Below are 57392 nucleotides of genomic sequence, written 5' to 3'. Positions count from 1 at the left end.
AGCCGTGTTGTAGCATGAAGAAAATCCCATTCATCAGGCTTTTGCGGATTGTGATCGGGATACAAAAAGCGAAAGTCTTTTTTGTGACAGTTAGATACAATCCATCGTCTCACTCCCGCCATTCGATTCAGGGAAGGGTTGTATGCTCGAAATGTTAATGCAGTGGTACCGGCGTCGGTTCAGCGACCCGGAAGCCATTGCTTTGTTGGTTATTCTGGTTGCCGGGTTCGGTATTCTGTTCTTCTTCAGCGGCCTGCTCGCGCCCCTGCTGGTGGCGATTGTGCTGGCGTACCTGCTGGAGTGGCCAACGGCGCGCCTGGAGCACATCGGCTGTTCCCGTCGCTGGGCAACCAGCATCGTGCTGGTGCTGTTTGTCGGCATCCTGCTGTTAATGGCCTTTGTGGTGATGCCAGTTGCCTGGCAGCAAGGGATCTATCTTATTCGCGATATGCCCGGCATGCTCAACAAGCTTTCTGATTTTGCCGCCACGCTGCCGCGCCGTTACCCGGCCCTGATGGATGCCGGGATTATCGACGCGATGGCGGAAAATATGCGCGCCCGCATCATGACGATGGGCGATTCGGTGGTGAAATACTCTCTGGCTTCGCTGGTCGGACTGCTGACGCTGGCGGTTTACCTTGTGCTCGTGCCGCTGATGGTCTTCTTCCTGGTGAAAGATAAAGACCAGATGCTCAACGCCGTACGCCGTATTTTACCGCGCAACCGCGGGCTGGCGGGGCAGGTCTGGGAAGAGATGAACCAGCAGATCACCAACTACATTCGCGGCAAGGTGCTGGAGATGATTGTCGTAGGGGTCGCCACCTGGATTGGCTTTCTGATTTTCGGCCTGAACTACTCGCTGCTGCTGGCGGTGCTGGTGGGGCTGTCTGTCCTGATTCCGTATATCGGCGCGTTTGTGGTGACCATTCCGGTGGTTGGGGTCGCGCTGTTCCAGTTTGGGCTGGGGACTGAGTTCTGGAGCTGCTTCGCGGTGTACCTGATTATTCAGGGCCTGGACGGTAACCTGCTGGTACCGGTGTTGTTCTCCGAAGCGGTGAACCTGCATCCGCTGGTGATTATCTTATCGGTGGTGATTTTCGGCGGGCTGTGGGGATTCTGGGGCGTGTTCTTTGCGATTCCCTTGGCAACGCTGATTAAAGCCGTGGTCCACGCGTGGCCGGATGTGCCGGCGGTGGAGGAGAAATAGTTTTGAGCGGCCTGATGCCCTCACCCAGACTCTCTCCCACGGGGAGAGGGGGAAAACACGAAAAACGGCAACCTGGGTTGCCGTTTTGCTGTTTATCAGGCACTTTCTTTCAGCCAGTTCAACACCACGTCGTGGTGGTTGCTGGTTTTGAAGTCGTCAAAGACGTGTTCAACTTTTCCGTCAGCGTCAATCAGGAAGCTGATGCGGTGAATACCGTCGTAGGTTTTACCCATAAACGTCTTCTCGCCCCAGACGCCGAACTGCTCGCACACCTGATGGTCTTCATCAGAAAGCAGCGTGAAGTTCAGCAGCTCTTTTTCAGCAAATCGTGACAGCTTTTCTGGTTTATCCGTGCTGATACCCAGCACTTCCACGCCGACTTTTTTCAACTCGTCCATGTTGTCGCGTAAGCCGCAGGCCTGTACGGTGCAGCCGGGGGTCATGGCTTTCGGGTAGAAATAGACCAGAACACGCTGTCCCTGGAAGTCGGTCAAATTTACTTGCTCGCCGTCTTGATCCGGTAAGCTAAATTTCGGTGCGATGTCACCGGCTTTCAGTGGGTTCATTACTCAACTCCATCCTGTTCGTGCTGCGAATAATTGACGACGCTTATACTGCCCTGCGCGTTTAATTCTGTACAGAGGGCTTTGAACGCTTGCTCGATATTTGACGCATCCTGTGATGCAGGACTGTGCGCGGTAATTTGAATAAAGAGCGTGGGAACTGTGCTTGCGTCGCCCGGCTGTGTGCGGGAAACGAGCTCGGCAATGTTCATCTGATGGCTGTCAAAAAGCGCGGTGAAGCGCTCTATCAGATGGGGAGAATCAGGCACTTCAACCTGCACCCAGACGGTAGAAGGCATAGCCGGACGCGGTCGCGCCGTGGTGCGCTTCATGACAATCAGCAAATCCAGCTCGGCACCCTTCAGCGGCAGGGTCGATTCAATCAACGTAATGGCGTTCCATGTCCCGGAAAGCAACATAATAAATGTGAACTCTTCGCCAAGCATGGCCAGACGGCTGTCTTCGATATTACAGCCGCAGCTGCTTACGTGGCGGGTGATGGTGTTCACGATACCCGGCCTGTCGGCACCCAGCGCAGTGATAACCAGGTAATGTTGTGATGAGGTTGTCAAACCTGTTCTTCCTTTGCATGGTTAAGTCTTCCTAAGGAAAGCATAAAAAAAACATGCATACAACCGCCTGAGAGCCTCAGGTCGCTTGCTTTTATTACAGTTCCAAACGTAACATTGAGGCTCTTGTTCGCACAGAGGATGGCTCATGTTCACGGGAAGTATTGTCGCGCTTGTTACACCGATGGATGAAAAAGGTAATGTCTGCCGGTCAAGCATGAAGAAGCTCATTGATTACCATGTCGCCAATGGAACCTCGGCGATCGTTTCGGTAGGGACTACCGGTGAATCCGCAACGCTGAGCCACGACGAGCACGGCGATGTAGTGATGCTGACCCTGGAACTGGCTGACGGACGTATTCCGGTCATCGCGGGGACAGGGGCTAATGCAACCGCAGAAGCTATCAGCCTGACCAAACGTTTTAACGACAGCGGCATCGTTGGCTGTCTGACGGTGACCCCTTATTACAACCGTCCTACTCAGGAAGGTTTGTTCCAGCACTTCAAAGCCATCGCTGAACATACTGACTTGCCACAAATTCTGTATAATGTGCCGTCCCGTACCGGTTGCGATATGCTGCCGGAAACCGTTGGTCGTCTCTCGGAAGTAAAAAATATTATCGGTATTAAAGAGGCGACAGGGAACTTAAGCCGCGTTCATCAGATCAAAGAGCTGGTTTCAGACGACTTTATCCTGTTGAGTGGTGATGATGCGACCGCGCTGGACTTTATGCAGCTCGGTGGCCATGGCGTGATTTCCGTAACGGCAAACGTTGCGGCGCGCGATATGGCTGAAATGTGCAAACTGGCCGCAGCCGGTCACTTTGATGAAGCCCGTGTCATTAATCAGCGTCTGATGCCGCTGCACAATAAATTATTTGTCGAACCCAATCCGATCCCAGTGAAATGGGCATGTAAGGAGTTGGGGCTTGTAGCAACCGATACGCTGCGTCTGCCAATGACACCGATTACCGACCACGGTCGTGACATCGTCAGGGCGGCGCTGAAGCATGCCGGTTTGCTGTAGAGTTTAGGGAGATTTGATGGCTTATTCAGTACAGAAGTCGCGCCTGGCGAAGGTTGCGAGTGTTTCGCTTGTTATGCTGCTCGCTGCCTGTAGTTCAGACTCGCGCTACAAGCGCCAGGTGAGCGGTGATGAATCCTATCTGGATGCGACCCCGCTTGCTGAACTTCACGCACCGGCTGGTATGATCCTGCCGATTCAGAACGGCGATTATAATATTCCCGTGACCAACGGCAGCGGCCAGGTCGGTAAAGCGCTTGATATTCGTCCGCCAGCACAGCCTCTGGCGCTGGTTAACGGGGCGCGTACCCAGTTCACCGGTGATACGGCGTCTCTGATGGTTGAGAGCGCGCGCGGTAGCACGCTGTGGCCGCAGGTTGTCAGCGTTATTCAGTCGAAGAACTACACCATCGATAAACGCGATGACGCCAGCCAGACGTTAACCACCGACTGGATCGAGTGGAACCGTCTGGATGAAGACCAGCAGTACCGCGGTCGTTATCAAGTCTCCGTAAAACCACAGGGTTACCAGCAGGCGGTTAACGTTAAGCTGTTGAACCTGGAGCAGGCGGGTAAACCGGTTGCGGATGCCGCGTCCCTGCAGCGTTACAGCACCGAAATGCTGAACGTGATTGCCGCGGGTCTGGATAAAACCGCGACCGATGCCGCCAATGCCGCGCAGAGCCGCAACGGTGTGACCTTCGATGTGCAAAGCGGTGCGGATGATACCGGCCTGCCAATGCTGGTGGTTCGTGCACCGTTTAACCAGACCTGGCAGCGTTTGCCAGCGACGCTGGAAAAAGTGGGCATGAAAGTGACCGACAGCACGCGCTCAACCGGTAGCATGACGGCAACCTATAAGCCGCTCTCCGACAGCGCATGGCAGGAACTGGGCGCGAAAGATCCTCAGCTTGCCTCCGGTGACTACAAAATTCAGGTCGGTGACCTTGATAACCGCAGTAGCCTGCAGTTTATCGATCCGAAAGGTCACACGCTGACCCAGTCGCAGAACGATGCGCTGGTCGCTGTCTTCCAGGCAGCATTCAGCAAATAAATACGAGGGCTGGTGAATCCAGCCCTTTTTATTTTCGTGCCACGCAAACGTGTGCGTGGCATAATATGCCCAGTTTTGAACACAAATCATCACACCAGGAGTAATGAAGATGCAGAAGCAAGCTGAGTTGTATCGTGGCAAAGCGAAGACCGTATACAGCACGGAAAACCCGGATCTGTTGGTGCTCGAGTTCCGCAATGATACGTCAGCAGGGGATGGCGCACGCATTGAGCAGTTCGATCGTAAAGGCATGGTGAACAACAAGTTCAACCACTTCATTATGACCAAACTGGCCGAAGCGGGTATCCCGACCCAGATGGAAGCGTTGCTGTCCGATACGGAATGTCTGGTGAAAAAACTGGATATGGTTCCGGTTGAGTGCGTTATTCGTAACCGTGCGGCGGGCTCCCTGGTGAAGCGTCTCGGCATTGAAGAAGGTATCGAACTGAACCCACCGCTGTTCGACCTGTTCCTGAAAAACGACGCCATGCACGACCCGATGGTCAACGAATCCTACTGCGAAACCTTCGGCTGGGTGAGCAAAGAGAACCTGGCGCGTATGCAGGAACTGACCTATAAAGCCAACGACGTGCTGAAAAAACTGTTTGATGATGCGGGCCTGATCCTCGTCGACTTCAAGCTGGAGTTTGGTCTGTTCAAAGGCGAAGTGGTGCTGGGCGATGAGTTCTCACCAGACGGTAGCCGCCTGTGGGACAAAGAAACCCTGGATAAAATGGACAAAGACCGTTTCCGTCAGAGCCTGGGTGGCCTGATTGAAGCGTACGAAGCGGTTGCTCACCGTTTAGGCGTTAAGCTCGACTAACTCCCTCACCTGCCAAAGGATGTTCGCATCCTTTGGCGTCTTACCTTTGTTTCCTATGGTAATCTTGCCGTTAACCGCCTACGATCATAGCTATTATAAATGGAATAGTTCGAGGTGGTTATGCGCTGGCAAGGGCGTCGTGAAAGTGACAATGTAGAAGACAGACGCAGTGATGGTGGCGGCGGTCCTTCCATGGGGGGGCCCGGCTTCCGGTTACCCAGCGGCAAGGGCGGCATCATCCTGCTGATTGTGGTGTTAGTCGCGGGTTACTACGGCGTTGACCTCACCGGGTTGATGACCGGTCAGCCGCTGCAACAGCAGCAGCATTCTCAGCGCTCCATCAGCCCGAATGAAGATGAAGCGGCCAAATTTACCTCCGTTATTCTCGCCACAACAGAAGACACCTGGAGTCAGCTGTTTGAGAAAATGGGGCGTACCTACCAGCAGCCGAAGCTGGTGATGTACCGGGGGGCAACCCGCACCGGATGCGGCACCGGACAGTCCGTGATGGGGCCGTTCTACTGCCCGGCAGACGGTACCGTCTATATCGATCTCTCTTTTTACGATGACATGAAACGCAAGCTTGGTGCCGACGGTGATTTTGCCCAGGGCTACGTGATCGCGCATGAGGTTGGCCATCACGTGCAAAAGCTGCTGGGGATTGAGCCAAAAGTACGCCAGCTGCAGCAAAATGCGTCTCAGGCAGAAGTGAACCGCCTGTCCGTCAAAATGGAGCTGCAGGCGGACTGCTTCGCGGGCGTCTGGGGTCACAGCATGCAGCAGCAGGGCGTGCTGGAATCCGGCGATCTTGAGGAGGCGCTGAATGCCGCTCAGGCGATCGGTGACGACCGTCTTCAGCAGCAGAGCCAGGGGCGCGTCGTACCGGACAGCTTCACTCACGGTACCTCTCAGCAGCGCTACAGCTGGTTTAAACGCGGTTTCGACAGCGGCGACCCGGCGCAGTGTAATACCTTCGGCAAAGCGATGTAATGCTGGCGTTTGATCAGCTGATACGCGAGCTTGAGCGCACCGGCCATCGTCGGCTGGTGGTGCTCAGCGGTGAGGCGCAGTGGACGTTAAGCCAGGCGGTTGCCCTGCGTGACGCCTTGCCCGGAGACTGGGTTAGGCTTGACGAACATCCTTCAAAAGCCATCAGCGGCCTGCTGGGACGCGAGTTCCGGCATGCCGTTTTTGACGCCAGCACCGGGTTTGATGTCGCCGCGTTTGCCGCCCTTAGTGGAACGCTGAGCGCCGGAAGCCTTCTGGTGCTGCGGGTTCCGCCGCTTGCTGACTGGGCCGACAGGCCTGACAGCGATTCGTTGCGCTGGAGCGACAGCGCGGAGCCGATCGCCACTCCACACTTTGTGCACCACTTCTGCCGGACGCTTGCCGCCGATTCGGATGCGATTGTCTGGCATCAGCATCGTCCCTTGTCCGTTCCCGTTGCGCCGGATTTACCCGCCTGGCAGCCTGCCAGCGGCGCACCGCAGCGCGAGCAGGCGGAGATCCTCGACGTGCTTCTGACCATGCCTGCGGGCATTGCAGCCGTAACGGCACCGCGCGGACGCGGAAAGTCAGCGCTGGCGGGGATGCTGCTCAGTCGCATTCAGGGGAGTGCGGTGGTCACTGCACCGGCTAAAGGGGCAACGGATATCATTGCGCGCTTTGCGGGCGAGCATTTCCACTTTATGGCTCCGGACGCGCTGCTGGCCTCTTCACATCAGGCTGACTGGCTGATTGTCGATGAAGCGGCTGCGATCCCTGGTCCGCTGCTGGAGAAGCTGGTGACGCGTTTTCCGCGCGTAGTGTTAACCACCACGGTCCAGGGCTATGAGGGGACGGGCAGGGGATTCCTGCTGAAGTTCTGCGCTCGTTTCAGTGGATTGCGGCATTATGCCTTATCGACCCCCATTCGCTGGGCTGCCGGATGCCCGCTTGAGCGATTCGTGGCGAATGCACTGTTATTTGATGATGCGCTTATCGATCGCAAACCGGAAGGCGACGTGCGTATAACGCCGCTGGCGCCGCGGATGTGGGAGAGTGACCCGACACGCGTGGCAAGCGTTTATGAACTGCTGTGTGCTGCACACTACCGTACTTCACCGCTCGATTTACGCCGGATGATGGACGCGCCCGGCCAGCACTTTGCTGTTGCCGGAACGGAGGCAGAGATTGCCGGCGCGCTCTGGCTGGTGGAAGAGGGCGGGTTGTCCCCTGAGCTTAGCCGCGCCGTGTGGGCGGGATACCGGCGTCCACGCGGGAATCTCGTGGCGCAGTCGCTGGCGGCGCACGGCGGATCGCCACTCGCGGCGACGCTGAAAGGGCGACGGGTTAGCCGCATTGCGGTTCACCCCCTGCGCCAGCGGGAAGGCATCGGGCGAAGTCTTATCCGTAGCGCCAGCGGGGAAGACTATCTGTCGGTGAGTTTTGGTTATACCGACGAGCTGTGGCATTTCTGGCATCAATGTGGGTTTGTGCTGGTGCGGATGGGGAGCCATCGGGAAGCCAGCAGCGGCTGCTACACGGCGATGGCGCTGCTGCCGCTGAGCGACGCCGGGCGTCAGCTGTGCGCGCAGGAACATCAGCGTTTGTGCCGGGATATGCGCGTCCTGTCGGCCCGGAACGGTGAAAAGATCCCGGTGGAAGACGGCTGGGAAGCTACCCTTAATAGTGACGACTGGCTGGAGCTGGCGGGGTTTGCGTTTGCCCATCGAGCGTTTTCAACCTCGGTTGCCGCGCTGACGCGGTTGTTGCTCACCATTGATATGCCGCTTCCGGCCCTGCGGGGGAAAATGGCAGGGAAAGCGGATGAGGTCGGGCGAAAAGCGTTGCTGGCAAAGCTGCGCAGTGAAACCGCGCAAGCGCTTGAAAGCCTTGATTATCCGCGCTGCCAGCGGTTGAAGGAAGCCATTTTGCAATGGCAATTTTTTCAATGACTTCTTCAGTAAAGTGGCATGGTCATTCCCGCCGGGAGGCGTAGAATCCAGGTCATCTATTAAGGAGACCACCATGAAACACGACCATTTTGTTGTTCAAAGCCCTGACAAACCGGCTAAACAGTTACTGCTTCTGTTTCATGGTGTTGGCGATAATGCCGTCAATATGGGTCAGATTGGCAGCTGGTTTGCGCCCGTTTTCCCCGACGCGCTGATTGTCAGCATCGGTGGCGTTGAGCCATGCGGTCCGAACGGACGCCAGTGGTTCTCGGTTCAGGGCGTGACGGAAGAGAACCGTCAGGCGCGCATCGATGCCATCATGCCCACCTTTATCGATATCGTCCGCTACTGGCAACAGCAGAGCGGCGTGGGTGCCGACGCGACCGCGTTGATTGGCTTCTCACAGGGGTCAATCATGTCGCTGGAAAGCGTTAAAGCGCAGCCGGGTCTGGTTTCACGGGTAATCGCGTTTAACGGCCGTTTTGCGACGTTACCGACAAGCGCAACCACGCAGACCACGATCCACTTAATCCACGGCGGTGAAGACCGGGTGATCGAGCTCTCGCATGCGGTTGCTGCCCAGGAAGCGTTGATTCGCGAAGGTGGGGATGTGACGCTGGATATCGTTGACGATCTGGGCCACGCCATAGACGACCGCAGCATGCAGTTCGCGCTCGATCGTTTGCGCTATACCGTACCGAAGCACTACTTTGATGAAGCGCTCAGCGGCGGTAAGCCGGATAATGATGATATTGTTGAGTTTATGTGAGGTTATCCCCTCTCCACAGGAGAGGGGATACAGACCGATTACTTCTTCTGGTCTTTCTTCGGCCAGTCGTCGTCATCGTCCCACTTGTCGTTGAAATCACGGTGCGGGGGAAGATCCGGTTTGTTGGCGAGAAATTTTTTATGGTCAACGCGCTTAAGGTCTTTAATCACGTTAAGCAATACGCCAACCAAAAAAACCAACACCAGAATCCACCAGTACTTTGAAAGCCAATCCATTCGCTATTCCTCTCAGAGCGTTCGTCAGGCGACGATTTGCTCCATAATACGTTGATACATACGGGCCAGCAGTTGCAAATCTGCCGCATTGACACACTCATTTATTTTATGAATGGTTGCGTTTACTGGCCCCAGTTCGACAACCTGGGCGCCCATACGGGCGATAAAGCGTCCGTCTGAAGTGCCACCCGTTGTCAGCAGCTGTGGCTTAATTTCATTATAGTGCTCGATGGCGTTCACCACCGCATCCACCAGCTTACCGCGCTGCGTCAGGAACGGCTGGCCGGAAAGCCACCACTCCACGGTGTAGCGCAGCTGATATTTTTCCAGCAGGGCGATAACGCGCGCCTTGATCATCTCATCGGTTAGTTCGGTGCTGAAGCGGAAGTTAAACTGGACGAAGTAATCACCCGGGATCACGTTGTTGCTGCCGGTCCCGGCCTTGACGTTCGCAATCTGCATGCTGGTTGGTGGGAAGAATTCGTTGCCTTTATCCCACTCGATGCCCACCAGCTCGTTCAGCATCGGCGCAGCGCGATGTACCGGGTTATCGGCCAGATGCGGATACGCGACGTGCCCCTGAACGCCGTGAATGGTCAGGTTACAGGTCAGCGAGCCACGGCGCCCGTTTTTGACGACATCACCCACCACTTCGGTGCTGGACGGCTCACCGACCAGGCAGTAGTCGAGACGCTCGTTGCGCGCCATCAGCGCTTCAACGACCTTCACGGTACCGTTGTGCGCGCTGGCTTCTTCGTCGGAGGTGACCAAAAACGCGAGACGGTTTTTGTGGTTCGGATGCTGCGCCACAAAGCGTTCTGCCGCCACGACCATCGCCGCCAGAGAGCCTTTCATGTCTGCCGCGCCGCGACCAAACAGCATGCCATCGCGAATGGTCGGCTCAAACGGCGGGTTAATCCAGCGATCCGCATCACCTGCAGGAACGACGTCAGTATGCCCGGCAAAGGCCAGCGTTTCGCCCTGGCCGCGCCACGCCCAGAAGTTCTGGGTATCGCCAAAATCCATGTGTTCAACGGTAAAACCGATGGCACGCAGGCGTTCAATCATAAGAGCCTGACAACCTGCGTCGTCCGGGCTAAGGGAAGGACGGCGAATAAGCTGCTGAGTCAGCTCAATGACCGGGCATGACATAAACTACACCTCAACGAAAAAAGTCGGAATAAAGGGTTTCACTGAAACCCAGCAGCATAGGCTGCCCTGGCGCGCAGAGCAATGGGCGTTTGATAATTGCCGGCATCTCGAGCATCAGTTTTGCCGCGCTGTCGGCATCGTTGATGCTGGCGCGCAGAGAGTCGTCCAGTTTACGCCAGGTGGTACCGCGGGTGTTCAGCAGGGCTTCCCAGCCCAGTTCGCGAATAGCGCTATGCAGAAATTCTGCATCGAGCCCATCGGCACGGTAATCGTGGAAGCGGTACTCCACGCTGTTTGCTTCCAGCCAGCGGCGGGCTTTTTTGATGGTGTCGCAATTTTTAATGCCGTACATCACAACCATGGTGAATCCTTTTGATGTTCTGATAATTAAATGTTCAGTAAATTCGAAGATATATCCTTAAGTGGAATATAACACATTCAGGAATCGTCTGGATTAATGTGTCTTCTTAATTCGACTCACAACTGTACGCTGAATATTCTTTCATCATTTAAGCATAGATGTCCATAAACTTTAAAAACCCAATAAAGTCAGCCAATAAAATAAAACTCACCCGTCCGTAGGGTTATTTCAAAATATTGCTGGCCGTCACAAAAAATTGAGGTCTCTCCGTTCATATTTATCATAAATCCCCGCGGGACGTGGGGTACAATCACAGCAATTGGTTAAATAGTCTTCACAATGATGGTACGTTTTTGTAGAATGCGCATAATAATAAGAGAGGTTGTTATGATTGAACGTGAACTGGGGAACTGGAAAGATTTTATCGAAGGCATGCTTCGTAAATGACATTCAGTAAGAATTGCAAGAGCACTAAAATAAGTAAAATAACCATAGTGTGAATTAATCACACAATAAAAAGGCGGCCGATAAAGCCGCCTTTTTTTATTTCAACCACTTACTCAGGACGTTCCTTCAGCGGGAAGCGGCGACGCACCAGCACAAAGAACAGCGGAACGAAGTAAATGGCCAGAATGGTGGCCGAAATCATGCCGCCCATCACCCCGGTCCCGACCGCATGCTGGCTGCTGGAGCCCGCGCCCGTGCTGGTTGCCATTGGCAGAACACCAAAGACAAACGCCAGCGACGTCATCAGGATCGGACGCAGGCGCTGACGGCAGGCGTGCAGCGTAGCGGCCATCAGCTCGTGGCCTTTGGCATTCATCTCGTTGGCAAACTCAACGATCAGAATGGCGTTTTTCGCCGACAGCCCAATAACGGTGAGCAGGCCCACCTGGAAGTAGACATCGTTCTCCAGGCCGCGCATCCAGGTCGCCAGCAGCGCACCGATAACCCCAAGGGGCACCACCAGCATGACCGAGAACGGGACCGACCAGCTCTCATACAGTGCGGCAAGGCAGAGGAAGACCACCAGCAGAGAGAGCGCATAAAGCGCAGGGGCCTGCGCCCCGGAGAGACGCTCCTGGTAAGACATGGCCGTCCACTCGAGACCAAAACCGGCGGGCAGCTGCTGCACCAGTTTTTCCATGGTGTCCATGGCAGTACCGGTACTGACGCCCGGCGCGGCTTCCCCGACGATTTCAACCGCAGAATAGCCGTTATAGCGCTCCAGGCGCGGCGAGCCGCTCTCCCAGTGCGAATTAGCAAAGGCGGAGAACGGCACCATGCCGCCAGCATTATTTCTGACAAACCAGCGGTTTATATCGTCCGGCAGCATGCGGAACGGCGCGGCGGACTGGACATACACTTTTTTCACGCGGCCGCGGTCCATAAAGTCATTCACATAGCTCGAGCCCCACGCCGTCTGCAGGGTGTCATTGATATCGTTGATCGAGACGCCCAGCGCCTGTGCCTTACGCTGATCGATATCCACCTGGAGCTGCGGACTATCATCAAGACCGTTATGGCGAACGCGGGTCAGGCCCGGATCGTTGCCCGCCAGCGCTAGCAGCTTATCGCGTGCCGCCATCAGCGCCGTGTGGCCCGCCCCGGCGTGATCCTGCAGCTCCATATCGAAACCGGCAGAACTGCCCAGCCCGCTTATCGCCGGCGGACTGCTGGCAAAGACGCGCGCCTCTTTGATGTGCGCAAAGGCTTTAGTCGCACGTTCAATGATGGCAAATGACGTTCCCGTTCTGGTATCGCGCTCGTCCCAGTCCTTCAGGCGGACGAACATGCGGGCGACGTTCTGCCCGTTCCCGCCCGGACCGGAGCCGACGGTAGAGAAGACCGACACCACGTTATCTTTCTCTTTGGTGAAGAAGTATTGTTCCACTTTCTGGACCACTTTCAGCGTCTGCTGCTGCGTTGCGCCGCTCGGAAGCTGCACCGAGGTGGTGAACATCCCCCGGTCTTCCATCGGCAGGAACGAGGTGGGCAGGTGCAGGAACAGCCAGACCATGCCGCCCAGCAGCACAACGTAAATCATCATCCAGCGCAGGCTGCGGTGCAGTACGCGACCGACGGCAGATTCATACCGCGCGGCGTTGCGGTTGAACATCCGGTTAAACCAGCCGAAGAAGCCTTTCTGACCGTGATGCTCCCCTTTGTGCAGCGGTTTCAGAATGGTGGCGCACAGCGCGGGGGTGAGGATCAGCGCCACCAGCACGGAGAGCACCATCGCCGAGACGATGGTTATCGAGAACTGACGGTAAATCGCCCCGGTAGTGCCGCCAAAGAAGGCCATCGGGATAAAGACGGCCGACAGCACCATCGCAATACCGACTAACGCCCCCTGAATTTGCCCCATGGATTTGCGCGTCGCCTGGCGCGGAGTGAGTCCTTCTTCGCTCATGATGCGCTCGACGTTTTCAACCACCACGATGGCATCATCCACCAGAAGGCCAATCGCCAGCACCATGGCAAACATCGTCAGGGTATTAATGCTGTACCCGAACGCGTATAGCACCGCAAAGGTCCCCAGCAGCACCACCGGGACGGCAATGGTGGGGATCAGCGTCGCGCGGAAGTTTTGCAGGAACAGGTACATGACCAGGAACACCAGCGCGATGGCTTCCAGCAGGGTCTTCACCACGTCCTCAATCGACGCTTTAACGAAGGAGGTGGTTTCATAGGCGACTTTATACTCCAGCCCGTGCGGGAAATACTGCGACAGCTCGTCCAGACGATCTAACACCAGTTTCGCCGTCGCCATTTCGTTCGCGCCGGAGGCCAGTTTAATCCCCAGGCCAGAGGCCTGATTGCCGTTAAAGCGGCTCAGGTAGTCGTATTTCTCCGCCCCCATTTCCACCGTGGCGACATCGCCCAGACGCACTTCCGACCCGTCCTGATTCACGCGCAGGGTGATGTTGCGGAACTGGTCCGGCGTCTGCAGCAGAGATTGCGAATTGATGGTGGCGTTCAGGGCTTGCTTATCAACGGAAGGCGTTCCCCCCAGTTGCCCCACGGCAATCTGGGCGTTCTGGGCTTTAATGGCATCCGTCACGTCGGTTGCCGTCATCTGGTAGCTGTTCAGCTTGTTGGGATCGAGCCAGATACGCATCGAGTATTGTGAGCCGTAGGCGTCGATATCTCCGACGCCGTTAATCCGGCTGATAGGATCCTGAATATTACTGGCGACGTAGTCCGCGATGTCCTGTTTATCCATCGAGCCATCTGTCGAGACAAAGGCGATGGTCAATATGTTGGTATCACCGGTTTTACGCACGGTCACGCCCTGGTTCTGCACCGCCTGGGGCAGCTTGCGCATGGCCGACTGCAGCTGGTTTTGGACCTGCTGTACCGCTTCGTCCGGATCGGTACCCGCCTTAAAGCTCAGGGTCACCGTCGCCTGACCCGTGGCGCTACTTTGCGAGGACATGTACATCAGGTTATCCAGACCCGTCATGTTCTGCTCGATAACCTGCGTCACGGTATTTTCCAGCGTTTGTGCCGACGCGCCGGGGTAGTTGGCGGTGACGCGCACGTTCGGCGGTGCCAGGTCGGGGTATTGCTCAACGGGAAGTGAAGTAATCGCCAGGACACCTGTCAGACACAACAGGATGGCAAGCACCCAGGCAAAAATGGGGCGATCGATGAAGAAATTCGCCATGAAAGTGTGACCTCGTTTTGCTGCACGTCATTATTGTTTATTGCCCGCATAACTTTAGCGGTAAGGGCAAGGTCAAACGTGGAGAAATAAAGGAGATAATGTAAATTATCATGCGCTTTTCCCTGCGCTTGCCCCTTTACCGTTATTTACCTGTTAACGGCGTGGGCACCGGGAACGTCACGCTGACCAGCGTGCCGCCGTTTTGCGGCTGTGAAAAGTGTAGTGTTCCCCCAAGCCGTTGCGCGCGTTCACGCATAATGTTCAGCCCGTAGTGTCCCGGCGGCTCGCTGGCCTCGCCAATTCCGATCCCGTTGTCACGAATGCTGACGCAGTGCGTACCGTCCGCTGCCGTCAAGCAGTTCACCGCGATTTCGCTGGCCTGCGCGTGCTTAATGGCGTTCAGCACGGCCTCACGCACGATCTGTAAAAGATGCACCTGCTTTTGCGCGTCCAGCGCCAGCGAGGAGAGGCGACAGTCGAGATGCAGCTTAGCCTGCGTCTGGCTCTGCAGGACGTCGAGGGACTCCTGTAGAGCCGCGGGTAAATTCGCGTGGTTCAGCGTCAGGCGGAAGGTAGTGAGCAGTTCGCGCAGCTGCTGCCAGGCGTTGTTCAGCTCGCGGGAGAAGTCGGAGATGATGGTCTGCGCCGGAGTATTTTCCTCCGGCACGGCGCGTTTGAGCAGCGCAAGCTGAATGCGCAGATACGACAGCACCTGCGCCAGCGAATCGTGCAGCTCGCGGGCGATGGTGGCGCGCTCTTCCATCAGCAGCAACTGCTGGTAATGTTTTTGCGCCTGGTTAAAGTACAGCCCGCGCCCGAGCATGGTCGCCACGCTTCTCATCAGCGGAAGGGGGACGCTGTCCGTTTCGCTTTGCCAGCGCAGCTCCCCGTAAAGGGTGTCCTGCATCAGTACCGGCAGGTTTTGTAGAGGGATCCCCCTGGACTCCTTCCCTTCACACAGTCGCCAGTCGTCGCTGGTGCGCAGCTCCAGATAATTCATCTGCGTATAGTCATGGACAATCTGCAGGATATGCCGGAAACAGTGGCTGTCTATCTGGCCGGTATTCAGCGCCTGCGAGCACTTGAACAGCATGTCGAGCTGCTGGTGGGCTTCGTGCAGGTGCCGCGTTTTTTCCGCGACCGAAGCCTCAAGCGAACGGTAGAGCGTATCTAATTCGGCGGACATGTGGTTGAAGGCGCGGGAGAGCTGGCCCAGCTCATTCGGCAGGGCGGAATCCGGCGCCGGAGTTGCAAATTCCCCGCGCTCAACCCGTTCGCTGGCCGCCACCAGATTGTTAAGCGGCAGCACCACCTGGCGACGGATGCGTCGCAGGGTAAACAGCGTCAGCAGCAGGATCCCGAGAGCGCCTGCCAGGGAAAGCAGGGTCACCGTCTGAATTTTATGTTCGGTGTAGTGCTGAAGGGCGAGCACAAAGGCATCAATGCGGCCGACAAAATCTTCAATATTGCGTTGATACCACGCGCTGTCGCCGCGGGCGATGCGTGCATCCATCTCCTGCCAGGCCACGTGCAGCTGCTGGTAGCGTGCTTTAACATTGTCCGGGACGTACCAGCGGTCCAGCTTCTGCAGGGCAGGCGCGCCGAGCGTCTGTTGCCAGCTCTCGCGATGTGCCGCAAGGGAAGGGCTGTTGCGCTGCATCTCGTAGCCCAGACGATAGCTCTGCATGCGCAGCGAGCCGGCGATATTGATGGCTTCGGCGTCACGCTGGCTGCTGGCCAGCGTCAGCAGCGCGAAGGTGCTGGTCAGCACGGATAAGGCAATGATCGAAAAGAAAGCCCAGGCAAGGCTTCCGGAAACGGGTCGTTTAACGGTCACAGAACGGCTCTCTGAATAAAATTGATCTGCCACAGGTTCACTGGAAATAATTGGGCATTCCGGGCATTTGAACATTGCCCGATCGCGCCGTGATGCGTAAATACCATACTCTTATAAAGAGAAAGGTTATTGAACCAAAAACAGGTGTGGTTATGAATCGTTTTATTATGGCTAACAGCCAGCAGTGCATTGGGTGTCGCGCCTGCGAAGTGGCCTGCGTGATGGCGCACAACGATGAGCAGCATGTCCTGAGCGAGCGCCATTTTCATCCCCGTATTACGGTCCTGAGATCCGGTGAGAAGAGCAGCCCCGTGACCTGTCATCATTGTGAAAATGCTCCCTGCGCGCAAAGCTGCCCGAACGGTGCCATCAGCAAATGCGATGACAGCGTACAGGTGAATCAACAAAAATGCATCGGCTGTAAGGCCTGCGTGGTGGCCTGCCCGTTTGGCACGATGGAGATTATCGTCACCCCGCTCGACAACGGCAGCGTGAAGGCCTCGGCGAATAAATGCGATCTCTGTCTGACGCGGCCACACGGCCCGGCCTGTATCGAAAATTGCCCGGCAGATGTCCTCTCACTGGCGACGCCGGCTGTCCTTGATCATCTGGCGAAATCGCGCCGACAGCGCACGGCCTGCCTGGAGGCGCAGCCCTGGCATGCTGAGGTCGTCGGAGAAGATGCTCCGCGCACCAAACTGCAGCAGATGCAGGGGACGGCGCCACGCGGCGAGCCCGATAAACTGGCTGCCGCCGAACGCGTAAGCCATTTTAACGAAATTTACCTGCCGTTCCGGGACGGGCAGGCCGCCCGCGAGGCGTCGCGCTGCCTGAAATGCGGAGAGCACAGCATTTGCGAATGGACCTGCCCGCTGCATAACCACATCCCACAGTGGATTGAGCGCCTCAACGCGGGGGATATCGCCGGCGCGGTCGAGCTTTCTCATCAGACCAACTGTTTACCTGAAATTACCGGCCGCGTCTGCCCGCAGGACCGATTATGCGAAGGGGCCTGCGCAATACGTGAAGAGGCGGGATCCGTGACCATCGGTAACATCGAGCGCTATATCTCCGATCGGGCGCTGGCGATGGGCTGGCGGCCGGATATGTCCGCCGTCACACCGACAGATAAACGTGTCGCGATTGTCGGCGCGGGACCTGCCGGGCTGGCGTGCGCCGACGTGCTGGCGCGTCGCGGCGTGAGCGTGACGGTCTATGACCGGCATCCGGAAATCGGTGGATTGCTGACCTTTGGCATCCCGGCATTCAAGCTGGACAAATCGCTGCTCGCGCGGCGCAGAGAGATATTTACCGCGATGGGGATCCGCTTCGAGCTGAACTGCGAGGTGGGCCAGGACGTGTCGATGTCGCAGTTAAAGCACGATTACGACGCCCTGTTTATTGGCGTGGGAACCTATCGTTCGATGAAGGCGGGTATCCCGCATGAAGACGCGCCAGGGGTCTATGACGCGCTGCCTTTCCTGGTGGGCAACACGCGGCATGTTATGGGGCTGGAGGCGACGGCCAGCGAACCGTTCATCGACACCCATGGCTTAAACGTGGTGGTGCTTGGCGGGGGCGATACCGCCATGGACTGCGTCCGCACCGCGTTACGCCACGGTGCGGCGAAGGTGACCTGCGCCTATCGTCGGGATGAGGCCAACATGCCGGGCTCGAAGAAAGAGGTGAAGAACGCCAGAGAAGAGGGCGCGGCGTTTGAATTTAACGTCCAGCCGGTTGAGCTGACGCTGGATCCGAACGGTAAGGTCAACGGTATCCGGATGCTGCGTACCGAGCTCGGAGAGCCGGATGCGCAGGGACGGCGGCGACCGGTTCCCGTGGCGGGCAGTGAGTTCGTGATGGCCGCGGATGCAGTCATCATGGCGTTTGGTTTTAACCCGCACGCGATGCCGTGGCTGCAGGCGCAGGGTGTCGAAACGGATGACTGGGGGCGGATCGTTGCCTCCGTCGAGAGCCGTTACCGTTACCAGACGACTAACCCGCAGATCTTCGCCGGGGGCGATGCGGTACGCGGCGCGGATCTGGTGGTGACCGCCATGGCGGAAGGCCGCCATGCGGCGCAAGGGATACTCGACTGGCTGGGGGTTAACGCGCCAGAACATCATTAAACCGGCGGGCGACAAAGCGGGATTCACGGCGTAGTATAGGACGACTCATTGTGTTGTGGAGCCCGTATGACCCTGAAAATTGACGTTATCAAAGACAAAATTCTCTCTGAAAACTACTTTGTCCTGCGTAACATCACCTATGACCTTACGCGTAACAACGGTGAAGTGATCCGCCACAAACGCGAGGTCTATGACCGCGGCAATGGAGCAACTATTCTGCTCTATAACCGTGAAAAGCGGAGCGTGGTGCTGATCCGCCAGTTCAGGGTGGCGACATGGGTCAATGGCAACCCCGACGGACGTCTGATTGAAACCTGCGCGGGCCTGCTCGATGATGATGAGCCGGAAGTTTGTATCCGCAAAGAGGCCGTAGAAGAAACCGGCTTCGAAGTGGGCGAGGTCAAAAAGGTCTTCGAGCTGTTTATGTCGCCCGGCGGCGTGACGGAAATCGTCCATTTCTTCATCGCGGAATACAGCGACGCGCAGCGCACTCACCGGGGCGGTGGGGTCGAGGATGAAGATATCGAAGTGCTGGAGCTTCCTTTTTCCCGAGCGCTGGAGATGGTGCGAACAGGGGAAATCAGGGATGGTAAGGCGGTGATATTACTGCAGTATTTACAGACTACCGGGCTGATGAATACCCCTTTCGAACGGATATAGTCTGTTTTTCGGGTATATCTGATAAATCCGATTGAGCAACCCCGGCGGGAACACGAAGATACTGCCCAGTTATGCGTTTTCGTTCCGGGATTGTGTCATTCATGCGCTACAGCGTCTTTTTATTTTCCCTGTTTTGGTTGCTCCTCGCGCCGCAGGTGCGGGCTGCACCCGCGCAGCAAGCCTTTTCTGACTGGCAGGTGACCTGCAATAACCAGAACTTTTGCCTTGCCCGCAACACGGGCGAACATCGTGGTCTGGTCATGACGCTCACCCGAAGCGCCGGGGCGAAAACGGATGCCACGCTGCGTATCGATCTCGGCGGTCTTGATACGCCATCCGTTAAAGAGCCTGAGATTGCTCCCCGCCTGCTGCTGGATAACGTTCCTCTGAAGCTCGACAAACAGCGCTGGCAGCTCACGCCCTGGCATCTGAAAACAGACGATGCGGCCACCATCACCACCTTTCTGAAAAACATCCAGGAAGGGAAGGCCCTGACCCTGCGCGGCGGTAAGCAGGTCATTTCACTGAGCGGTCTGAAAGCCGCGCTGCTGTTCATTGATGCGCAGCAAAAGCGCGTCGGCAGCGAAACCGCGTGGATCAAGAAAGGTGACGATCCGCCGTTAAGCGTTCCGCCTGCACCCGCCTTAAAAAAGGTGGCGGTCGTCAACCCGACCCCGACGCCACTCTCCCACGCCGAACTGAACGACCTGCTGGACTATGGTACCGGACGGATGAACAGCAGCCAGTGCTCGCTGGATCCTAACCGCCGGGAAGTGCGCGTCACCGCGTTAACCGATGACAAAGCGCTGCTGATCGTCAGCTGCGAGGCGGGGGCCTATAACACGGTTGATCTGGCGTGGCTGGTATCACGTAAAAAACCGTTCACCGCCCGCAGCGTCAGGCTGCGTCTGCCGTTTACGCCGTCAAGCGACGGCAGTGAGATGGAGTTGATGAACGCCAGCTTCAATGAGAAGACGCGCGAGCTGACAACGCTCGCGCTGGGACGCGGTATGGGCGATTGTGGGATCCAGACGCGCTGGCGTTTCGACGGCCAGCGTTTCCGCCTGGTGCGCTACGCCGAGGAGCCCAGCTGCGACAACTGGAATGGGCCAGATGCCTGGCCCACGCTGTGGATCACGCGGTAGCTTTTCTGCCGGGTAAGCGCCAGCGCCACCCGGCAAAGCAGACCGCACCCTCGTTACTGTTTACGGAAAAAGTCGTTATACAACATGTAAAGATGCGCCGCGCTCCATGAGAAGTTAGGCGAGCCCTGCTGCGCGCCGGTCAGCGGGTTGTAGTTTTCCTGAATCGGGCCGTCGGACGTTAACCCCTTCGCGTGCTTAAAGAAGTTTTCTGCCAGCGTTTGAGCCTGCTCCCGGTAGCCATAGCGTTCCATCCCTTTCAGCCCAAACCAGAACTGGTCGACCCACACCCGGCCTCGCCAGTAGATATCCGGACCAAAGGCCGGGTTGGTTAGCGCGGCAGTCCCGAGCGGCACATACGTGTTGAACTCTTTCGGATCCAGCATCACCTTTACCACGGCATCCGCATGCGCCTGCGTTGCCGCACCGTTAAACAGCGGCGACCAGCCTTCCGGTCCTTTACCGCGCTCGACGATAGGCTTGCCCGCACAGCCGTTCGCCAGCGGTTTATCCTCGATACGGATGTCATAGTAAAAACCGCTCTTCGCGTCGAACATGCAGGTATTGATGTAGGTCGCGAGCTTATCCGCCAGCTGGCGGTAGCGGCTGGCCTCCTGCTCTTTACCCAGCAGGCTCGCCATCTGCGCCAGATAGTGATTGTCGCTGTACATGTAGCTCGCCTGGTCGACGGACTCCTGCAGCAGCGAATAGCCCAGCAGCTTGCCCTCATTATCGCGATTTTCAGCAAACTTCACCGTCCAGTCGCTGCGCTTGCCGCCGTTTTCGACGTAGTTATCCAGCTGGGCTTTATCGATAAAACCGAATACGGCGGCGTCATCGCGGCCTGATTCCCACGAGGCCGCAACCTGCGCCGGGATCTCCAGACTGTCGTAATGGCCCTTGTCGATCACCCGGGCATAGTTGTTCAGGCCGGAAAGCGATTCCTCTTTATCACCTTTTTTGACCGTAAAGAGCATCTCCCCGCTGGCGGTGTTATGGGCTTTGTCACGCGTCGCGCCGTACTCCGGCACGCCGTTGCCGTTATGGTCGCGGTTGCGCAGCCACCAGTCGTGATAGGCCACCAGTTTAGGGTACATTTCTGCCAGCCAGGCTTTATCCTGCGTGGTGTTATATACCTCCATCACCGACCACGCTGCCAGGCTCGGTTTAGTATTGCGCTCATTCCAGTTGCCGCCGTCGCCGCCGCGTTCCGGGCTCAGGTTCCAGGCGATGAGATCCGGCACAAAGCCGGCATCCTGCGGGCGTACCGGATCGTCGGGTTTGATTTGCCAGGAGAAGACCGCGCGAATGTTCTCTTTGGCGATATCCGGGTTGAAATGCGACATGGCAAACGCCTGTTTCCAGGTATCCCACGGCCAGGTCTGGTTGCCGGAGAACCACCGTCCGGTGACGGATGGCGTCACCGTGTTATAGCGTACCGCGCCGCCCGGCGAGCGCCAGTTGCCGTTCAGCGTTTCGATGGCCTTCACCGCCACGCGGGTTTGCTCTGGCGTGGCGTTAGGGTTAGTTAACCCTTTCTGCAAATAGCCCTCCCAGCGCTGCTGCGAGGCCGTCATATAAGCGGCCGGGCGCGCCAGAATATCGCGGATCTGCACCTGCTCGCGCTTCACCTCATCGGCATTCAGCAGATGGGAGTAGGTGGTATACAGCGTGGTGCTGCCGGTAATGTGTGCCCGGCTGGTAAAGCGATGCCCGTCGACGGTGGTCTCGACGGGGAGGGATTTATGCACCTGATATTCGGAACTGCCGGAGGTCAGCAGATCCCAGATGGAGCGCACTTTGCCAAAGGTCACTTTCAGGCCGTCACGGGTGGGGACCAGCCTGCGCTGATAGTCCGGATACGCGCCGTCGATGGTCTTATCCGACAGCGGTTTGCCCTCTTTGGCCTCCAGCTTCTCCAGCAGTTCGCCGTCCCACACCAGTTCCAGCGGTGCCTTGCTGGTGATGCGGGTCTCCAGCAGCGAGGTGCGCGCGGTGGCAAAGCGCAGCGTCATCACGATCTGCACATCTTTCGCGCTCAGCTTTTGCACCAGCGCGCCGGGAAGGCTGTAAGCCTCAAGGGTAAAATCGATTTTTTTGCCGTTCTGATACACATTCAGGCGATCGAAATTGGTCGCCATAAAGTTGATGTACTCTTCGGTGAGCAGCGCTACGCCGGGAAATCCTCCCTGGGTCTGCGGCCCGTTCGGCAGCAAATGACCATGCCAGGCACCCAGATCGAAAAAGGGATTAAACCGCTGGTGGTCGTCAGCGTCGAAATCGTGCATGTATTCCGGCGCACCGGTACGGTTGATGACGTTTTTAAAATCAGCAGGAGCGGTGGCGTGAGCCGAAAAGCTGAGCGCCAGCGCGCAGGCCAGCGGTGTAAGGCTGAGTTTCATATTGGAAGATCCTTTTACCAGTAGACGTATTGCATCAGGAAGACCTGGTCGCTCGGGTCGCCGGAGGCATTTTGCATATAGAAACGGCTGTCGGCTGCGGTGGCAAAGCGTCCACCGCCGTACTCATACCAGATGCCGAACTGCATAAATGAGGTCGTTTCATCGGCGGCATTGTCCGGGCGATGCTTTGCGTAGCTGTAAGCGGTGGAGAGATAGACGCCTTTTAACGCTTCAACCATGGCGCTGACCATATAGCCGGTTTCAGTCCCGGAGACGTCCTTGCCGCTGGCGCGTCCGGTGTGATGCCAGGCACGCGCTGCAAGGTTGGGCGACAGAATGCCGGTCAGAAACAGTTGTCCCGTGCCGTCGGTGACCTCAAGTCCGTTCATCCAGGTGACATCTTTGACGATGTCATACTGGATATAGCCGTTCGCCATCGCCGGATAGGTATACTTATCGTCATAGCGATCGTATTTACCAAAATGCAGCCAGGCTTTGCTCTCGTCATGGTGCCCCGCAGGCGTGGCGGTGACGCTGTAGCGCAGGTTCCCGGAGAGGTTTTGTACCTTGAGCGCGTACATAATGTCGCGAGTGTTGGGGATCACGTAGCCCAGATCGGGCGTGAAATCTCCCCACCACTGCAGGTCATCAAGGGAGGAGTCCTGACGCAGGCTGAGCATGATCTCGGTGTTGCCGTCGGTTTTGTAGCCGCCGTAAAAGCGGTTAAGCCCACCTTCGAATCCGCCCCAGCTGTGGTCGGGCACCCAGGCGTTCCCCTGATGGTCAGCCTGTACGGTCCAGCCCTCGCCGTAAATCAGGCCGAACCAGTGCCCGTATTTCATTTCCAGACCACTCTCAATGTAGGTGCCGTCACTGTATTTATGTTTATTCTGACCTTCTAAATCCATATATCCGCCAACCCCCAGCTCGCCATAAAAACGAAACGACGGAGAGGTGATTTCCGGAGTTCGGGTATCGTCATGTTCAGCGGGTCGGGCTTCTTCTGCGGCAAATGCCGGGCAGCAGAAAGAGAGGGCAGCGAGTGCCCCAATTGTTTTCTCTTTAATTTTCATGCACTCATCCCAGTGAAAAAATATCCATGCCTTCAGCGTTAGTGAAGATTTGAGGCAGGTGACGCTTCTGTTTGTTGTTGTTCTTTTGATAATCCCTTGACGTATTTGCTGTATTTCCACCAGGCAAATCCGAGGAATAACACAATGCCACCGACGTTATAGAAAATAATCGTCAGAATATTGGCACCGGTGGGGAAAGTTGAGGCCACAAAGCCGATGGCAAAAATCACAATCAGCATCGACACCACCACCATGCCCGTGGTGCGTGAGCCCATTTTGAAGTCGCGCGGGAGATGATCGAGCTTACGGCGCAGATTCAGGTAGGCCAGCATAATGAACAGCGGCGGTAACATTGACGCGGCCGCGGTCATATTAATGACGGTATTCATCAGCTCCTGCGCGGTGTTCGACCCCATGGTTGGGATAATCATGAGCGGAATGACGATCAGATACTGGATCCACGCCGCCCGCGCCGGTACGCCGTTCTCGTTCAGCGCCACGGTTTTTGGCCCAAAGATGCCGCTTGGGATCTCAGAGAAGAAGATTTTGACCGGGGTTGCCGTCCACATCAGCAGGGAGCCGAACATTGCGGTAAAGGAGACCATGCCGACGAAGCGGTTCATCAGCACTTCCGGCAGGCCAAACCATACCGCCAGGCCGTGGAACACCTGTACCGAACCACCGGTGAATTTCAGCTCTTTGCTGCTGATAAAGACGTTAATCAGCACCGAGGAGATGGAGTAGAGCACGCCGATGAAAATCCCCGCCAGAATGATCACCCTGACAAAGGATTTTGACCCGCCCTTCACGTCGTTAACGTATACCGCAACGGACTCTGCGCCCCCGGCGGCCATAAATATCCAGGTGGTGATGCCGAGGAAGGCCCAGTTGAAGTTGGGGATCATTGCGTCAACGGTAATCGGGTCGGCTGGCTGCACGCCGCCCACCAGCGCCGCGCCGGCCAGAAGAATATAGGAGAGGGTCAACAGCAGCATGAGCGTTGAGGTCACCGACGTGATCGGCCCCAGCATCTTCGCCCCGTTGGTGGACACCCAGGTCGAGAAGGCGAACAGCACCATGCTCAGTACCGTGGTGGCAAACGGCGTAAGAATGTACTCATAGCCCAAAAAGGCGTAAGAGGCGTAGGCGATGACGCGGGGTAATAACGAGGTAAAGAAGAACAGGTTCACGAACCAGTAGGTGTAGGCGGTAATAAACGCCCAGCGCCCGCCCAGCGAGCTTTTCACCCAGGCGTACACGCCCGCTTCGGAGTTTTTATTCAGGGAGACAAACTCCGCGATGATTAAGCAGAAAGGAATAAAGTAGAACAGGGTGGCTAAAAAGAACATCGGCGCGGAGGCCAGCCCCAGCTCGATGTTGTTATTAATCACGTTGTTAAAACTGAATACGGCGGCAAACGTCAGCGACAGCAGGCCGAATTTGCCGATGGTATTACGCTTGGTAGTTTCAGACATAATATATCTCCGGGTACGAGGAGGATAGATACCCGTCATACTTCAAGTTGCAGATGCGTTGGCTGCACTCGCTCACCCCAGTCACATAGTTATCTATGCTCCCGGGGATTCGCTCTCTTGCCGCCTTCCTGCAACTCGAATTATTTAGGGTATAGCGGTGCTTCATTGGCACCGCTGGATTTTTTATTTGTTATGGAAATAACCGTCTTCGATGGTCACATAGAGGACGACTTTTTTGGCTGGCGTTTCGCTGATAAAGCGATACGCCTCGTGATTTTCACATATCACGATCTGTCCCTCCCGCACCTGTTCGGTATGGCCCACGCCTTTCAGGTATTCGCGGTCGGTTTCATCCCGGTAGCACTCCACAAGCTGAAGGGCGTCTTTTGCGGCGTACTCAATTTTCTGCGTGCCCTGCAGGTAGTAATGCACCTCGAAATAGCGGCGATGGCCGACGAACAGCGCGTCGGTGCTGGCATCATTGGTCACGCGGTAGGCCAGAGAGTCGCCAATCGAGTGGGCAACGCCGGGCTGGATGTGGTCGATGTTATTAATGGCCTCTGTGCAGCGCTGCCATTTGCGGCCCGTGCGATAACGCTGCTGGAACTGTTCCAGGCTGTCGAGAACGATCATTTTTCTGCCTCGCTGTGCGAATTCATGGAGAAGAAACCGCTGCCGAACCGATGGCGCGCCAGTGCCTGCGCGGCGGTGTGTCCGCCTTCCAGCGGGAGCAGGGTGAAGCCGTAGCGGAACGGCCTGAACCAGACGCGCCATGTATCCAGCACTTCGCTTCCCCAGGAGTTAGAGCCTAAGCCCAGTACCTGATGGTCGAGATTGAGGGTGATGTCCTCGCTGCGACGCAGTTCGTTGCAGTGCTGCGCGACGTGGATGTTCTCTGCCGTGTAGCGCCAGGCGCTGAGGTGAATCGGCTGTTCAGGCACTACCAGCAGGCCGCTGCCGTGACGGCTGGCGAGCGTTGCCCAGCGCACCTGCTGACGGTTGCCGTTGTTCTGCGGGAACGGGTAGTTTTCGAACATTTCGTCCACCGTGGTGTGCCACAGGTCTATGGTGCTGGCCTGCTGGCTGTCCGGGTAGTTCTCACCGGGTCCGCGTCCGTAGTAGCTTACCTGGTCGAATTCGCCGTTGATGCCGAGGGTAAAGCCGATGCACGGGATAATGTGCGGGTAATCACCGTAGCGTTCACCGCTCAGCTCAACGTTAATTTGCCCGTCGGCGGCAATGCGCCAGCGATAGCTACAGCGCATGCCAAAATCAAACACCGGCGGGGCAATCAGCGTGCGGGTGGTAATGACGATCGCATCGTCCTGCTGCTCGACCTCAAAACCGCGCAGGTGCTCCTGCATAATCTGCAGATGGTTGGGTTGCCACAGCCCCTCATACTCCTGCTTGTGGTTATCAATCATCGGTTTGAAAAAGTTAATCTTTGGTTCACGGGTGATGTTTTCCTCACCGTTAACCAGCCAGGAGCAGAGTTTCCCCGTCACTTTTGAGAAGCGTGCGCGGAAGTTATGCCCGATCACGGTACAGTTCAGACGGTCTTCTGCCAGCCGCAGCGGTGTCGCGTTAGCGTTACTAAACGGCGTGGCGTGAGCCGTGCACGCTTTTAGCGGGAACTGATACACCGCAATCTCGTGCCCCGCTTCGCTGTAGCGCGTGCGGCTGTTTTTGCTGATGCGCACGGTCAGGAACGCTTCGCGCTCGTCGAGTTCGGGCAGGTTCAGGCTCACGCTGCGGGTGCTGTTGGGGGCCAGCCCGGAAATTGTCAGCGGCTGGCTGTGCAGGGTTTCACCTTCGGCACGCACCTCAACGAGCAGGGTGTAATCATCCAGGCTGGTGAACCAGAAGCGGTTTTCAACGTGCAGCTCGCCGTTCTGCCAGCGAAGTTTGACCGGGGCAATCACCTGCTTATATTCACGCAGGCCCGGACCCGGCGTTTGATCGGAGTAGATCAGTCCGTCGAGGCAGAAGTTGTAGTTATTCGGGTAGTCACCAAAGTCGCCGCCGTAGGCGTAATACGTATTGCCGCTGGCATCTGCCGCCTGAATACCGTGGTCGCACCACTCCCAGACGTAGTGGCCCTGAATACAGTCGTGGCGATCGAAGACGTTTTGATATTCCGTCAACCCGCCCGGGCCGTTGCCCATCGCGTGGGCGTATTCGCAGATAATGCGCGGTTTGGCGTGGGGATACTCGCCGAACAAATTCATCAGCGGCACGCGGGTGTACATGGTGGAGATGATATCCACCACCTCGGCGTCGCGATCTTCTTCGTAATGCAGCAGGCGCGTGTCATCCAGCGCCTTTGCAGCCCGGGCCATGGCGCGAATATTGCAGCCGTAGCCGGACTCGTTTCCAAGCGACCAGATGATGATGGAAGGGTGGTTTTTCTGGGCGTGAATATGGCGCTCGATGCGCTCAACGTAGACATGTTCCCACACCGGATCGTCCGTGATGCGGCTCAGGTCGCCGACGTTGGCAAAGCCGTGGGATTCCACATCCGTCTCCGCCATCACGAACAGGCCGTAGAGGTCGCACAGCTCGTAGAAGCGCGGATCGTTGGGGTAGTGGGCGGTGCGCACTGAATTGATGTTGTGCTGCTTCATCAGGATCAGGTCGCGCTCGACGCGATCCATGCCCACGGCGCGGCCTTTCTGGTGATCGTTGTCGTGACGGTTTACGCCGTGCAGCTTCAGGTAGCGGTTGTTCACGTAGAACAGGCCGTCTCGCACCTTGATGTCGCGGAACCCAATGCGCTGAGGGATAACCTCCAGCGTCTGTCCGTGTTCATCTTTGAGCGTTACGACCAGATGGTAGAGGTAGGGCGATTCCGCAGACCACTGCTGAGGCTGTTTGACCTCAATGCTAAAGGCGGTTTCCGCGCTGCGGGTCACGGTCAGGCCGTCGGTGGTGCCCTGATGGATCGCTGCTTCGCCATCATACAGGGCATACTCCAGCGACACGGCGGATGCGTGCGGGGCCAGGTTTTCCAGCTCAAGCTGACAGAAGAGGGTGGCGTCTTTCCATGCCTCGTCGAAGGTGGTTTTGATCGTGAGGTCGCGCACGTGAGTGGGATTTTTGCCGATCAGATAGACGTCGCGGAAAATGCCGGCCGTCCACCACATGTCCTGATCCTCAATGTAGGTCGAATCCGCCCACTGCAGCACCCGCACGCACAGCAGGTTTTGCCCGCCGTGCACCGCGTGGCTGATATCAAACTCGGCGGTCAGCCGGCTGCCCTTGCTAAAGCCAATGTAGTGACCATTCACGTAGACTTCGAAATACGTTTCGACGCCGTCAAACTTGATGAGGGTCTGCTTCCCCTGCCAGCCGTCCGATAGCGTGAAGTGGCGCTGATACGCCCCGGTCGGATTGTCTGTAGGCACCCACGGCACGTCGACCGGGAAGGGGAAGCCTTCGTCGGTGTACTGCAGCTGGCCGTGCCCTTCCATCTGCCACATGGCGGGTACGGTAATGTCGCCCCAGTCGGCCATATACTCAGAGGTAAAGTTTTCCGGTACCAGAAGGGGGTGGGTGAAAAAGCGAAAGTTCCACTTACCGCTCAGAGACAGAAAGTGGCTGCTGGCCTCGCGGGCAAAGGTGCGAGCCTGCGCGACGGTGTCGTATGAGAAGAAGTACGCTCGCGGCGGAAGCCGGTTCTCATGCGTGAGTTGAATATTTTCCCAGCGATTCATGCGATCTCCCTGTAGGGGGTAAACATCATTGCTGGAGATTTTAGTAAATATTTTACTAAATAAAATCAGTAAAATTGATTTGCTTTAACTCGATCACGAAATAAAAAAATGCCGGGCATGCCCGGCAGTGTGTTAAACGAGGGGAATTAGCGGGTGGTGCCGCGCAGTTTCAGCACGCTCGGCACGAAAACCTGAAGCGGCAGCGTCCGGCCATCGCGGGCTTTTTCCAGCAGCAGGTTAACCCCCTGGCTGCCCATCATTTCCGAGTGGATGCGTACGGTAGAGAGCGGCGGGAAGGTGAAGCGGGCGGTCGGGATATCGTTCACGCTGATGAGCGAAATGTCCTCCGGGATCGCCAGCCCTTTTTCGTGGATAGCGCGCAAGACGCCGATGGCTATCGAATCAGAGGCCACAAACAGGGCGGTAGGCCAGCTTGTCTGAGCTAGCATGGTTTTTGCCAGTTCGTATCCGGATGAGCTGGAAAAACCGCCGCGCCAGATATCCTGTTCTGACACCACCCCTTTCAGGCGACCATACTCGACAAAAGCGGCTTCGCGGATATCGGCTTTGCCGGGCTCATCTTCCCCGCCGATAAAGCCAATGCGCTTAACGCCCTGATCAATGAAGAAATCAACGATCTGCTTGCTAATGCGCGAGAGGTCAATATCGACGGAATCGAACGCGCTGCCGGGCTCGTGAAAATCGATAAAGCAGACGTTGTCCGTTAACGCAGTTGCAGCGCGCAGGACGGCTGAAGAGGGCTTGCCCACAATCAGTACGCCGGTAAGTTTTTTACTCTCTGGCAGGGTGGCATTGGCGTAACAGTTGCTCAGCTCGACGCCCAGTTTTTCACATTGTGTCTCAATACCGTGGCGGATGGCAAGGTAGTAAGGGTCGTTAATCTCCAGCTCTTGCTGGTAGCTGTAGAGCGCCAGAATGTGCTGCTGACCCACCGCGGCAGACTGCATTTTGCGGGACGTTGTGCTCTTGTATTCCAGCTTTTCCGCAATCTCCAGAATGCGGTGCTTGGTCTCTTCTTTTACGTTCAACGTTGGGTCATCGTTTAAAACCCGGGATACCGTCGCCAGCGAAACGCCAGCCTCCGTCGCGATGTCTTTGAGCGTAGCCATGTTTGTCCTTATTCCCCCACGTGATGACCCATTGTAAAGGATGAATCAGGACATGCATCCGTTTTTACTAAATATCCTGCCCATTGCTTCCGGCAAATAGCGTGCTAGTATTTAGTAAAACTTTACCAAGGAGAGAGCATGGACACGATAGCTTACGATGACTTTGCAAAGCTGGAGATCCGCGTGGGGACGATTGTGGACGTTAAGCGCCACGCCAACGCAGACAAACTCTATATCGCGCAGATTGATGTGGGCGGAAAAACGCTGCAAACCGTCACCAGCCTGGTGCCGTATTACCGGGAAGAAGAGCTTATGGGAAAAACGGTGGTGGTGCTGTGTAATCTGGCGAAAGCGAAGATGCGCGGCGAAACGTCTGAATGCATGCTGCTCTGCGCGGAAACCGATGACGCCAGCGAAAGCGTGTTGTTAACGCCGGAGCGGGCGATGGCGGCGGGCGTCCGGGTGGTATAAAAAAGGGTGGCAAAGCCACCCGATTTTCCAGGCCGGGTAAGCGACAGCGCCACCCGGCAACGCAGACCGCACTACAGCACGCTCAGCGCCTTCTCCACCACGTTCTCAACGGTAAAGCCGAAGTACGGGAACAGCTTATCGGCAGGGGCGGACTCACCGTAGCCCCGCATGCCCACAATCGCCCCTTTGAGCCCGACATACTTGTACCAGTAGTCGGCGATACCGGCCTCCACCGCCACGCGCGCCGCGACGTTAGAGGGCAGCACCGACTCCCGGTACGCCTCGTCCTGAGCGTCAAAAATATCCGTAGAAGGCAGGGATACCACGCGCACCGCGTGGCCTTCGGCGGTCAGTTTTTCCGCCGCTTTCACCGTGATTTCCACCTCGGAACCGGTCGCAATCAGGATCACGTCCGGCTTGCCGCCGCTGTCCTTCAGAATGTAGCCGCCGCGGGCGATGTTTTTCACCTGTTCCGGCGTGCGTTCAATCTGCGCCAGATTCTGGCGGGACAGAATTAATGCCGTTGGGCCGTTATGGCGTTCTACCGCCAGCTTCCAGCCCACTGCCGCTTCGACCTGATCGCACGGACGCCAGGTGCTGAAGTTTGGCGTCAGGCGCAGGCTAGCCAGCTGTTCAACCGCCTGGTGGGTGGGGCCGTCTTCTCCCAGACCGATGGAGTCGTGGGTATAGACCATAATCTGCCGCGCCTTCATCAGCGCCGCCATGCGCGCCGCGTTACGGGCGTACTCGACAAACATCAGGAAGGTGGCGGTGTACGGCACAAACCCACCGTGATGGGCGATGCCGTTGGCAATGGCGGTCATCCCGAACTCGCGCACGCCGTAGTGGATATAGTTCCCGGCAATGTCCTCTTTCAGCGATTTCGAGCCGGACCAGATCGTCAGGTTGCTTGGCGCCAGGTCCGCCGAGCCGCCGAGCAGTTCGGGCAGAATAGGGCCGATTGCGTTCAGGGTATTTTGCGACGCCTTACGGGTGGCGATTTTCGCCGGGTTGGACTGCAGGTTTTCAATCAGCGCCTGGGTTTTATCGTCCCAGTCTTCCGGCAGACCGCCGCTCATGCGGCGGGAGAACTCGGCGGCCAGCTCCGGGTGCGCTTTTTTATAAGCGGCAAATTTCTCGTTCCAGGCGTGCTGGGCCTTCTCGCCGTCTTCACGGGCATCCCAGGCTCTGTAGATCTCTTTTGGGATCTCAAACGGCGGGTATTTCCAGCCCAGCTTCTGCCGGGTCAGCGCCACTTCCTCCTCGCCCAGCGCCGCGCCGTGCGCCTCCTCTTTGCCCGCCTTGTTCGGCGAGCCGAAGCCGATGACCGTGCGGCAGATAATCAGGGACGGTTTGTCCTTCACGCTCTGCGCTTCCTGAATCGCTTTTTTCACCGCCTCAGGGTCGTGACCGTCAATCTCATGCACCACGTGCCAGTGGTAGGCCTCGAAGCGTTTTGCCGTGTCGTCGGTAAACCAGCCCTCGGTCTCCCCGTCGATGGAGATGCCGTTGTGATCGTAGAACCCGATCAGCTTGCCGAGCCCCAGCGTGCCTGCCAGCGAGCAAACCTCGTGGGATATCCCCTCCATCAGACAGCCGTCACCCATAAACACGTAGGTGTAGTGATCGACAATCTCATGGTCCGGCTGGTTGAACTGTGCCGCCAGCGTACGCTCGGCAATCGCCAGCCCGACCGCATTGGCCAGCCCCTGACCGAGCGGCCCGGTGGTGGTCTCCACGCCCGGCGTATAGCCAATCTCCGGGTGCCCAGGGGTTTTGGAGTGCAGCTGGCGGAAGTTTTTCAGCTCCTCAAGCGGCAGATCGTAGCCGGAAAGGTGCAGCAGGCTGTAGAGCAGCATTGAGGCGTGACCGTTGGAGAGAATAAAGCGGTCGCGATCGTACCATGTGGGGTCATTCGGGTTGTGCTTCAGGAAGTCGTTCCACAGCACTTCGGCAATATCGGCCATGCCCATCGGTGCGCCGGGGTGGCCGGAATTGGCTTTCTGCACGGCATCCATGCTGAGGGCGCGGATGGCATTGGCGAGCTCTTTACGGGACATAGTTCACTCCGTGGCAAGGTTAAAGTTTGGCGGCGAGAAGGTCTTCAAGTTTGCGCTGGTCGACGGCGAACAGGCGGATACCTTCCGCCAGTTTTTCCACAGCCATTGCGTCCTGGTTGTGCTCCCAGCGGAACTCCGCTTCGGTCATGGTTTTCGGTTTTGGCAGAACGGTAGAGGTGGGCACCAGCTTACGGATCACCGTCTCTTCTTTGTCCTGTAGTTCCTGGAGCAGGTTAGGGGAGATGGTCAGACGGTCACAGCCTGCCAGGGCGAGGATCTGCTCAGTACGGCGGAAGCTGGCCCCCATCACGATGGTTTCGTAGCGGTGCTGTTTGTAGTAGTCGTAGATGTTACGGACCGATTTCACGCCCGGATCCTCATCCACCACGTACGGATCCATCGGCTGTTTTACCTGATACCAGTCGTAGATGCGCCCGACAAACGGCGAGACGAGGAACACGCCCGCTTCCGCGCAGGCGCGCGCCTGGGCAAACGAGAACAGCAGCGTCAGGTTGCAGTGGATACCCTCTTTTTCCAGCACCTCTGCCGCGCGGATGCCTTCCCAGGTGGAGGCGAGCTTGATCAGAATGCGTGATTTATCGATGCCCTGATCCTGGTAGAGCTCCACCAGACGACGTGCCTTATTAATGCTTTTTTCTTTATCGAATGAGAGGCGGGCATCGACTTCGGTCGAGACGCGTCCCGGAATGCTTTTCAGAATTTCTGCACCAAAATTAACCGCCAGCTTGTCGCTGGCTTCGGCGACCTGCTGCTCCTGCGTTTTACCGCGCTGTTTACCGTAGGCAATGGCGTCATCAATCAGATGGCCAAAATGGGCAAGCCCGGCCGCTTTGAGCAGCAGCGAAGGGTTGGTGGTCGCATCCTCCGGCTGATAGTGGCGAATCGACTCGATATCGCCGCTGTCTGCAACCACTGTGGTGAATTTTTTGATGCCGTCTAGCTGGTTCATAAATGATTACTCCTTGGAAATAAAAGCGTTAGCTGAGTGCGTTAGTTCACACTTCTGGAAAAATCATGATGGACTTAACAAAAAAGCATAGCAGACGGGGGAGGCATTGCTTTTGAGACGGGTAACATGGCTGTTATAAATTGATAACAATTTTTAATGTGTGATGGTGAGAGTTTGGCAGCCTTCAAAGTTTATGCGCTGTCCTGCGGCGATACTATCTGACCGATACGTAAAAGGAATAACAAGATGGACGATCAGTTAAAACAGAGTGCCCTCGATTTTCACGAGTTTCCTGTCCCGGGGAAAATCCAGGTCTCCCCAACCAAGCCGCTGGCAACCCAGCGCGATCTGGCGCTGGCCTATTCGCCGGGCGTAGCTGCCCCGTGTCTGGAAATTGAAAAAGACCCGCTGGCGGCCTACAAATACACCGCGCGTGGCAACCTTGTCGCCGTGATCTCTAACGGCACGGCGGTGCTGGGGCTGGGCAACATCGGTGCGCTGGCCGGTAAACCGGTGATGGAAGGGAAGGGGGTACTGTTCAAGAAATTCGCCGGTATCGACGTGTTCGATATCGAGGTGGATGAGCTCGACCCTGACAAATTCATCAACGTGGTGGCCGCGCTGGAGCCGACCTTCGGCGGGATTAACCTGGAAGACATCAAAGCGCCGGAATGTTTCTATATCGAGCAGAAGCTGCGCGAGCGTATGAACATTCCCGTGTTCCATGATGACCAGCACGGCACCGCGATTATCAGCACCGCCGCGATTCTGAACGGCCTGCGCGTGGTAGAGAAAAATCTCTCCGACGTGCGCATGGTGGTTTCTGGCGCAGGCGCCGCGGCCATCGCCTGTATGAATCTGCTGGTGGCGCTGGGTATGCAGAAACACAACATTGTGGTCTGCGACTCCAAAGGCGTTATCTATAAAGACCGCGAGCCGAACATGGCGGAAACCAAAGCGGCCTATGCTGTGGAAGACGACGGTAAACGCACCCTGGACGACGTGATCGACGGCGCGGATATCTTCCTCGGCTGCTCGGGTCCGAAGGTGCTGACCCAGGAGATGGTGAAGAAGATGGCGCGTGCGCCAATGATCCTGGCCCTGGCGAACCCGGAACCGGAAATTCTGCCGCCGCTGGCGAAAGCGGTGCGTGAAGACGCCATTATCTGTACCGGTCGTTCTGACTACCCGAACCAGGTCAACAACGTACTCTGCTTCCCGTTCATCTTCCGCGGTGCGCTGGACGTCGGCGCAACGGCGATCAACGAAGAGATGAAGCTTGCCGCCGTTCACGCCATCGCGGAGCTGGCGCACGCCGAGCAGAGCGAAGTGGTCGCGTCTGCGTACGGCGACCAGGAGCTGAGCTTCGGTCCGGACTACATCATTCCAAAACCGTTCGATCCGCGTCTGATTGTCAAAATTGCTCCCGCGGTGGCCAAAGCGGCGATGGACTCCGGCGTGGCGACGCGTCCGATTCACGATTTCGACGCTTACGTCGATAAGCTCACCGAGTTTGTCTATAAAACCAACCTGTTCATGAAGCCGATCTTCTCCCAGGCGCGCGCCGACGCGAAGCGCGTAGTGCTGGCGGAAGGGGAAGAGGCGCGCGTGCTGCACGCCACCCAGGAGCTGATCACCTTAGGCCTGGCGAAACCGATCCTGATTGGTCGTCCGAGCGTGATTGAGATGCGTATCCAGAAGCTGGGCCTGCAGATTAAGCCGGGCGTCGACTTCGAGATCGTCAACAACGAATCCGATCCGCGCTTCAAAGAGTACTGGAGCGAATACTACGCGATCATGAAGCGTCGGGGGATCACTCAGGAGCAGGCGCAGAAAGCGGTGATCAGCAACACGACGGTGATCGGCGCGATCATGGTCCATCGCGGCGAGGCGGATGCGCTGATCTGCGGCACCATCGGCGATTACCACGAGCACTTTAGCGTGGTGCAGGAGATCTTTGGCTATCGCGATGGCGTCCATACCGCCGGGGCGATGAACGCGCTGCTGCTGCCAAGCGGCAACACCTTTATTGCCGATACCTACGTTAACGACGATCCGACCCCGGACGAGCTGGCGGAGATCACCGTGATGGCCGCCGAGACCGTGCGTCGCTTTGGTATCGAGCCGAAGGTGGCGCTGCTGTCGCACTCTAACTTTGGTTCGTCTAAATCCGCGGCGGCCTGCAAAATGCGTGAGACGCTGGCGCTGGTGCGCGAGCGCGCACCGGAGCTGATGATTGACGGGGAAATGCACGGCGATGCGGCGCTGGTAGAGAGCATCCGTAACGAACGTATGCCGGACAGCCCGCTGAAGGGATCGGCCAACATACTGATTATGCCGAACGTGGAAGCGGCACGTATCAGCTATAACCTGCTGCGCGTCTCCAGCTCTGAAGGGGTGACCGTAGGACCGGTACTGATGGGCGTGGCGAAACCGGTGCATGTGTTAACGCCGATTGCCTCCGTGCGTCGTATCGTGAACATGGTGGCGCTGGCGGTGGTTGAGGCGCAGACGCAGCCGCTGTAATATCACTTTAATTTATTTCCGGCGCGGGTTTCTCCCGCGCCTTTTTATTTTCCCTTTCTTAGTGATCCACTTCACCTTTTAAACCTGGTTGCCGAATTTTGTTATTTGCTCTGACAAAAAATTGCCACGATGAGGGCAGTTTTAGAGGAGGCGGTGAGCAATGGAAAAAGAACGCATTATTCAGGAATTTGTGCCGGGGAAACAGGTCACGCTGGCGCATCTCATTGCGCACCCCGGAGAGGAACTGGCGAAAAAGATCGGCGTTCCCGAAGCCGGTGCCATCGGCATCATGACGCTGACGCCAGGGGAAACGGCGATGATTGCCGGTGATTTAGCCCTGAAGGCGGCAGATGTAAATATCGGTTTTCTCGATAGATTCAGCGGTGCGCTGGTTATCTACGGCTCGGTAGGCGCGGTAGAAGAAGCGTTATTACAGACGGTAAGTGGTCTGGGCCGGTTATTAAATTTCACATTGTGCAATCTGACAAAAAGTTAATCAGAGGCGGCGATGAAACGTATTGCGTTTGTCGGTACGGTGGGGGCGGGGAAAACGACGCTCTTTAATGCGCTACAGGGAAATTATTCCCTCGCCAGAAAAACACAGGCCGTGGAGTTTAATGAGAATGGCGATATCGATACGCCAGGGGAATATTTTAGCCATCCTCGCTGGTATCACGCCTTAATTACCACGCTGCAGGATGTCGATACGTTGATTTATATACATGCGGCAAATGATAAAGAAAGTCGCTTACCTGCCGGGCTGCTGGATATTGGCGCAAGTAAACGACAAATCGCCGTTATCAGCAAAACGGACCTGCCGGATGCCGACGTCGCCGCAACGCAACAACTTCTTTGCGGGATGGGGTTTCAGGAGCCGATTTTTGAGCTCAATAGCCATGACCCGCGCAGCGTGCAGCATCTGGTGGATTATCTGACTGAGCTCAGCCAAAAGGAGGAAAGGGCAGGTGAAAAAACTCATCACAGCTAACGATATTCGTGCGGCCCACGCACGCGGCGAACAGGAAATGTCAGTTGTTCTGCGCGCCAGCATCATCACCCCGGAGGCGCGCGAAGTTGCGGAGCTGCTGGGCGTCACCATCAGCGAATGCGATGAATCCACGCCATGCGCAGCCGCTGCTAAACCGGCTGCGGTGATTGATGGCAAAACGGAAAACCAACGCATTCGCGAAACCATCATTGCACAGTTACCGGAAGGACAGTTTACCGAAAGCCTGGTTGCCCAACTGATGGACAAAGTCATGAAGGAGAAACAGTCGCTGGAGCAGGGCGGAATGCAGCCGAGCTTTAACTCGGTGACTGGCAAAGGCGGCGTCAAAGTCATCGACGGCAGTAGCGTGAAGTTTGGTCGTTTTGACGGCGCACAGCCGCACTGTGTGGGGTTAACCGATCTGGTGACCGACCAGGACGGCAGCAGTATGGCCGCCGGGTTCATGCAGTGGGATAACGCCTTTTTCCCATGGACGCTGAACTACGACGAAATCGACATGATTCTGGAAGGTGAGCTGCACGTTCGTCACGAAGGTGAAACCATGATTGCTAAAGCCGGGGACGTGATGTTTATCCCGAAAGGCTCCAGCATCGAATTTGGTACGCCCTCGACGGTGAAGTTTCTGTATGTGGCCTGGCCTGCGAACTGGCAGTCCTGCTAAGGCGGATGTATGAAGGATTTCATTACCGAAGCATGGCTCAGAGCGAATCATACGCTCAGCGAAGGGGCTGAAATTCATCTCCCCGCTGACGCTCGCCTGACGCCGTCTGCCCGGGAATTACTGGAAAGCCGACATCTGCGCATTAAGTTTATCGACGAGCAGGGCAGCCTGTTTATTGCTGACGAAGACCAGCAGCCGCAGCCGGTGCATGGGTTAACCAGCAGCGATACGCATCCACAGGCCAGCTGCGAACTGTGTCATCAACCGGTGGCGAAGAAACCTGACACGCTGACGCATCTGACGGCGAACAAGATGGTTGCCAAAAGTGATCCGCGCCTGGGATTTCGCGCCGCGCTGGACAGCACCATCGCGCTGGCCGTGTGGTTGCAGATAGAGCTTGGGCAACCGTGGCAGCCGTGGCTTTCGGATATCCGTTCGCGCCTGGGCAACATTATGCGCGCCGATGCGATGGACGAGCTGCTGGGAGCACAAGCTATCGTCGGCTTAAGTGACGACGATTTACACCGCCTTTCGCATCAGCCGCTGCGCTATCTGGACCACGACCATCTGGTGCCTGAAGCCAGTCACGGACATGATTGCGCGCTGCTTAATCTGCTGCGTACCAAAGTCCGTGAAACGGAGACGGTGGCGGCCCAGGTTTTCATCACCCGTAGTTTTGAAGTCATGCGACCGGACATCATGCAGGCGCTCAACCGCCTTTCCAGTACGGTCTACGTCATGATGATTCTGAGCGTTGCGAAGCACCCGCTGACGGTTAGCCAAATTCAACAGCGACTGGAGGAGAAACCGTGATCGTTGAACGTGCTCGTCAACTCTCCCACCGCTCACCTGCACGGGTGGTGTTTCCGGATGCGCTGGATGTTCGGGTACTGAAGGCGGCAAATTATCTGCATCAGCACCGTCTGGCGCGTCCCATTCTCGTCGCCAGTCCGTTTGCGCTGCGCCAGTTTGCTCTCAGCCACCGGGTGGCGATGGATGGCATTCAGGTTATCGATCCGCAAAGCAACCTGCCAATGCGTGAAGAGTTTGCGCTGCGCTGGTTGGCCCGCGCGGGAGATAAAACACCTGCGGATGCCCGGGAAAAACTCAACGATCCGCTGATGTTCGCCGCGGCAATGGTCAGCGCGGGTAAAGCTGACGTCTGTATTGCGGGCAATCTATCGTCGACGGCCAACGTGCTGCGCGCCGGTTTGCGCATTATTGGGCTACAGCCAGGCTGTAAAACGCTGTCGTCAATTTTCCTGATGCTGCCGCAGTATCTCGGGCCGTCATTAGGGTTTGCCGATTGCAGCGTCGTGCCGCAGCCCACCGCCGCACAGCTGGCGGATATTGCGATTGCCAGCGCGCAGACATGGCAGGGGATCACGGGGGAAGAGCCGCGCGTGGCCATGCTGTCGTTTTCAAGTAATGGCAGCGCTCGCCATCCCAACGTCGCTAACGTGCAGCAGGCGACGGAGATTGTTCGTGAGCGTGCCCCGCAGCTTATCGTGGATGGCGAACTGCAATTTGATGCCGCCTTTGTTCCGGAAGTCGCCGCGCAAAAAGCGCCCGCCAGTCCGTTAAAGGGCAATGCCAACGTGATGGTTTTCCCGTCGCTGGAGGCAGGCAATATTGGCTACAAAATCGCCCAGCGTTTGGGAGGGTATCGCGCCGTTGGACCCTTGATTCAGGGACTTGCCGCACCGCTTCACGACCTCTCTCGCGGCTGTAGCGTACAGGAAATTATCGAACTGGCGTTGGTGGCCGCTGTGCCGCGCCAGACTGACGTGAGTCGTGAAAACGCCTCGCACACACTGGTTGTATAAGGTCCCGTTCTGGACCCCTTTGACTTAAGAGGAAAGCAAAATGGAAGCATTAGGAATGATTGAAACCCGGGGCCTGGTTGCACTGATTGAGGCTTCTGACGCAATGGTTAAAGCGGCACGTGTGAAACTGGTTGGCGTGAAGCAGATCGGTGGCGGTCTGGTCACGGCTATGGTCCGTGGCGACGTAGCGGCATGTAAAGCGGCAACAGACGCAGGTGCTGCGGCTGCACAGCGTATTGGCGAGCTGGTTTCCGTACACGTGATCCCGCGTCCGCATGGCGATCTGGAAGAAGTGTTCCCGATCAGCTTTAAAGGCGACAGCAACGACATGTAAGTCGTCCATGTGACGCCACAAATTTCATTGCTGGCGTCACCCTCTCTCCTTTTCACATTACCTTCTGCGGAGGGTAGGGGGAGGTTTTACCTGAAATATGCCACGGAGGCGCGTATGAAACTGGCAATCGTCACAGGACAAATTGTTTGTACCGTACGCCATCAGGGGCTCGCGCACGACAAGTTGCTGATGGTGGAAATGATTGATGCCCAGGGTAATCCCGACGGCCAGTGTGCTGTTGCTATCGACAGCATCGGCGCGGGAACCGGGGAGTGGGTGCTGCTGGTCAGCGGCAGCTCAGCCCGTCAGGCGCACCGTCACGAATCATCACCTGTCGATCTGTGCGTGATTGGCATCGTCGATGAAGTGGTGGCTGGTGGCCAGGTGATCTTCCATAAATAAGGCAGAAAATCATGAATCAACAGGATATTGAACAGGTCGTGAAAGCGGTGCTGCTGAAAATGAAAGACAGCAGCCAGCCCGTCAGTGCCGTTCAAGAAATGGGCGTTTTTGCCTCCCTGGATGACGCAGTGACGGCAGCAAAACTGGCCCAGCAGGGGTTGAAAAGCGTCGCCATGCGTCAGTTGGCTATCGCGGCTCTTCGCGAGGCGGGCGAAAAGCACGCCAGAGAATTAGCGGAACTTGCCGTCACAGAAACCGGCATGGGACGCGTTGACGATAAATTTGCCAAAAACGTGGCGCAGGCACGCGGTACGCCGGGGGTGGAATGCCTGTCTCCACAGGTCCTGACCGGCGATAACGGTCTGACGCTGATTGAAAATGCGCCGTGGGGCGTGGTGGCCTCGGTGACGCCGTCTACCAACCCTGCCGCAACCGTTATCAACAACGCCATCAGCCTGATTGCCGCTGGCAACAGCGTGGTCTTCGCCCCGCATCCTGCGGCAAAAAAAGTCTCTCAGCGCGCCATTACGCTGCTTAACCAGGCGATTGTTGCCGCAGGCGGCCCGGCAAACCTGCTGGTGACCGTTGCCAATCCGGATATCGAAACCGCCCAGCGCCTGTTCAAGTACCCAGGCATCGGCCTGCTGGTGGTGACCGGCGGTGAAGCCGTAGTGGATGCTGCGCGTAAGCACACCAACAAGCGTCTGATTGCCGCCGGTGCGGGTAACCCGCCGGTGGTGGTGGATGAAACGGCCGACCTGGCCCGCGCGGCGCAGTCGATCGTCAAAGGCGCATCGTTTGATAACAACATCATCTGCGCCGATGAAAAAGTCCTGATCGTCGTGGATAGCGTTGCCGACGAACTGATGCGCCTGATGGAAAGCCAGCATGCGGTGAAACTGACAGCGGCTCAGGCCGAACAGCTGCAACCTGTGCTGCTGAAAAATATCGATGAGCGCGGTAAAGGCACGGTCAGTCGTGACTGGGTAGGCCGCGATGCAGGAAAAATCGCGGCGACGATTGGTCTGACCGTACCAGAGCAAACGCGGCTGTTATTCGTCGAAACCTCAGCGACGCATCCGTTTGCCGTCACCGAATTGATGATGCCGGTGTTGCCTGTCGTGCGGGTCGCCAGCGTCGATGAGGCCATTGAACTGGCGGTCAAGCTTGAAGGCGGCTGTCACCATACGGCGGCGATGCATTCGCGCAATATCGACAACATGAACCGCATGGCAAACGCCATTGATACCAGCATTTTCGTCAAGAACGGACCGTGTATTGCGGGGCTTGGGCTCGGCGGCGAAGGCTGGACCACGATGACCATTACCACACCAACCGGGGAAGGGGTGACCAGCGCGCGCACGTTTGTGCGTCTGCGTCGCTGTGTGTTGGTGGACGCCTTCAGAATTGTATAAGGAGTAAAAGGGATGGCGCACGACGAACAGCGTTGGCTGACACCCAGGCTGCTAAAAGCGGCAGCGCTATGTAACCAGACGCCTGCTGTGAGCGATTCACCGCTGTGGCTGGGCGTTGATTTGGGAACGTGTGATGTGGTGTCGATGGTTGTCGACAGTGACGGACAGCCGGTTGCGGTTTGCCTGGACTGGGCCGATGTCGTGCGCGATGGCATCGTCTGGGATTTCTTCGGCGCGGTGACCCTCGTTCGTCGCCATCTCGATACGCTCGAACAACAGCTGGGTTGCCGCTTTACCCATGCGGCAACCTCGTTTCCACCGGGAACGGACCGGCGCATTTCGATCAACGTGCTGGAGTCTGCCGGACTTGAAGTGAGTCATGTGCTCGACGAACCGACCGCGGTGGCGGACCTGTTGCAGCTCGATAACGCTGGCGTGGTGGATATCGGGGGCGGTACCACCGGGATTGCCATTGTTAAACAGGGCAAAGTGATCTATTCCGCCGATGAAGCGACCGGCGGGCACCATATTTCCCTGACGCTCGCCGGGAACCGTCGCATCCAGTTGGAGGAAGCCGAGCAGTACAAGCGCAGCAATGGCAAAGAAATCTGGCCAGTGGTTAAGCCGGTCTACGAAAAGATGGCGGAAATCGTGGCTCACCATATAGCCGGACAGGGCGTCGCTGACTTGTGGCTGGCCGGTGGCTCCTGTATGCAGCCGGGCGTTGATGAACTGTTCCGTAAGCGTTTCCCGAAGCTGCAGGTGCATTTACCCCAGCACAGCCTGTTTATGACTCCGCTGGCGATTGCAAATAGCGGAAAAGAAAAAGCGGAAGGAATCTATGCAAGCTGAATTGCAGACCGCGCTCTTTCAGGCATTCGATACCCTGAATCTGCAACGCGTAAAAACGTTTAGCGTTCCACCGGTTACGTTGTGTGGACTGGGAGCGCTGAGTACCTGTGGGCAGGAAGCAAAAGCGCGCGGACTGACGCATATGTTCGTCATGGTTGATCGTTTCCTGCATCAGGCGGGGATGACCGCTGCACTGGAGCGCAGCCTGGCGATGAAAGGCGTGGCGATGACGCTGTGGCCATGTCCGGCGGGCGAACCGTGCATTACGGACGTCTGCGCGGCGGTCGCGCAATTGCGTGAATCGAAGTGCGATAGCGTTGTGGCCTTCGGCGGCGGTTCCGTACTGGATGCCGCAAAGGCAGTCGCGTTGCTGGTGACCAACCCCACGCAGACGCTGGCTGACATGACGGAGCACAGCGTGTTGCGTGCGCGTCTGCCGCTGATTGCGGTGCCAACTACCGCCGGAACGGGCTCAGAAACCACTAACGTCACGGTGATTATCGACGCCGCGACAGGACTTAAACAAGTGCTGGCCCATGCAATGCTGATGCCGGATGTGGCGATCCTTGACGCCGCGCTGACGGAAGGTGTGCCCGCACACGTCACGGCGATGACCGGGATCGATGCGCTGACGCACGCCGTTGAAGCATATAGCGCGCTGAACGCGACGCCGTTTACCGACAGCCTGGCGATTGGCGCGATTGCGATGATCGGTAAATCGCTGCCAAAGGCCGCCGGCTACGGTCAGGATCTGGTGGCGCGGGAAAGCATGCTGCTGGCGTCCTGCATGGCGGGAATGGCGTTTTCAAGCGCGGGACTGGGCTTGTGTCATGCGATGGCGCACCAGCCGGGCGCTGCGCTGCATATCCCGCACGGACAGGCTAACGCCATGCTGCTGCCCACGGTAATGGGGTTCAACCGCATGGTGTGTCGTGAGCGCTTCAGCCATATCGGACGGGCGTTAACTAACAAGAAGTCGGACGATCGCGATGCCATCAACGCCGTCAGCGAGTTGATTAGTGAAGTGGGCCAGACAAAACGACTCTCTGACGTTGGGGCAAAGCCCGAGCATTACAGCGCATGGGCGCATGCCGCGCTGGAGGATATTTGTATTCGCAGTAACCCACGCACCGCCACGCAGGCCGACATTATCGCGTTGTATGCGACGGCACAATAAATACACATATGACAGGGAGTGAAGGTTATGGGAATTAACGAAATCATCATGTACATCATGATGTTCTTTATGCTGATTGCCGCCGTGGACAGGATCCTGTCGCAGTTCGGCGGTTCGGCGCGCTTCCTCGGTAAGTTCGGTAAGAGTATTGAGGGTTCGGGCGGCCAGTTTGAAGAAGGTTTCATGGCGATGGGCGCGCTGGGCCTGGCAATGGTCGGTATGACCGCGCTGGCACCCGTACTGGCGCATGTGCTTGGGCCGGTGATTATTCCGCTGTACGAAATGCTGGGCGCAAACCCGTCGATGTTTGCCGGAACGCTGCTGGCGTGCGATATGGGCGGCTTCTTCCTGGCGAAAGAACTGGCGGGCGGCGACGTTGCGGCGTGGCTGTACTCTGGCCTGATCCTCGGAGCGATGATGGGGCCGACGCTAGTCTTCTCCATTCCGGTTGCGCTGGGAATTATTGAACCGTCTGATCGTCGTTATCTGGCGCTGGGCGTGCTGGCCGGTATTGTCACCATTCCAGTTGGCTGTATTGCGGGTGGTTTGGTCGCGATGTACTCCGGCGTCGAAATCAATGGTCAGCCGGTGGAGTTCACCTTTGCGCTGATCCTGATGAACATGATCCCGGTGCTGATCGTGGCCGTGCTGGTGGCGCTGGGATTGAAATTCATCCCGGAAAAAATGATCAACGGCTTCCAGATCTTCGCGAAATTCCTCGTGGCGCTGATCACCCTCGGCCTGGCGGCTGCGGTGATCAAATTCCTGCTCGGCTGGGAGCTGATTCCGGGTCTTGATCCTATCTTCATGGCACCGGGAGACAGGCCGGGTGAAGTGATGCGCGCCATCGAAGTTATCGGTTCTATCTCCTGTGTGCTGCTGGGCGCCTACCCGATGGTGCTGCTGTTGACCCGCTGGTTTGAAAAACCGCTGATGAGCGTCGGCAACCTGTTAAACGTTAATAACATTGCGGCTGCGGGGATGGTCGCGACGCTGGCGAACAACATTCCGATGTTCGGCATGATGAAGAATATGGATACCCGCGGCAAAGTGATCAACTGCGCCTTTGCGGTCTCCGCGGCCTTTGCTCTGGGGGACCACTTAGGCTTCGCCGCTGCCAACATGAACGCGATGATCTTCCCAATGATTGTCGGCAAGTTGATCGGCGGTGTGACGGCGATTGGCGTGGCTATGCTGTTAGTACCGAAAGACGAAGATGTTCCGGCACCAGCAGACACTCATCCGGAGGCGCAATCGTGAATATTCGCCAGCTACTCAGCGTCGGTATCGATATCGGCACCACCACCACTCAGGTGATCTTCTCGCGCCTTGAGCTGGTCAACCGTGCGGCAGTGTCGCAGGTGCCGCGTTACGAATTCATCAAACGCGAAATTAGCTGGCAAAGCCCGGTGTTTTTTACCCCGGTTGATAAGCAGGGCGGGTTGAAAGAGGCCGAACTTAAGGCGCTGATCCTCGCCCAGTATCAGGCGGCGGGCATCAAGCCTGAGGTCGTCGATTCCGGTGCGATCATCATTACCGGAGAAAGCGCCAAAACCCGCAACGCACGACCCGCAGTGATGGCGCTCTCCCAGTCGCTGGGGGACTTTGTGGTTGCCAGCGCCGGCCCGCATCTGGAATCGGTGATTGCCGGTCAAGGCGCGGGAGTGCAAACCCTGTCCGAGCAAAAAATGTGCCGGGTACTGAATATCGACATCGGCGGCGGGACGTCGAACTACGTCCTGTTCGATGCCGGAAAGGTCAGCGGTTCGGCCTGCCTGAACGTTGGAGGAAGGCTTCTGGAAACGGACGGTCAGGGGCGAGTGGTGCATGCGCATCAACCGGGGCAGATGATTGTTGATGACGTATTTGGTCCGGGCTTTGACGCCCGAACCCTCAATGCGGGGCAGCTTGTTCAGGTGGCCAGACGGATGGCGGCGCTGATTGTGGAGGTGATTGACGGCACGCTTTCACCGCTGGCGCAGGCGATGATGCAAACCGGTTTACTGCCTGCGGGTGTGAAACCGGATGTGATTACGCTTTCAGGGGGAGTGGGCGAATGCTACCGCAACCAACCAGCCGATCCGTTCTGTTTTTCCGATATCGGGCCGCTCCTCGCCACGGCGCTGCATGAACATCCGCGTCTGCGTGAGATGAACGTGCAGTTCCCGGCGCAGACCGTGCGTGCCACGGTGATTGGTGCCGGTGCACATACGCTGTCGCTTTCGGGCAGCACTATCTGGCTGGAAGGCGTGACGCTTCCGCTGCGCAATCTGCCGGTGGCGATTCCGGTTGATGAGGCTGATCTGGTTGCCGCCTGGCAGCAAGCGCTGATGCAACTCGATCTGGATCCGCAAACGGATGCCTACGTGCTGGCGCTGCCCGGTTCGCTGCCGGTGCGCTACGCCGCGCTATTAACGGTGATTGATGCGCTGCTGGCCTTTGTCGCGCGCTATCCGAATCCGCATCCCCTGCTGGTGGTAGCCGAGCAGGATTTTGGTAAAGCCCTGGGCATGCTGTTACGCCCACAGTTACAGCAACACCCGCTGGCGGTCATCGATGAGGTGGTTGTCCGGGCGGGGGACTATATCGACATTGGTACGCCTCTTTTTGGCGGATCGGTTGTGCCGGTGACGGTGAAATCACTCGCATTTCCTTCCTGAGGGAACGACTTATGAAACTAAAGACCACATTGTTCGGCAATGTTTATCAGTTTAAGGATGTGAAAGAGGTGCTGGCAAAAGCCAACGAACTGCGTTCGGGGGATGTGCTGGCAGGGGTAGCTGCAACCAGTTCGCAGGAGCGCGTGGCGGCCAAGCAGGTGCTGTCAGAAATGACGGTGGCGGATATCCGCAATAACCCGGTGATTTCCTATGAAGAGGACTGCGTCACGCGTCTGATTCAGGATGACGTCAACGAAACGGCCTATAACCGCATCAAAAACTGGAGCATCAGCGAACTGCGCGAGTACGTGCTGAGCGATGAAACCTCCGTTGATGACATTGCGTTTACGCGTAAAGGGTTAACGTCGGAAGTGGTCGCCGCGGTAGCAAAAATCTGCTCTAACGCGGACCTGATCTACGGCGGTAAGAAAATGCCGGTGATCAAAAAGGCCAACACCACTATTGGTCTGCCTGGCACTTTCAGCTGTCGTTTACAGCCGAACGACACCCGTGATGACGTGCAGAGTATTGCGGCACAAATCTACGAGGGACTCTCCTTCGGTGCGGGCGATGCGGTAATTGGCGTAAACCCGGTAACGGATGATGTGGAAAACTTAAGCCGCGTACTGGATACCGTGTACGGCGTTATCGATAAATTCAACATCCCGACCCAGGGCTGCGTACTGGCACACGTTACCACCCAGATCGAAGCGATTCGTCGCGGCGCGCCGGGCGGGCTGATTTTCCAGAGTATCTGCGGCAGCGAGAAAGGCTTAAAAGAGTTCGGCGTTGAGCTGGCCATGCTGGATGAAGCACGCGCAGTGGGCGCGGAGTTCAACCGCATCGCCGGTGAAAACTGCCTGTACTTCGAAACCGGACAAGGGTCTGCGCTCTCCGCAGGCGCTAACTTCGGTGCCGATCAGGTGACGATGGAAGCGCGTAACTACGGGCTGGCGCGTCACTACGATCCGTTTCTGGTGAACACCGTGGTGGGCTTTATCGGGCCGGAGTATCTGTACAACGATCGTCAGATTATTCGCGCGGGTCTGGAAGATCACTTTATGGGCAAGCTGAGTGGCATCTCAATGGGCTGCGACTGCTGCTACACCAACCATGCTGATGCTGACCAGAACCTCAACGAAAACCTGATGGTTCTGCTCGCCACCGCTGGCTGCAACTACATCATGGGCATGCCGCTCGGTGACGACATCATGCTCAACTATCAGACCACCGCCTTTCACGATACCGCCACCGTCCGTCAGTTGCTGAATTTACGGCCGTCGCCGGAGTTTGAACGCTGGCTGGAAACCATGGGCATTATGGCAAACGGTCGCCTGACCAAACGGGCGGGCGATCCGTCACTGTTCTTCTGATGACGCGGGGATGACACACGATGGATCAAAAACAGATTGAAGAAATTGTACGCAGCGTTATGGCGTCAATGGGAGAGTCGCAGCCGCAGGCGCAAGCGTCGTCACCTGAAGAGAAATGTAGCACCGCGCAGTGTGCTGCACCAACGGGTGAAAGCTGTGCAATGGATTTAGGCTCAGCCGAGGCCAAAGCGTGGATTGGCGTTGAGAACCCGCACCGCGCAGAGGTGTTGACCGAGCTGCGCCGCAGCACCGCCGCGCGTGTATGTACCGGCCGTGCCGGTCCACGCCCGCGCACTCAGGCGCTGCTGCGTTTCCTGGCCGATCACTCGCGTTCAAAAGACACGGTGTTGAAAGAAGTGCCCGAAGAGTGGGTAAAAGCCCAGGGGCTGCTGGAAGTACGCTCGGAAATCAGTGACAAAAACCTGTACCTGACGCGCCCGGATCTGGGGCGTCGTCTGAGTGCGGAAGCCATTGAAGCGCTGAAATCACAGTGTGTAATGAACCCGGATGTGCAGGTGATTATCTCTGATGGCCTGTCTACCGACGCCATTACCGCCAACTACGAAGAGATCCTGCCGCCGCTGTTGTCGGGCTTAAAACAGGCCGGATTGAAGGTTGGGACACCGTTCTTTGTTCGCTATGGTCGCGTGAAAATCGAAGATCAGATCGGCGAACTGCTTGGTGCGAAAGCGGTGATCCTGCTGGTTGGGGAACGTCCGGGCCTTGGCCAGTCTGAAAGCCTTTCCTGCTATGCCGTCTATTCGCCGCGCGTGGCGACGACCGTTGAAGCTGACCGTACCTGTATCTCGAATATTCATCAGGGCGGTACGCCACCGGTTGAAGCGGCGGCGGTGATTGTGGATTTGGCCAGGCGCATGCTGGAGCAAAAAGCATCCGGCATCAATATGACCCGTTAAGGAGGCATCATGCCAGCATTAGATTTGATTAGACCTTCAGTCACCGCAATGCGCGTGATTGCCTCGGTAAATGACGGTTTTGCCCGTGAACTTAAATTACCGCCACATATACGTAGCCTTGGACTCATCACAGCAGATTCTGATGACGTGGCGTATATTGCCGCAGACGAAGCGACAAAACAGGCAATGGTCGAAGTGGTTTATGGCCGCTCGCTGTATGCCGGCGCGGCGCACAGCCCCTCTCCAACCTCGGGCGAAGTGCTGATTATGCTCGGAGGGCCAAACCCGGCCGAAGTTCGCGCAGGTCTGGACGCGATGGTGGCCAATATTGAAAGCGGTGCGGCTTTCCAGTGGGCAAATGACGCAGAAGATACCGCTTTCCTGGCGCATGTGGTTTCGCGTACCGGGTCGTATCTCTCGGCGACCGCAGGATGCCGACCTGGTGATCCGATGGCGTATCTGGTGGCGCCGCCGCTGGAGGCGACGTTGGGTATTGATGCTGCGCTGAAATCTGCCGATGTGCAGATTGTCACCTATGTGCCGCCACCGTCAGAAACCAACTATTCGGCCGCGTTTTTGACCGGTAGCCAGGCCGCCTGTAAAGCCGCCTGTAACGCCTTTGCTGATGCCGTGCTGGATATTGCCCGTAATCCAGTCCAGCGCGCGTAAGAGAGGTAGTGATGATCAATGCACTGGGATTACTGGAAGTGGATGGCATGGTGGCTGGCGTCGACGCGGCAGATGCCATGTTGAAAGCCGCTAACGTGCGTCTGCTGAGCCACGAAGTGCTCGATCCTGGCCGGCTGACGCTGGTGGTGGAAGGCGATCTGGCTGCGTGCCGCGCAGCGCTGGATGCCGGCAGCGCTGCCGCAGCGCGTACAGGCCGTGTTATCAGCCGTAAGGAAATAGGCCGGCCGGACGATGACACCCAGTGGCTGATCGGCGGTTTTACGCGCCAGTCGAAGAAACCAGAACAGAAGCCAGAAGTGAAAACAGAGGTAAATCCGCAGAAGACGCAGGATGCCCCGTTGACGTCTGAATCCTCTGAGCAACTTCTGGCGCTGTTGGCATCGGTCCGTCAAGGAATGACGGCAGGGGAAGTGGCTGCCCACTTTGGCTGGTCACTTGATGAAGCCAGAAAGGCGCTGGAACAGCTCTTTTCTCACGGAGCGTTGCGTAAACGCAGTAGTCGCTATCGCTTAAAAAATTAACCTGTCGGAGGGCCGGGGGCTTCGTGGAGGCTTCCGGCTTAAAAGATCATGAAAAAGACCCGAACTGCAAACCTGCACCATCTTTATCATGAAGCATTACCCGAAGACGTTAAACTTACGCCGAAAGTGGAGGTGGACAACGTTCATCAGCGGCGCACAACGGATGTGTATGAGCATGCGCTGACGATTACCGCCTGGCAGCAAATCTACGACCAGCTACATCCGGGAAAATTTCATGGCGAGTTCACGGAAATCCTGCTCGACGATATTCAGGTGTTCCGTGAATACACCGGACTGGCGCTGCGTCAGTCATGTCTTGTCTGGCCGAACTCGTTCTGGTTTGGTATTCCGGCCACGGGCGGCGAACAGGGATTTATTGGCACCCAGTGTCTGGGTAACGCTGAAATTGCCACCCGCCCGGGCGGGACGGAGTTTGAACTGAGTACGCCAGATGATTACACCATTCTGGGCGTCGTTATTTCGGAAGAGGCGATTGCCCGTCAGGCCAACTTCCTGCATAACCCGGAAAGGGTGATGCATATGCTGCGTAACCAGTCGGCGCTGGAAGTGAAAGAACAACACAAAGCTGCTCTATGGGGATTTGTGCAGCAGGCGCTGGCGACATTTAGCGAGAATCCGGTAAACCTCCATCAACCTGCGGTACGCAAAGTGCTGGGCGATAACCTGCTGCTGGCGATGGGCACAATGCTGGAAGAAGCGCAGCCGATAATCACGGCCGAGAGTATCAGCCATCAGAGCTATCGTCGCCTGCTGTCGCGTGCGCGCGAATATGTGCTGGAAAATATGTCAGAGCCGCTGACCGTACTTGACCTGTGTAATCAGTTGCACGTCAGCCGTCGGACGCTGCAAAACGCCTTTCACACGATACTCGGAATTGGTCCGAATGCCTGGTTAAAACGTATTCGTCTGAACGCCGTGCGTCGCGAGCTGATAAGCCCGTGGTCGCAAAGCGTGACGGTAAAAGACGCCGCCATGCAGTGGGGATTCTGGCATTTGGGGCAGTTTGCCACTGACTATCAGCAATTGTTTGCGGAGAAACCGTCGTTGACGCTGCATCAGCGTATGCGCCAGTGGGCGTGATAACATTATTGTGCCGGGTACGACGCTTTGCGCCTTATCCAGCCTGCGGGGCGGTGCCTCAGTCGTTGCAGGCCTGATAAGGCGCTAGCCGTCATCAGGTCAGGTAAACTACACCCAGTCGCGGATCTGAATAAACTCGCTAAGGGCGGCTTCCGGGCTGTTCGCTTCCGGCTGCCAGTCATATTCCCAGCGCACCAGCGGCGGCATCGACATTAAAATCGACTCCGTGCGTCCGCCGGTCTGCAGGCCGAACAGCGTCCCGCGATCCCACACCAGATTAAATTCCACGTAGCGCCCCCGACGGTAGAGCTGGAACTCACGTTCGCGCACGCCATAGTTGGTGTTTTTACGGCGTTCGACAATCGGCAGGTACGCGTCGGTATAGCCTTCACCCACCGCGCGCATAAAGCTGAACGCGGTATCAAAATCCGGCGTGTTGAGATCGTCAAAGAACAGCCCGCCGATGCCGCGCTGCTCGTCGCGGTGCTTCAGGTAAAAGTAGTCGTCGCACCACTTTTTAAATTTCGGGTAGACGTCTTCGCCAAACGGCAGGCAAAGATCCCGCGCGGTGGTGTGCCAGTGCACGGCATCCTCTTCGAAGCCGTAATAGGGCGTTAAGTCGAAACCGCCGCCGAACCACCAGACCGGGTCGGCGCCCGTTTTTTCCGCAATGAAAAAGCGCACGTTGGCGTGGCTGGTGGGCACAAACGGGTTGTGCGGATGCACCACCAGCGAGACGCCCATCGCCTCGAAGCTGCGGCCTGCGAGCTCGGGACGATGTGCCGTCGCAGACGCAGGCATGGCGTCGCCGTGAACGTGGGAAAAATTCACGCCCGCCTGTTCGAAGATGCCGCCGTTTCGCAGCACGCGGCTGCGCCCGCCGCCTCCGGCTTCGCGCTGCCAGGTATCTTCCTGAAATTCACCGCCGTCTGCGGCGGCCAGTTTCTGGCAGATCTCATCCTGCAGCTGCAGCAGGAAGGTTTTGACCAGTTGAGCATCGGGTTTCATTAACGTTTCCTGGAGTGCGCTTTTTGGTTATCGAACCAGTTGAAGTAACTGATAATGCCGGAGGCGATGGCGTTGGCGATCTTCTGACGAAACGCCGTGGTGCCGAGGAGTCGCTCCTCTTCCGGGTTGGTAATGAAGGAGGTTTCCACCAGCACGGACGGGATGGACGGTGATTTCAGCACCACGAACGCTGCCTGCTCGGTGCCTTTACTGTGCAGACGATGCACTGGCTTAATCTTCTTCAGAATATGCGAGCCGAGCGTCAGGCTGTTTTTGATCGTATCCGTCTGCACGAGGTCGAACAGCACCTGCTGTAGCAGGTGGTCTTTGTCAGTGGCTTTCTTCCCGGCGACTTCATCCGCCCGGTTTTCGCGGTCGGAGAGATATTTTGCCATGGCGCTACTGGCGCCACGGTTGGAAAGCGCAAACACCGAGGCACCGGCCGCAGAAGGGTTGGTAAAGCCGTCGGCGTGGATCGACATAAACAGATCCGCACCGTGCTGGTGGGCGATCTCTACGCGGTCATACAGCGGAATAAAGGTATCGCCAGAGCGCGTCAGACGGGCGTCAATGCCGTTACTGCGTAAAATTGCGCGCACATTTTTTGCAATTGCCAGCACGACGTGTTTTTCTTTCGACCCGTTTTTGCCGATGGCGCCGGTATCAATCCCGCCGTGCCCTGGGTCGAGCATCACCAGACGCTTCGCGCCCGGCTTTTTGGCTTTCGGTTTGCTGTGTCCGTTACTGGTTTTGAGCGTGCTCTCGTCTTTCGCCTGAGCCTGCTTTGCGATGCCCGTTAACGTTAAGGCCGCCAGCCCCGCTTTGAGAACCTGACGACGCGATGTGAGTGCTTTTAATGGTTTGAATGTGCTCATGCGGCCTGAATACTAAAAAATGGGGTCCTGGTGTTATATCGTATCGTGTTTCCCGTTACGACAGTCCATATTGAGAATTGTTTTACTTTTCATTTCAATACGTGACAAAGTGACATTATGCCAAATTTTGGCGAGATTTTCCCCGGTTATTGGCTAAAGGCGTGCTTCGCGCCATAATCACTGTTTTTAAACCCGAAAAGGCGGTTAATACCATGGAGATACGCGTTTTTCGCCAGGAAGATTTCGAAGAGGTGATCACCCTTTGGGAGCGCTGCGATCTGCTGCGTCCGTGGAACGATCCGGAAATGGATATCGAACGTAAGGTGAATCACGACGTCAGTCTGTTTCTGGTCGCGGAAGTTAATGGCGAGGTTGTGGGGACGGTAATGGGCGGTTACGACGGCCACCGCGGCTCGGCCTATTATCTGGGCGTTCACCCGGAATACCGTGGCCGCGGCATTGCCAATGCGCTGCTGAACCGACTCGAGAAGAAGCTGATCGCCCGCGGCTGCCCAAAAATCCAGATCATGGTGCGGGAAGATAACGACGTGGTGCTGGGCATGTATGAGCGTCTGGGCTATGAACATGCTGACGTGCTGACTTTGGGCAAGCGTCTGATCGAAGATGAAGAGTACTGAGATCCATCCGGCAGACTATGACGCGCAGGGCCGCGTCAGGCTGCCCTTTTTATTCTGGTGCGTTCTGCTGCTCCAGGCCCGGACCTGGGTGCTGTTTGTGATGGCCGCCGCGTCGCGCGGGCAGGGCGACACGCTGCTGAATCTCTTTTACCCCGATCATGACGCCTTCTGGCTCGGACTACTGCCGGGCGTACCGGCGGTGGTGGCGTTTTTGTGCAGCGGCCGGCGGCAGGCGATCCCGCGTTTGTGGCCCGCGCTTCGCGGGCTGCTGATCCTTGCCCAGATTGCGCTGCTCTTCTGGCAGCCGGTACTCTGGTGGTATGGTGAACCGCTGACGGGCACCGGCGTTGCGCTGGTGGTTGCCGATATTGTGGCGCTGCTGTGGCTGCTGACGAATCCGCGTCTTCGCGCCTGTTTTGCGCCTCAGGATGATTAATCCGGCACTTTTTGCCGATGTCGCACTCCAACAAGCGTTGATTTAATTAGAAAGGACGTTTCAATGAAATCGCTGCGTTTACTTTTATGCGCTCTCCCGCTGGCGTTGACCGGCTGTTCGACTCTCTCCTCCATTAACTGGTCCGCCGCGTATCCGTGGAACTGGTTTGGCTCATCAACGGAAGTGACCGAGCAGGGCGTGGGGAAAATTACCGCCGCGACGGCGCTGGATCAGAATGCTATTCAGGATGCGCTCAGCAGCGATTACCGTCTGCGCAGCGGCATGAAAACGGAGAATGGCAATATTGTTCGCTATTACGAAGCGCTGAAGGGCGACAAGCTGGCGCTGGTGATCAACGGTGACAAAGGCACGGTAAACCGAATTGCGGTGATGGATGAAGATATTCCGACCGCTAGCGGCGTGAAAGTAGGGACCCCGTTTAGCGATCTTTATAAGCAGGCTTTTGGCAATTGCACCAGCGTGCCGTCTGACGATAAGGTCGCGGTGGAGTGTAAGGCGGAAGGCAGCCAGCACATCAGCTATGTCTTCACCGGAACCTGGAGCGGACCGGAAGGACTGATGCCCTCTGACGACACGCTCAAGAGCTGGAAAGTGAGCAAAATACTCTGGAAGCAGTAATTTGCGCCTGAACAAACCGCCTCGCTGAAATCAGGGTATAATACCCGCCATCAATGCCACGCTGACGTGGCATCTTTATTTCAGGAGGAGCGATGTCTCAGGTTCAGAGTGGCATTTTGCCAGAACATTGCCGCGCGGCGATTTGGATTGAAGCCAATGTTAAAGGGGACGTGGATGCCCTGCGTGCGGCCAGTAAAGCGTTTGTTGATAAGCTGGCCACCTTCCAGGCCAAATTCCCGGAAGCCCACCTCGGCGCCGTTGTTGCCTTTGGCAATAACGTCTGGCGTCAGCTGAGCGGTGGCGAAGGGGCGGAAGAGCTGAAAGACTTCATCCCTTACGGCAAAGGTCTGGCACCTGCGACCCAATATGATGTGCTGATCCACATTCTCTCCCTGCGTCACGACGTGAACTTTTCCGTTGCCCAGGCCGCTGTGGCGGCCTTTGGCGACAGCATTGAGGTGCAGGAAGAGGTTCACGGCTTCCGCTGGGTCGAAGAGCGCGATCTGAGCGGCTTCGTCGACGGGACGGAAAACCCGGCGGGTGAAGAGGTTCGTCGCGACGTGGCAGTGATTAAAGACGGCGTGGACGCGGGCGGCAGCTACGTGTTCGTGCAGCGCTGGGAGCACAACCTCAAGCAGCTTAACCGTATGAGCGTGCACGACCAGGAGATGATGATTGGTCGTACTAAAGAAGCCAACGAAGAGATCGACGGCGACGACCGTCCCGTTACCTCTCACCTGACCCGCGTTGACCTCAAGGAAGACGGCAAAGGGCTGAAGATTGTTCGCCAGAGCCTGCCGTACGGTACCGCAAGCGGCACGCACGGCCTCTACTTCTGCGCCTACTGCGCGCGCCTGTATAACATTGAGCAGCAGCTGCTGAGCATGTTCGGCGATACCGACGGTAAGCGCGACGCCATGCTGCGCTTCACCAAACCGGTGACCGGCGGCTACTACTTTGCGCCGTCCGTTGAGCGTCTGCTGGCGCTGTAAAACCGCTCTCCATACGTAGGCCGGGTAAGCGTTAGCGCCACCCGGCAATTTTCCCCGCCCCCCTTATTCCCTTTTCTGCTTCTAAATCACCAAACGGTATATAAAACCGTTACTCCTTTCATCCCCGTTATAAATATTATGACTATAAGATAGTCATCACATTTATAAGGGTGCGCAATGGCCGTTACTGTACTAAAAAAAGGAACTCTGGCGCTGGCAGGTTTACTGCTGGTGGCACAGGCGCAGGCGACTGAACTGTTAAACAGTTCGTATGACGTCTCCCGCGAGCTGTTTGCCGCCCTTAACCCCCCGTTCGAACAGCAGTGGGCGAAAGACAATAACGGCGATAAGCTGACCATCAAGCAGTCCCACGCCGGTTCGTCCAAGCAGGCGCTGGCCATTCTCCAGGGGCTGAAAGCGGATGTGGTGACCTACAACCAGGTCACTGACGTGCAGATCCTGCACGACAAAGGCAAGCTGCTTCCGGCGGACTGGCAGAGCCGACTGCCGAACAACAGCTCGCCGTTCTACTCCACCATGGGCTTCCTGGTGCGTAAGGGCAACCCGAAGAATATCCACGACTGGAGCGACCTGGTCCGTTCCGACGTGAAGCTGATTTTTCCGAACCCAAAAACCTCCGGTAACGCGCGTTATACCTATTTAGCCGCGTGGGGCGCGGCGGACAAGGCTGACGGTAACGATAAAGCCAAAACCGAGCAGTTCATGACCCAGTTCCTGAAAAATGTCGAAGTGTTTGATACCGGCGGCCGTGGGGCGACCACGACCTTCGCAGAACGCGGTCTCGGGGATGTGCTGATCAGCTTTGAATCGGAAGTGAATAACATCCGCAAACAGTACGAAGCGCAGGGCTTCGAGGTCGTTATCCCGAAAACCAACATTCTGGCCGAATTCCCGGTCGCATGGGTGGATAAAAACGTGCAGGCAAACGGTACCGAGAAAGCGGCAAAAGCCTATCTCAACTACCTGTACAGCCCTCAGGCGCAGACCATCATTACCGATTACTACTACCGCGTGAACAACCCGGACGTGATGAACAAGCTGAAAGATAAATTCCCGCAGACCGCGCTGTTCCGCGTGGAAGATCATTTTGGCTCCTGGCCAGACGTGATGAAAACGCATTTTGCCAGCGGCGGTGAGTTAGATAAATTGCTGGCGGCGGGGCATAAGTAATGTTTGCAGTATCGACAAAACGCGTGCTGCCGGGCTTTACCTTAAGCCTCGGGACCAGCCTGCTGTTCGTCTGCCTGATCCTGCTGTTGCCGCTCAGCGCGCTGGTGATGCAGCTTGCGCAGATGAGCTGGGCGCAGTACTGGGACGTGGTCACCAACCCGCAGGTGGTGGCGGCCTATAAGGTGACGCTGCTGTCGGCGTTTGTCGCCTCCATTTTTAACGGCGTGTTCGGCCTGCTGATGGCGTGGATTTTAACCCGCTATCGCTTCCCGGGCCGTACGCTGCTTGACGCCCTGATGGATCTGCCGTTTGCGCTGCCGACGGCGGTGGCGGGCTTAACCCTCGCGTCGCTCTTCTCCGTGAACGGGCTGTACGGCGAGTGGCTGGCGAAATTTGACATCAAGGTGACCTATACCTGGCTCGGTATAGCGGTGGCGATGGCCTTTACCAGCATCCCGTTTGTGGTCCGTACCGTGCAGCCGGTGCTGGAAGAGCTGGGTCCGGAATACGAAGAAGCGGCGGAAACGCTGGGCGCCACGCGCTGGCAGAGCTTCCGCAAGGTGGTGCTGCCGGAGCTCTCTCCGGCGCTGATGGCGGGCGTTGCGCTGTCGTTTACCCGCAGCCTTGGTGAGTTCGGCGCGGTGATTTTTATCGCCGGGAACATCGCCTGGAAAACGGAAGTCACCTCGCTGATGATTTTCATCCGTTTGCAGGAGTTTGATT

General features: G+C 57.1%; 53 protein-coding genes (1 of these 53 running past the window's edge). 36 read left to right on the top strand and 17 right to left on the bottom strand.

Annotated elements, in window-relative coordinates:
• The first annotated feature begins 142 nt into the window (after positions 1-142).
• A complete protein-coding gene (locus tag AC0TNG_RS10360) occupies positions 143-1207 on the top strand; it encodes an AI-2E family transporter (RefSeq protein WP_024907566.1) in 1065 nt (354 codons plus the stop codon).
• 95 nt (positions 1208-1302) lie between these two features.
• Here AC0TNG_RS10360 and bcp read toward each other — a convergent pair whose 3' ends face one another.
• Positions 1303-1773, bottom strand: a complete 471-nt coding sequence (gene bcp, locus AC0TNG_RS10355; protein WP_008501635.1) for a thioredoxin-dependent thiol peroxidase — start codon at positions 1771-1773, stop codon at positions 1303-1305.
• The gene (locus AC0TNG_RS10350) at positions 1773-2342 is read right to left on the bottom strand and encodes a glycine cleavage system transcriptional repressor (protein WP_023325845.1); all 570 of its coding nucleotides are present in this window, start codon (positions 2340-2342) and stop codon (positions 1773-1775) included. The genes bcp and AC0TNG_RS10350 overlap by 1 nt, the downstream gene beginning before the upstream one ends.
• Before the next feature lie 145 nt (positions 2343-2487).
• Between AC0TNG_RS10350 and dapA the strand changes: the two genes are divergently transcribed.
• The 6 genes from dapA to ypfH all read left to right on the top strand — a co-directional run bounded on the left by dapA (position 2488) and on the right by ypfH (position 8945).
• A complete protein-coding gene (dapA, locus tag AC0TNG_RS10345; protein WP_008501633.1) occupies positions 2488-3366 on the top strand; it encodes a 4-hydroxy-tetrahydrodipicolinate synthase in 879 nt (292 codons plus the stop codon).
• A 16-nt stretch (positions 3367-3382) separates the two neighbouring features.
• Positions 3383-4417, top strand: a complete 1035-nt coding sequence (bamC, locus tag AC0TNG_RS10340; protein WP_024907567.1) for an outer membrane protein assembly factor BamC — start codon at positions 3383-3385, stop codon at positions 4415-4417.
• 109 nt (positions 4418-4526) lie between these two features.
• On the top strand, positions 4527-5240 hold the full coding sequence (gene purC / locus AC0TNG_RS10335; protein WP_023332985.1) for a phosphoribosylaminoimidazolesuccinocarboxamide synthase: 714 nt from the start codon (positions 4527-4529) through the stop codon (positions 5238-5240).
• Between the two features lie 120 nt (positions 5241-5360).
• A complete protein-coding gene (gene ypfJ / locus AC0TNG_RS10330; RefSeq protein ID WP_023308754.1) occupies positions 5361-6230 on the top strand; it encodes a KPN_02809 family neutral zinc metallopeptidase in 870 nt (289 codons plus the stop codon).
• A complete protein-coding gene (locus AC0TNG_RS10325) occupies positions 6230-8176 on the top strand; it encodes a tRNA(Met) cytidine acetyltransferase TmcA (RefSeq protein WP_473713454.1) in 1947 nt (648 codons plus the stop codon). Before ypfJ ends, AC0TNG_RS10325 begins: the two co-directional genes overlap by 1 nt.
• Before the next feature lie 73 nt (positions 8177-8249).
• Positions 8250-8945, top strand: coding sequence for an esterase (ypfH, locus tag AC0TNG_RS10320; protein WP_024907569.1), 696 nt, complete (start codon positions 8250-8252; stop codon positions 8943-8945).
• Between the two features lie 38 nt (positions 8946-8983).
• Here the strand turns inward: ypfH and AC0TNG_RS10315 are convergent, their stop codons facing one another.
• Genes AC0TNG_RS10315 through AC0TNG_RS10305 form a run of 3 tightly spaced genes read right to left on the bottom strand, consistent with a single transcriptional unit; the run spans position 8984 to position 10694 of the window.
• Positions 8984-9181, bottom strand: a complete 198-nt coding sequence (locus tag AC0TNG_RS10315) for a YpfN family protein (protein ID WP_014171111.1) — start codon at positions 9179-9181, stop codon at positions 8984-8986.
• 24 nt (positions 9182-9205) lie between these two features.
• The gene (dapE, locus tag AC0TNG_RS10310; protein WP_370883406.1) at positions 9206-10333 is read right to left on the bottom strand and encodes a succinyl-diaminopimelate desuccinylase; all 1128 of its coding nucleotides are present in this window, start codon (positions 10331-10333) and stop codon (positions 9206-9208) included.
• A gap of 10 nt (positions 10334-10343) precedes the next feature.
• Positions 10344-10694: an ArsC family reductase gene (locus AC0TNG_RS10305; RefSeq protein ID WP_032646769.1), complete on the bottom strand. Its 351-nt coding sequence runs from the start codon at positions 10692-10694 to the stop codon at positions 10344-10346.
• A gap of 387 nt (positions 10695-11081) precedes the next feature.
• On the opposite strand from AC0TNG_RS10305, the gene ypfM reads away from it, so the two are divergent.
• Positions 11082-11141, top strand: a complete 60-nt coding sequence (ypfM, locus tag AC0TNG_RS10300; RefSeq protein ID WP_015572204.1) for a protein YpfM — start codon at positions 11082-11084, stop codon at positions 11139-11141.
• 109 nt (positions 11142-11250) lie between these two features.
• Here ypfM and acrD read toward each other — a convergent pair whose 3' ends face one another.
• Both acrD and narQ read right to left on the bottom strand, forming a co-directional pair.
• Positions 11251-14364 carry a multidrug efflux RND transporter permease AcrD gene (gene acrD, locus AC0TNG_RS10295; RefSeq protein ID WP_024907572.1) on the bottom strand — a complete coding sequence of 1038 codons (3114 nt, stop codon included), beginning with the start codon at positions 14362-14364 and terminating at the stop codon, positions 11251-11253.
• A 142-nt stretch (positions 14365-14506) separates the two neighbouring features.
• Positions 14507-16201, bottom strand: coding sequence for a nitrate/nitrite two-component system sensor histidine kinase NarQ (gene narQ, locus AC0TNG_RS10290; RefSeq protein WP_473713453.1), 1695 nt, complete (start codon positions 16199-16201; stop codon positions 14507-14509).
• A gap of 152 nt (positions 16202-16353) precedes the next feature.
• On the opposite strand from narQ, the gene aegA reads away from it, so the two are divergent.
• The 3 genes from aegA to AC0TNG_RS10275 all read left to right on the top strand — a co-directional run bounded on the left by aegA (position 16354) and on the right by AC0TNG_RS10275 (position 20135).
• Entirely contained in the window at positions 16354-18330 is a 1977-nt protein-coding gene (gene aegA / locus AC0TNG_RS10285; protein WP_473713452.1) for a formate-dependent uric acid utilization protein AegA, read from the top strand.
• A gap of 66 nt (positions 18331-18396) precedes the next feature.
• Positions 18397-18990, top strand: a complete 594-nt coding sequence (gene nudK, locus AC0TNG_RS10280; RefSeq protein ID WP_024907575.1) for a GDP-mannose pyrophosphatase NudK — start codon at positions 18397-18399, stop codon at positions 18988-18990.
• Positions 18991-19091: 101 nt separating this feature from the next.
• The gene (locus tag AC0TNG_RS10275) at positions 19092-20135 is read left to right on the top strand and encodes a DUF1176 domain-containing protein (protein WP_473713477.1); all 1044 of its coding nucleotides are present in this window, start codon (positions 19092-19094) and stop codon (positions 20133-20135) included.
• 53 nt (positions 20136-20188) lie between these two features.
• Here the strand turns inward: AC0TNG_RS10275 and ygjK are convergent, their stop codons facing one another.
• The 6 genes from ygjK to ebgR form a co-directional block, all read right to left on the bottom strand.
• Positions 20189-22534: an alpha-glucosidase gene (ygjK, locus tag AC0TNG_RS10270; RefSeq protein WP_473713450.1), complete on the bottom strand. Its 2346-nt coding sequence runs from the start codon at positions 22532-22534 to the stop codon at positions 20189-20191.
• Positions 22535-22548: 14 nt separating this feature from the next.
• Complete coding sequence (ygjJ, locus tag AC0TNG_RS10265) at positions 22549-23607, bottom strand: protein YgjJ (RefSeq protein WP_290093592.1); 1059 nt, start codon at positions 23605-23607, stop codon at positions 22549-22551.
• 38 nt (positions 23608-23645) lie between these two features.
• Positions 23646-25082: an amino acid permease gene (locus tag AC0TNG_RS10260; RefSeq protein WP_473713449.1), complete on the bottom strand. Its 1437-nt coding sequence runs from the start codon at positions 25080-25082 to the stop codon at positions 23646-23648.
• A 183-nt stretch (positions 25083-25265) separates the two neighbouring features.
• Positions 25266-25715, bottom strand: a complete 450-nt coding sequence (locus tag AC0TNG_RS10255) for a beta-galactosidase subunit beta (RefSeq protein WP_463727069.1) — start codon at positions 25713-25715, stop codon at positions 25266-25268.
• On the bottom strand, positions 25712-28795 hold the full coding sequence (ebgA, locus tag AC0TNG_RS10250) for a beta-galactosidase subunit alpha (protein WP_463727070.1): 3084 nt from the start codon (positions 28793-28795) through the stop codon (positions 25712-25714). Before ebgA ends, AC0TNG_RS10255 begins: the two co-directional genes overlap by 4 nt.
• A gap of 146 nt (positions 28796-28941) precedes the next feature.
• Positions 28942-29925, bottom strand: a complete 984-nt coding sequence (gene ebgR, locus AC0TNG_RS10245) for a transcriptional regulator EbgR (RefSeq protein ID WP_048989340.1) — start codon at positions 29923-29925, stop codon at positions 28942-28944.
• Positions 29926-30063: 138 nt separating this feature from the next.
• Here ebgR and AC0TNG_RS10240 point away from each other — a divergent pair, with 138 nt between their 5' ends.
• Positions 30064-30396 carry a tRNA-binding protein gene (locus tag AC0TNG_RS10240; RefSeq protein ID WP_024907583.1) on the top strand — a complete coding sequence of 111 codons (333 nt, stop codon included), beginning with the start codon at positions 30064-30066 and terminating at the stop codon, positions 30394-30396.
• Positions 30397-30467: 71 nt separating this feature from the next.
• Here the strand turns inward: AC0TNG_RS10240 and tkt are convergent, their stop codons facing one another.
• Together tkt and tal are read right to left on the bottom strand one after the other, a co-directional pair.
• Positions 30468-32456 carry a transketolase gene (gene tkt / locus AC0TNG_RS10235; RefSeq protein ID WP_032646746.1) on the bottom strand — a complete coding sequence of 663 codons (1989 nt, stop codon included), beginning with the start codon at positions 32454-32456 and terminating at the stop codon, positions 30468-30470.
• 19 nt (positions 32457-32475) lie between these two features.
• The gene (tal, locus tag AC0TNG_RS10230; RefSeq protein WP_267217622.1) at positions 32476-33426 is read right to left on the bottom strand and encodes a transaldolase; all 951 of its coding nucleotides are present in this window, start codon (positions 33424-33426) and stop codon (positions 32476-32478) included.
• Positions 33427-33672: 246 nt separating this feature from the next.
• On the opposite strand from tal, the gene maeB reads away from it, so the two are divergent.
• The 18 genes from maeB to eutR all read left to right on the top strand — a co-directional run bounded on the left by maeB (position 33673) and on the right by eutR (position 50890).
• A complete protein-coding gene (maeB, locus tag AC0TNG_RS10225; RefSeq protein WP_473713448.1) occupies positions 33673-35952 on the top strand; it encodes an NADP-dependent oxaloacetate-decarboxylating malate dehydrogenase in 2280 nt (759 codons plus the stop codon).
• A gap of 160 nt (positions 35953-36112) precedes the next feature.
• The gene (gene eutS / locus AC0TNG_RS10220) at positions 36113-36448 is read left to right on the top strand and encodes an ethanolamine utilization microcompartment protein EutS (protein ID WP_061714674.1); all 336 of its coding nucleotides are present in this window, start codon (positions 36113-36115) and stop codon (positions 36446-36448) included.
• A 12-nt stretch (positions 36449-36460) separates the two neighbouring features.
• On the top strand, positions 36461-36940 hold the full coding sequence (eutP, locus tag AC0TNG_RS10215) for an ethanolamine utilization acetate kinase EutP (RefSeq protein WP_032646741.1): 480 nt from the start codon (positions 36461-36463) through the stop codon (positions 36938-36940).
• Entirely contained in the window at positions 36918-37622 is a 705-nt protein-coding gene (eutQ, locus tag AC0TNG_RS10210) for an ethanolamine utilization acetate kinase EutQ (protein WP_024907589.1), read from the top strand. The genes eutP and eutQ overlap by 23 nt, the downstream gene beginning before the upstream one ends.
• A 9-nt stretch (positions 37623-37631) precedes the next feature.
• Complete coding sequence (gene eutT / locus AC0TNG_RS10205) at positions 37632-38435, top strand: ethanolamine utilization cob(I)yrinic acid a,c-diamide adenosyltransferase EutT (RefSeq protein WP_267215140.1); 804 nt, start codon at positions 37632-37634, stop codon at positions 38433-38435.
• The gene (gene pta / locus AC0TNG_RS10200; protein WP_463727072.1) at positions 38432-39448 is read left to right on the top strand and encodes a phosphate acetyltransferase; all 1017 of its coding nucleotides are present in this window, start codon (positions 38432-38434) and stop codon (positions 39446-39448) included. The genes eutT and pta overlap by 4 nt, the downstream gene beginning before the upstream one ends.
• 40 nt (positions 39449-39488) lie before the next feature.
• A complete protein-coding gene (eutM, locus tag AC0TNG_RS10195; protein WP_003835054.1) occupies positions 39489-39782 on the top strand; it encodes an ethanolamine utilization microcompartment protein EutM in 294 nt (97 codons plus the stop codon).
• 114 nt (positions 39783-39896) lie between these two features.
• Complete coding sequence (gene eutN / locus AC0TNG_RS10190) at positions 39897-40184, top strand: ethanolamine utilization microcompartment protein EutN (RefSeq protein WP_024907592.1); 288 nt, start codon at positions 39897-39899, stop codon at positions 40182-40184.
• A gap of 11 nt (positions 40185-40195) precedes the next feature.
• Positions 40196-41599, top strand: coding sequence for an aldehyde dehydrogenase family protein (locus AC0TNG_RS10185; protein WP_024907593.1), 1404 nt, complete (start codon positions 40196-40198; stop codon positions 41597-41599).
• Between the two features lie 12 nt (positions 41600-41611).
• A complete protein-coding gene (gene eutJ, locus AC0TNG_RS10180; protein WP_024907594.1) occupies positions 41612-42451 on the top strand; it encodes an ethanolamine utilization protein EutJ in 840 nt (279 codons plus the stop codon).
• Positions 42441-43628 (top strand): ethanolamine utilization ethanol dehydrogenase EutG, encoded by a 1188-nt coding sequence (gene eutG, locus AC0TNG_RS10175; RefSeq protein WP_473713447.1) that lies wholly within the window; start codon positions 42441-42443, stop codon positions 43626-43628. Before eutJ ends, eutG begins: the two co-directional genes overlap by 11 nt.
• 27 nt (positions 43629-43655) lie before the next feature.
• On the top strand, positions 43656-44888 hold the full coding sequence (eutH, locus tag AC0TNG_RS10170) for an ethanolamine utilization protein EutH (protein WP_032646725.1): 1233 nt from the start codon (positions 43656-43658) through the stop codon (positions 44886-44888).
• Entirely contained in the window at positions 44885-46288 is a 1404-nt protein-coding gene (gene eutA, locus AC0TNG_RS10165; RefSeq protein WP_473713446.1) for an ethanolamine ammonia-lyase reactivating factor EutA, read from the top strand. The genes eutH and eutA overlap by 4 nt, the downstream gene beginning before the upstream one ends.
• 11 nt (positions 46289-46299) lie before the next feature.
• Positions 46300-47661 carry an ethanolamine ammonia-lyase subunit alpha gene (eutB, locus tag AC0TNG_RS10160; protein ID WP_208763136.1) on the top strand — a complete coding sequence of 454 codons (1362 nt, stop codon included), beginning with the start codon at positions 46300-46302 and terminating at the stop codon, positions 47659-47661.
• Positions 47662-47681: 20 nt separating this feature from the next.
• The gene (gene eutC / locus AC0TNG_RS10155; protein ID WP_024907598.1) at positions 47682-48578 is read left to right on the top strand and encodes an ethanolamine ammonia-lyase subunit EutC; all 897 of its coding nucleotides are present in this window, start codon (positions 47682-47684) and stop codon (positions 48576-48578) included.
• A 9-nt stretch (positions 48579-48587) separates the two neighbouring features.
• On the top strand, positions 48588-49247 hold the full coding sequence (gene eutL, locus AC0TNG_RS10150) for an ethanolamine utilization microcompartment protein EutL (RefSeq protein ID WP_024907599.1): 660 nt from the start codon (positions 48588-48590) through the stop codon (positions 49245-49247).
• A gap of 11 nt (positions 49248-49258) precedes the next feature.
• Positions 49259-49789: an ethanolamine utilization microcompartment protein EutK gene (gene eutK / locus AC0TNG_RS10145; RefSeq protein ID WP_473713445.1), complete on the top strand. Its 531-nt coding sequence runs from the start codon at positions 49259-49261 to the stop codon at positions 49787-49789.
• Between the two features lie 48 nt (positions 49790-49837).
• Positions 49838-50890 (top strand): HTH-type transcriptional regulator EutR, encoded by a 1053-nt coding sequence (gene eutR, locus AC0TNG_RS10140; protein ID WP_473713444.1) that lies wholly within the window; start codon positions 49838-49840, stop codon positions 50888-50890.
• A gap of 108 nt (positions 50891-50998) precedes the next feature.
• On the opposite strand, the gene hemF is transcribed toward eutR, so the two are convergent.
• Together hemF and amiA are read right to left on the bottom strand one after the other, a co-directional pair.
• The gene (gene hemF / locus AC0TNG_RS10135; protein WP_148770400.1) at positions 50999-51898 is read right to left on the bottom strand and encodes an oxygen-dependent coproporphyrinogen oxidase; all 900 of its coding nucleotides are present in this window, start codon (positions 51896-51898) and stop codon (positions 50999-51001) included.
• Positions 51898-52773, bottom strand: a complete 876-nt coding sequence (amiA, locus tag AC0TNG_RS10130) for an N-acetylmuramoyl-L-alanine amidase AmiA (protein WP_024907603.1) — start codon at positions 52771-52773, stop codon at positions 51898-51900. Before amiA ends, hemF begins: the two co-directional genes overlap by 1 nt.
• A 212-nt stretch (positions 52774-52985) precedes the next feature.
• On the opposite strand from amiA, the gene AC0TNG_RS10125 reads away from it, so the two are divergent.
• From AC0TNG_RS10125 to cysT, 6 genes are all read left to right on the top strand, one after another.
• Positions 52986-53411 carry a GNAT family acetyltransferase gene (locus AC0TNG_RS10125; protein WP_024907604.1) on the top strand — a complete coding sequence of 142 codons (426 nt, stop codon included), beginning with the start codon at positions 52986-52988 and terminating at the stop codon, positions 53409-53411.
• Positions 53398-53847, top strand: a complete 450-nt coding sequence (locus tag AC0TNG_RS10120; RefSeq protein ID WP_473713443.1) for a DUF2919 domain-containing protein — start codon at positions 53398-53400, stop codon at positions 53845-53847. Before AC0TNG_RS10125 ends, AC0TNG_RS10120 begins: the two co-directional genes overlap by 14 nt.
• A gap of 63 nt (positions 53848-53910) precedes the next feature.
• Positions 53911-54486, top strand: coding sequence for an RpoE-regulated lipoprotein (locus AC0TNG_RS10115; RefSeq protein WP_032659315.1), 576 nt, complete (start codon positions 53911-53913; stop codon positions 54484-54486).
• 92 nt (positions 54487-54578) lie between these two features.
• Positions 54579-55478: a Dyp-type peroxidase gene (locus AC0TNG_RS10110; RefSeq protein WP_023332959.1), complete on the top strand. Its 900-nt coding sequence runs from the start codon at positions 54579-54581 to the stop codon at positions 55476-55478.
• A gap of 177 nt (positions 55479-55655) precedes the next feature.
• A complete protein-coding gene (locus tag AC0TNG_RS10105; protein ID WP_032646709.1) occupies positions 55656-56669 on the top strand; it encodes a sulfate ABC transporter substrate-binding protein in 1014 nt (337 codons plus the stop codon).
• Positions 56669-57392, top strand: partial view of a sulfate/thiosulfate ABC transporter permease CysT gene (gene cysT / locus AC0TNG_RS10100; RefSeq protein ID WP_004123378.1) — the 5' portion only. It continues 110 nt past the right edge of the window; only the first 724 of its 834 coding nucleotides appear in the window; the start codon lies at positions 56669-56671; the stop codon falls past the right edge of the window. Before AC0TNG_RS10105 ends, cysT begins: the two co-directional genes overlap by 1 nt.

It is taken from the genome of Enterobacter sp. PL_is514 (genome assembly GCF_055816715.1).
Note: the sequence above shows the minus strand (reverse complement) of the source record. Positions and strands in the feature narration are given on the sequence as shown.

Coding starts and splice junctions, on each gene's coding strand:
- AC0TNG_RS10360 (WP_024907566.1), top strand. CDS start 143: ATGCTCGAAATGTTAATGCAGTGGTACCGGCGTCGGTTCAGCGACCCG.
- bcp (WP_008501635.1), bottom strand. CDS start 1,773: ATGAACCCACTGAAAGCCGGTGACATCGCACCGAAATTTAGCTTACCG.
- dapA (WP_008501633.1), top strand. CDS start 2,488: ATGTTCACGGGAAGTATTGTCGCGCTTGTTACACCGATGGATGAAAAA.
- bamC (WP_024907567.1), top strand. CDS start 3,383: ATGGCTTATTCAGTACAGAAGTCGCGCCTGGCGAAGGTTGCGAGTGTT.
- purC (WP_023332985.1), top strand. CDS start 4,527: ATGCAGAAGCAAGCTGAGTTGTATCGTGGCAAAGCGAAGACCGTATAC.
- ypfJ (WP_023308754.1), top strand. CDS start 5,361: ATGCGCTGGCAAGGGCGTCGTGAAAGTGACAATGTAGAAGACAGACGC.
- AC0TNG_RS10325 (WP_473713454.1), top strand. CDS start 6,230: ATGCTGGCGTTTGATCAGCTGATACGCGAGCTTGAGCGCACCGGCCAT.
- ypfH (WP_024907569.1), top strand. CDS start 8,250: ATGAAACACGACCATTTTGTTGTTCAAAGCCCTGACAAACCGGCTAAA.
- AC0TNG_RS10315 (WP_014171111.1), bottom strand. CDS start 9,181: ATGGATTGGCTTTCAAAGTACTGGTGGATTCTGGTGTTGGTTTTTTTG.
- dapE (WP_370883406.1), bottom strand. CDS start 10,333: ATGTCATGCCCGGTCATTGAGCTGACTCAGCAGCTTATTCGCCGTCCT.
- AC0TNG_RS10305 (WP_032646769.1), bottom strand. CDS start 10,694: ATGGTTGTGATGTACGGCATTAAAAATTGCGACACCATCAAAAAAGCC.
- acrD (WP_024907572.1), bottom strand. CDS start 14,364: ATGGCGAATTTCTTCATCGATCGCCCCATTTTTGCCTGGGTGCTTGCC.
- aegA (WP_473713452.1), top strand. CDS start 16,354: ATGAATCGTTTTATTATGGCTAACAGCCAGCAGTGCATTGGGTGTCGC.
- nudK (WP_024907575.1), top strand. CDS start 18,397: ATGACCCTGAAAATTGACGTTATCAAAGACAAAATTCTCTCTGAAAAC.
- AC0TNG_RS10275 (WP_473713477.1), top strand. CDS start 19,092: ATGCGCTACAGCGTCTTTTTATTTTCCCTGTTTTGGTTGCTCCTCGCG.
- ygjK (WP_473713450.1), bottom strand. CDS start 22,534: ATGAAACTCAGCCTTACACCGCTGGCCTGCGCGCTGGCGCTCAGCTTT.
- ygjJ (WP_290093592.1), bottom strand. CDS start 23,607: ATGAAAATTAAAGAGAAAACAATTGGGGCACTCGCTGCCCTCTCTTTC.
- AC0TNG_RS10260 (WP_473713449.1), bottom strand. CDS start 25,082: ATGTCTGAAACTACCAAGCGTAATACCATCGGCAAATTCGGCCTGCTG.
- AC0TNG_RS10255 (WP_463727069.1), bottom strand. CDS start 25,715: ATGATCGTTCTCGACAGCCTGGAACAGTTCCAGCAGCGTTATCGCACG.
- ebgA (WP_463727070.1), bottom strand. CDS start 28,795: ATGAATCGCTGGGAAAATATTCAACTCACGCATGAGAACCGGCTTCCG.
- ebgR (WP_048989340.1), bottom strand. CDS start 29,925: ATGGCTACGCTCAAAGACATCGCGACGGAGGCTGGCGTTTCGCTGGCG.
- AC0TNG_RS10240 (WP_024907583.1), top strand. CDS start 30,064: ATGGACACGATAGCTTACGATGACTTTGCAAAGCTGGAGATCCGCGTG.
- tkt (WP_032646746.1), bottom strand. CDS start 32,456: ATGTCCCGTAAAGAGCTCGCCAATGCCATCCGCGCCCTCAGCATGGAT.
- tal (WP_267217622.1), bottom strand. CDS start 33,426: ATGAACCAGCTAGACGGCATCAAAAAATTCACCACAGTGGTTGCAGAC.
- maeB (WP_473713448.1), top strand. CDS start 33,673: ATGGACGATCAGTTAAAACAGAGTGCCCTCGATTTTCACGAGTTTCCT.
- eutS (WP_061714674.1), top strand. CDS start 36,113: ATGGAAAAAGAACGCATTATTCAGGAATTTGTGCCGGGGAAACAGGTC.
- eutP (WP_032646741.1), top strand. CDS start 36,461: ATGAAACGTATTGCGTTTGTCGGTACGGTGGGGGCGGGGAAAACGACG.
- eutT (WP_267215140.1), top strand. CDS start 37,632: ATGAAGGATTTCATTACCGAAGCATGGCTCAGAGCGAATCATACGCTC.
- eutM (WP_003835054.1), top strand. CDS start 39,489: ATGGAAGCATTAGGAATGATTGAAACCCGGGGCCTGGTTGCACTGATT.
- eutN (WP_024907592.1), top strand. CDS start 39,897: ATGAAACTGGCAATCGTCACAGGACAAATTGTTTGTACCGTACGCCAT.
- AC0TNG_RS10185 (WP_024907593.1), top strand. CDS start 40,196: ATGAATCAACAGGATATTGAACAGGTCGTGAAAGCGGTGCTGCTGAAA.
- eutJ (WP_024907594.1), top strand. CDS start 41,612: ATGGCGCACGACGAACAGCGTTGGCTGACACCCAGGCTGCTAAAAGCG.
- eutG (WP_473713447.1), top strand. CDS start 42,441: ATGCAAGCTGAATTGCAGACCGCGCTCTTTCAGGCATTCGATACCCTG.
- eutH (WP_032646725.1), top strand. CDS start 43,656: ATGGGAATTAACGAAATCATCATGTACATCATGATGTTCTTTATGCTG.
- eutB (WP_208763136.1), top strand. CDS start 46,300: ATGAAACTAAAGACCACATTGTTCGGCAATGTTTATCAGTTTAAGGAT.
- eutC (WP_024907598.1), top strand. CDS start 47,682: ATGGATCAAAAACAGATTGAAGAAATTGTACGCAGCGTTATGGCGTCA.
- eutL (WP_024907599.1), top strand. CDS start 48,588: ATGCCAGCATTAGATTTGATTAGACCTTCAGTCACCGCAATGCGCGTG.
- eutK (WP_473713445.1), top strand. CDS start 49,259: ATGATCAATGCACTGGGATTACTGGAAGTGGATGGCATGGTGGCTGGC.
- eutR (WP_473713444.1), top strand. CDS start 49,838: ATGAAAAAGACCCGAACTGCAAACCTGCACCATCTTTATCATGAAGCA.
- hemF (WP_148770400.1), bottom strand. CDS start 51,898: ATGAAACCCGATGCTCAACTGGTCAAAACCTTCCTGCTGCAGCTGCAG.
- amiA (WP_024907603.1), bottom strand. CDS start 52,773: ATGAGCACATTCAAACCATTAAAAGCACTCACATCGCGTCGTCAGGTT.
- AC0TNG_RS10125 (WP_024907604.1), top strand. CDS start 52,986: ATGGAGATACGCGTTTTTCGCCAGGAAGATTTCGAAGAGGTGATCACC.
- AC0TNG_RS10120 (WP_473713443.1), top strand. CDS start 53,398: ATGAAGAGTACTGAGATCCATCCGGCAGACTATGACGCGCAGGGCCGC.
- AC0TNG_RS10115 (WP_032659315.1), top strand. CDS start 53,911: ATGAAATCGCTGCGTTTACTTTTATGCGCTCTCCCGCTGGCGTTGACC.
- AC0TNG_RS10110 (WP_023332959.1), top strand. CDS start 54,579: ATGTCTCAGGTTCAGAGTGGCATTTTGCCAGAACATTGCCGCGCGGCG.
- AC0TNG_RS10105 (WP_032646709.1), top strand. CDS start 55,656: ATGGCCGTTACTGTACTAAAAAAAGGAACTCTGGCGCTGGCAGGTTTA.